The following is a 56,894-nucleotide window of genomic DNA, read 5'->3' as shown; positions in this document are numbered from 1 at the left end:
GCATCCGGCCCTGACGCCGGGGCACCGGCGTCAGCCAGGGGGGCGCGGCTAGGCGCGGGAGAAGATCCCGATGCCGTTGGCCACCGCGCGCTCGGTGCCGTCGCTCGGGTGGTTGCGCGCCGTCGCGGCGGGCGCGCCCGGGTCGCGGAGCGCCAGTGTGCTCGACCCGCCGCCGTCCAGGCTGAAGCCGTCACGTGCCCCCAACGCGCCGAGGGCACGGGCCACTTCGGCGATGGTCAGCCCGGTGCGGAACTCGCGGGCACCGTCGAGCACCAGCAGCACCAGGCGCTTGCCGCCGTCGGAGATCCCCGCGGCGGAGCGCACCGCGGACGTGCGGTCGTCGAGGCCCGGCAGGGCAGCGCCGTCGCGCAGCAGCGGATAGCCGCCCACCGCGAAGCGGTACGGGATCCGGGACCCGGCCGCCACCAGGCGGTGCCGCACGTGCACCCGCTCGCCGACCGACAGCTTGCGCAGCCACTGCGCGCCCGCCTCCCGGCCCACAAGCACCGTGGTGCCGTGCGCGATGGCACCGCTCCCCGGCACGTCGGACCGCGCCACGACCCGGCCGCGCCGCAGCGTCACCTCGTGGGTGTCGGCGCTGCACGGCGCGCCCCGGTCGGTGTCGGTGCCGCAGGTGGCCCGCACCCGCGAGGTCACGCCCCAGTCGCTGGTGAACGCCCCCACCGAACCCACCGGCAGCGCGTACTGGTTGAGCCCGCCGAGCGGCAGCCGCCCCGCGCGGGCGCGGATCCGGCCGTCGAGGGCCAGGCGGTCCAGGCGGGCCCGGCCGTCGGCGCCGACGCCGAGGACGTCCTCGGTGGTGGTGCCGGGCGGCAGCGCGGGGCCGAAGCGCTGGCCGTTCGGGACGGCCGCCTTGAGGGTGCGGCCGAGGGCGATCGCGGGGCCGACGGGGGCGCCAGTCGCCTCCACGCCCGGGTGCTGGGCCTCGGAGATGTTGAAGAAGTCGCCGTTGACCCCGGCGACCGCGCCCGCGCCGTCCGCCATCGCCGACACGGTCCGCCGGGCGCCGACCGCGCCCGGGTACAGCAGCCCGGTGCCGACCCGGTGGTCGGACAGGTCGACGTCCAGGACGTGCGCGTGCGCGGTGCCGCGGGCGGCGGGGATGTCGAACTCCCGGTAGGTGACGCCCGGGGCGACCTCGGTGCCGTGCGCCGGAGCGGCGCTGGCCGGTGCCGACCCGACGAGGGCGGCACCGGCCAGCGTACCGAGGGCCGTGAGGACGGCGAGCGCCCCACGGGCCGCTCTGAACCGTCCGCTGCGCTGCGCGCGTCTGTGCTGCGTTCCCTGGAGCGGCGGTCGGGTCACAGTCCCCCCTCGTGTCGGACCTGGCGTCGCGCGGGCCGTCCAACTGTGGCAGCGGTGAGGGGAGTTGACCAGAAGGCGGAGTGGCTACGTCCCGACCAGCCGGGAACGGATGAGGAAACGCACACCCTCGGGGGCCTCCAGCGAGAAACCGCTGCCGCGGCCCTCGACCACGTCGACGATGAGCCGGGTGTGGCTCCACACCTCGTACTGGCTCCTGGACATCCAGAACCGTACCGGCTCGGCCACGCCGTCCACGGCGAGCGACGCGAGCAGCACGTCGGAGTCACCCGTGCGGAACTCGCCGTCCGGATAGCACATGGGCGCGCTGCCGTCGCAGCAGCCGCCGGACTGGTGGAACATCAGCGGGCCGTGGGCCGCGCGCAGCCGCCGCACCAGGTCCGCGGCGGCGGGCGTCAGCTCCACGGGCGGACTCGCGGGCGGGGTGTCGGCGCGGGGGGCGGTGTCGGCCATGGGCGGTCGGCCTCCTGACGGGACGCGGGCGCTGGACCCTCGTTGGCGCAGCGGGGACAGTCAACACCCCCGCACGTTGCGAGGAGGTTGCAGGGGGTGCGTCCGCGCCGCTGGTCAGGTCCGGCCGGGGCCGCCGCTGCCGAACGCGCCGCTTGACCCCGGCGACCAGCGCTTCGGCTCCTGGTCGTCGCTGCGCTTGCTGCCGATCGTGCCCTGGCCCTTGAGCTGGTACGGGGTCAGCGGGGTCCCGTCCTGGGGGACCTCCTCCGGCTCGCGCGCCTCGCGGACCTCGCGGACCGGACCCCCGTCGGGCAGGCGCGGCTGCTCCTCGGGGCGCGGCCGGGGCGGCTCCCGCCTGCGCACCCGGATGCCGAGCCAGACGGCCCAGGTGAGCGCGGCGGCGATGACGAGGCCGATGAGGAAGGGCGCGAGCCCGCCGAGCGGAACCGAGTCGGCGAGCAGGCTGCCGTCGGACGTGGTGGGTACGTGTGCTGCGGTCATGCGCCGTCGGGTACCCGGTGGGCGGCGGCCCACGCCGTGCGTTCGGCGGCGGCCGACGGCGTCGGACGACGGCCGCCGCGGCGGGGGTCACCCGGCCTTGCCGCCCGCGAGCGGCGGCGTCGGCATGCCCGCGCCGTGCCGCATGCCGTGCAGCAGTTCCTCGACCGCCGTGAGGGCCGAGTGCTCGGGCCGCCAGCCGAGTTCGTCCCCGGCCCGTGCGCAGTCCATCAGCGGCAGCCTGAGCACCGCGTCGAACAGCTGCGGTGACGCCGGGACCAGGCGCAGCCCCCACGCGGCGGCCAGCGCGGCGCGGGCCGCGCCGCGCGGCAGCCGCACCCGGCGCGCCCCGAACCGCTCGGCGAGCACCGCGGCGTCCAGCGGCGGATCGGCGGCCAGGTTGAACGCGCCGCGGGCCGAGCCGAGCACGGCGAGCCGGTAGGCCCGCGCGGCGTCCTCGGTGTGCAGGGCCTGGACGCGCAGCCCCGGCACGTCCGGCAGTACCGGCAGCAGATCGGGCCTGGCCAGCGGCCCCGGGGCGCGGCGGCCCGCGAACAGGCGCCGCTGCTGGCTCGCGGACTCCTCGCGGAAGAGGAACGCGGGCCGCATCCGCACCACCCGCATCGCCGGGTGCTCCCGCTCGAAGGCGTCAAGGGCCCGCTCCAGATAGGCCTTCTCACGGCAGTACGCCGCCTCGGGCCAGCCGTGCGTGGGCCAGGACTCGTCCACGGCACGGTCCTTGGGGCCGGGGGAGTAGGCGCCGACCGACGAGGCGTGCACGAGCGCGGGCACCCCCGCGGCCGCGGCGGCCCGGAAGACCTCGACGCTGCCGAGCACATTGGTGCGCCACGTCGTCGCCGGGTCCCGCGCGGGCTGGAGCCGCCAGGCGAGGTGGACGACGGCGTCGGCGCCCGCGAAGTGCTTGACGAGGCGGTCCTGCGCCGCCACGTCGGCGACCACCCACTCGGTCTTCGGCGGGTGCCAGTCGGGCGTGCGGCGCGCGATGCCCACGACGGTGTCCACCGCGGGCTCCTCACCCAGCTGCCGTACGAGGCTGGTGCCGACGTTGCCGGTCGCGCCGGTCACCACGACGCGCAGGTGGTCGGGCCGTGCGGGTGGGGTGGTCATGTGAGCTGCTCCCTTCCGCCCATCGGCCGTCCGTCCCTGGTCCTGCCGTCCCTCGTCGCGGCGCGCAGGGCGAACGTGTGCCCCGCGGGGTCGCAGTACAGCCGGACGTCCTGGCTGTCGTCGCTCGGGTTGGTGTCGACGGGGCGGGCGCCCCGCTTGACGGCCTCGCGCTCCGCCGCGTCCATGTCCGGTGCGGCGACGAGGAGTTCGAGGTGGGTCTGGTGCGCGTCGTCCGGGCGGGGCCAGCTCGGCGGGGTGAAGCCGGTGTCGCGCCGGAACCCCATGCGCGTACCGGACTCGCCGGTGATCTCGAAGCGGTCGGTGCTCGGGTTGAACGCGATCTCGCCGCCGAGCAACGCGCCGTAGAACTCGGCCAGGTCCTCGGGGTCGCGGCAGTCGAGGACAAGGATTCCTGCGTCGACGATGGCCATGGTCTCCCTCGCTCTTGTCTTCGGCCCGCGCCTGCGGCGGATGCGGGCCGAAGGCGGGGCGGGGCGCGCGACGGGTACCCCGATCGGGGCGGACCACGTCACGCTCGTGGCGCCCGGCGCGTTTGCCGCGTCCCGCCCGGGGGACCCGGGGCCGCGGCTGGGAAGCCATGGGGAGTGAGGAACTCCGGGCGCGCGGCCGGGGAGCACCGGGCTCCGCGCCCGGAGCGCGGACTCGCTCCCGGCGCCTTCCGCGCGTCCCGCGCGCGCCGGGCCCGTACGCGCGGCGCGCGGTCCACGGGGGCGTTCCGAGCCGGGTTCGACGAAGGGGGCAGTGATGGAGATTTCCGGTCTCATCAGCGCGATCGTGATCGGCGCGGTCATCGGGGTGCTCGGGCGGCTCGCCCTCCCCGGACGCCAGCGCATCGGCGTGCTGTGGACCATCGTCATCGGCATCGTGGCGGCGCTCGTCGGCACGGCCGTCGCGTCCGGCCTGGGCGTGGCCGACACCGAGGGCGTCGACTGGGCCGAGTGGCTCATCCAGATCGGGCTCGCGGCCCTGGGCGTGGCCGCCCTGTCGCGGGTGAAGCTGCGCCGCTGAGGCCGCCGCGGCCGGATGTGCGCCCGGACGGTTGCCGATCCGGGGCCGCGGGAGTGTCATGGCCGGGTACCCGCGCGCGAGGGCGGGCACAGGAGCCCGCGTGTGAGGGCGCGCACAGGAACGGAGGCACGCCGTGACTCTGCCGAAGTACCGCACCGGCGGCCCGCTGGACCCTTGCCACGGGCCCGGACACGGCCTCGGGGACCCCTGCGCCGAACTGGAGCACCTGTGGCGCGACCTGGGCCGAGCCTTCCGGCACCCGCTGTCCTCCGCGTGGGCGGGCGGCGGATGGGTCCCGGCGGTGGAGGAGGACGAGACCGACGACGCGTACGAGATCCGGGCCGAACTCCCCGGCGTACCACGGGAGAACATCACCGTGGACATCGACGCCCATGAGCTGCGCGTCTCCGGTGAGCTGGACGAGGAGCGCCGGGAGCGCACCACCCTGGCGCGCCGCGGCGGGCGCTTCTTCTACCGCACCAGCCTGCCCGGTGACGTGGACGGCGACCGGGTCGAGGCGGAGCTGACCCACGGGGTGCTGCGCATCCGGCTGCCCAAGGCGGGCGGCTCGAAGCGGCGCCGCGTCCCCATCGGCGGCGAGGACTAGCGGAGCAACGGGGGAGATGACCAGCGGCCGTCCAACCGCCGTGGCGCCGGGCGCTCACCTCAGGGGCCCGGGCGGCAACTCCCGCACAGGCCCCACCAGATGATCTCGGCCTCGTCGATGCTGAAGCCCCGGTCGTCGTCGAGCTGGAGGCAGGGGGCGCGGCCGACGCCGCAGTCGATGTCCTCGATGCGGCCGCAGGAGCGGCACACCAGGTGGTGGTGGTTGTCGCCGACGCGGAGTTCGTAGCGCGCGGGGGAGCCCGCCGGTTCGATGCAGCGGATCAGCCCGGCCTGGGTGAGGTCGTCGAGCACGTTGTACAGGCCCTGCCGGGACAGGGCGACGGGGGGCTCGCGGCCCGCCGTGACGCCGATGCGGCTCTCCAGCTCGGCCGCGGTGGAGTGCGGGTGCCCGCGCAGGGCGGCCAGGACGGCGCGGCGCTGCGCCGTGCTGCGCAACCCCCTGGCCCTGAGCAGCTCCGCCGCTTCCCGGTCCATGGCGCGACCCCCCTTTCCGTCGTCGAAGTCTAACGGGATCACCTCGGACGGCCCGGAGTGAGCCGATCCTAGAATTGACTCTGTCCAATCTAGCCGGTTACCGTCGGATGCGACGACGGGCCGCCGACCGAGCGGCCGCCGGAGCCGGGCGGAGTCCGGCCCCCGTCGCCGTACCCGACCCCACTCCTCGCGTGGCGCGCCGACCGGACCCGCCGGTCCGCAGGGCCGCCGTGCCCGCACGCGGCGGCCGACGGCACGCCACGACGTCCGACGGAGTTCCACGAAAGGCCCCTCATGAACTGCTACGACTGCGCCCTCGACGGCGGCGGCGCCAGCGCGGGCATCGGCATCTGCAGCCGCTGCAACCTGGCCGTCTGCGCCGACCACGCCCGGGTCACGCCGGTCCTGGTGCACCGGTCCGCGGGCCTCGGCAGGGCGACCGCGGACCGGCCGGGCCGCCGCGTCGTCTGCGGGACCTGCCACGCGGCGGAGGCGGCCGCCTGACACGGCTGGCCTCCCCGGGGGTCCATCGCGCCCTCGCTGACGGGCGCGCTACCGGTCCTGCGACAGCGCCAGCATCTCCGCGAACGTGCCGCCCGCGTGCACCAGGTCCTCGTACCGGCCCTGCTCCGTGACCCGGCCCCGCTCCATGACCACCACGTGGTCGGCGACCTTGGTGTTCTCCAGGCGGTGGGTGACGACGATGGTGATGCGGTCGGCGGCGATCGCCTTGATCCGCTCGAAGATGCCGTGCTCGCCGCGCGGGTCCATCTGCGAGGTCGGCTCGTCCAGGATCAGCAGCTCCGGGCGCCGGTACAGGGCGCGAGAGCAGGCGAGCCGCTGCCACTGGCCCCCGGACAGCTCGGCGCCCCCGAAGTACTCCCGGGCGAGCAGCGTGTCGAGCCCGTCCCGCAGGTCCTCGACCGCCCCGCGCATGCCGACCGCGTCGACCGCGTCCCACACCGGCCCGTCGTCGAAGGTACGGGGCTGCCCGAGCGTCACGTTCTCCCTGACCCGCAGCGGCCACTGGGCGAAGATCTGCGGGACCAGGCCGGTGCAGCGCCACACCGAGTCCGGGTCGACCCGGGCGAGGTCCGTGCCGTTCCACGTCACCCGGCCCTTGTCGGCCAGGTAGATCCCGGTGATCAACCGGGTCAGGGTGCTCTTGCCGGAGCCGTTCACGCCGACCACGGCGAGGATCTGCCCGCGCCGCAGGGTCAGCGACACGCCGTCCACGGCGGGCCTCTCCTTGCCCGGGTAGCGGTAGCTGACCTCCTCCAGGCGGATCTCCTCCACGGGCGCCCGGAGCGCGAGCGCGCCCCGCCGCGGTGCCCGCCGCGCCGCGTCGTCGAAGAACGCCTGCATGTCGCTGAGGTACAGGCTCGTGTGGAAGACGGCGGCGCCGTTCACCACCACCTGGGACAGCGCGGCCAGCGTCGTCTGCACGGCCACGACCGCCGTGGCGGCGACGGCGAGCGCGACCCGCCCCGTCACCGCGAGCCAGGCCAGCACGGCCCAGGTGGCGACCAGGAACAGGCCCCCGACCACCGACGACACCAGGGCGATCCGCAGGGTGCGCGGCGCGGCGGTCAGGGTGCGCTCGTCGACCCGCGAGGACAGCGACCGGTACCAGAACAGCAGATAGCCGGTCATGCCGTTGGCGCGGACCTCGTCGGCGTACTTCGGCGTGGTCGCCCACCAGCGCATCATGCCGCGCACATTGCGGTCGGCGACGTTCGCGTAGTGGATCTCGTAGTCGACGCGGGCCGTGAGCACCGCGCCGACGCCCGCCGGGAGCACCGCGAGCAGCAGCAGCGGCAGCATCAGCGGGTTCAGCACCGACAGGACGCCGCTCGCCGTGACCAGCTTCACCAGGGCCGCCAGGAAGCGCTGCGCGTCCGCGACCATCACATGGGTGCGCAGAACGCCCATCTCCGCGGCCTCCTGCCGGTCCGCGAAGCCCTCCGCCGCGTACGCCGCCGCCTCGACCCGGCACACCGCCTCGACGAGCGCGGTGTCCATGGCGGACGTCAGCTTCGGCGTGACGCGGCGCTCGGCGTACGTGGCGAGCGCCGCCGACGTCCGGGCGAGCGCCGCCGCCCCGGCCGCCACCAGCAGCGCGGGCAGCGCCGCGTCCAGGCGGTCGCCCACCGCGCCGCCCCCGAGCAGCGGGCCCATGGCGCTGGCGGTCGCCGCCAGCAGCACCGCGGCGGCCACCCCGGTGACGAGCTGGCAGGCGAGCAGCAGCAGGACGGCCCGGCGGTCGATGTCCCAGGACAGCCGGACGATGCGGCGCAGCACGGACGGCAGCTGCGCGCAGAGCTTGCGGAACGACACGGCGCCGAGCGGGTTCACGGAGAACTCCCCGCTGTAGCGGATCTCGGCGGGCGGGGGCGGCGGCGGGGTGAGGGTGCGCGCTTCTTGGGGATCCACTGAGGTCAACTGCTCTCCTGCGTTCGTGGGCGGTGGGCCGGGAGGCATCGGATTCAACGACATCCGCGCCCGTTCGAACACACGTGTTTGAGACGGAGTGGATTCCGTACGGCAGCACGGCCGACGCCCCCTGCCGGATGCACCGACCCTTGAACCACCGGGCGGGCCCGGGGGAGGGCGGATGGCCAAAACGCCGACGACCCCGACCTGACGGAACGTCAAGAAGCGTACGGGGCGCGCGTCAGGGGCGCTCAGGGGCGCCCGGTGGCGTGGCCGTCCCTCCCGGCGGGGCCCGCGTTGAGGGTCTCGGCCACCGCCCGCACCTGGGGCTCGCGAACGAGGTCGTAGTGCGTGGTGGCGAGCGTCCGGCAGGACTCCAGGGACGGCAGCCACCGCTGCCACAGCCGCCGCTGCCGCTCCGGCGAGCCGTGGTCGGGAAGCCCCGCGACCGGCTGCGAGGCCAGCCACAGCCAGGCGGGCGTGGCCTCAAGCGCGGGCAGCTCGTGCCCCGCCATGCCCGCCACGTTGGCCCGGCAGCAGCGGGCCAGCCGCTCGGCGTACGCCGCCGCCTCGGCGCTCGCCTCACCGGCGCCGCCGCGCCTGCCCTGGCGCACCTCGTGGGCGAACACCGCCTGGAGGTGGGTGTCGTCGTACCCCTGGAACCGCTCGGCGGCGTCCGGCGGCGGCGGGTCGAGGAGGTACAGGGCCTCGGCCGGGCGCCCGGCGGCCTCCGCCTCGGCGGCCATGGCGTGCGCCACCCAGGCGCCGAACGACCAGCCGCCGAGCCGCCACCGCCACCGCTGGTGCGGGAAGCGCGCCCGCAGGGCGTCGTGGTACCGGCGGGCCCGCTCGGCGATCGACCAGGCGGGCAGGTCGGCGTGGCGCAGCGCCGGGTCGGCGATCAGGCAGACGGTGAGGCGCGCGTCGAGCGCCGAGACCAGGGCGCGGTACGCCTGGATGTCGCCGCCCACCGGGTGGACCAGGCACACGACGTCACGTCCGGTGCCCTGCTGCCACACCTCCACGGTGACCGGTTCCGTGGCTGGTTCCCTGACCGGTCGCGCGGCCGGGGCGTCGCCGGTCATCGGCGCCACCACATGGGACAGCACCTCGTTGAGGCTGACCCGGTGGCTCAGGGCGGACAGGTCGAGGGAGGTGCCGTAGCGCTCGTCCACCTTGGCGATCAGGTCGAGCAGGGTCAGCGAGTCGGCGCCGTGGTCGTAGAGCGAGGCGTCCGGGTCCAGCTCGTCCAGGCCGAGCAAGGCGCCGATCCAGGCGCCGAGTTGGGCGGCGGGCGCGGCGGTGTCCACGGCTGGCGTGCCCGCTGTGTCTGCCACGTCTGCCATGTCTGCCATGTCTGCCGTGCCCGCCGTTTCGGCGGGGCGGGGGGCCGTGTCCCTCGCGGTGTCCGGACCGGCGTAGAAGACGCGGGACCGCTCGATGTCCGTCGTGGAGACGAGCACCTGGGGCAGCGCAAGCCGCAGGGCCCGCGCGAACAGCTCCTGGCCCTCCTTCACGGTGAGGCCGACCGCGAGGTGGGCCTGGTGGCGGGCGTCCGCCCGCAGGGCGCCGAGCGCCATGCCGGTCTCGCTCCAGACGTCCCAGCCGACGCCGATCCGCAGCGTGGTCTCGCCGGGGCCCGACCGGTGCCGGGCGAAGCCGTCCAGGAGGCCGTTGCCCGCGGCGTAGTCGAACTGGCCGACGCCGCCGAACTGCGCGGACATCGACGAGCAGTACACGGCGAAGCCCGGCGCGTGGCGCTCGACCAGCCGCTCCACGAGCAGCGCGCCGCGCAGCTTGGCCGCCGTGGCCGCCCGCGCCGCCACGCCGTCGCGGCGCGCGACCAGGCCGCCGCCCGCCACCCCCACGGCGTGCACCACGCCGTCGACCCGGTCGGCCAGCCCGTCGAGCCGGGCCAGGAGCGCATCGGTGTCCGCGGTGGCCAGGTCCGCCTCGACGACGTCCACCCGGTCCGCCCACGGCGCGAGCGCCGACGGCGGCCGCCCCCGCCGGGACAGCAGCACCACCCGGCCCTCGGAGCGGTCCAGCAGCCAGGCGGCCAGGGCGGAGCCGATGCCGCCGGTGCCGCCGAGGACCACGTACGTGCCGGGCCCCGAGGACAGCGCGGGCGGGGCCGTCGGGGCGGGCGCGGGCACCGGAAGCAGCGCCTGCCGCCACCAGTAGCCCTGCCGCAGCGCCAGGCGCCGCTCCCGGCGCGCGGCGGCGTCGGCGTCCGCGAGCAGCCCCGCCACGGCCGGTGCCCAGGCGCGGGGGTCGGCGTCGGGCAGGTCGAGCCAGCGCCCGTCCACGCCGCACTCCTGCGGCGCCACCTCGGCGGCCCCCGCGAGCAGCCCCAACTCCGGTCGCCGCACGTCGCCTTCGACGGGCTGCGCCCCGTACGACAGCCACCACGTGCGCAGCCGCACGGCCCGCGGCAGCGCGGCCGCCGCCTGAAGCAGCGCCGCGGGCGCGTCCAGGCAGGCCCAGCGGGCCCGCTCCAGGGACGCCTCGCCGACCGGCCCGCCGACCGCGAGCGGCAGCGCGTGCAGCCAGTCGACGCCGTCCACCGCGGCGCCCGCGCCGGTCAGCGCCTCCAGCAGGGCCCGCAGCGCGTCCGGGTCGGCCGGATCGACCTCGTAGGCGCCGTCGGCCGCCCGCCCGAACGCGGCGGCGGCCCTGACCTGGACCACCCGTGCATAGGCCGCGGCGAACGGCGCGACCGCCTCGGGCGGCAGCGGCTCGGCCGTCACGATCACCAGGAGGCCCGGCGCGGGCGCCCCGGCGGCCGGGGTAGCGCGGCCCTGGCGCACCCAGTGCGGCTGGTGCAGCCAGTCGGCCTCCGGCAGCCGGGGCGGCCAGGCGTCGGCCAGCGGGGCGGGCGCGGGCCTGGCGACGGCCGGGGTGGGGGCGCCGGGCTCCGGGACGGGCGCGGCCCGTTCGACGGCGTACGTCGTGAGGGCGAAGGACGGGGGCGGGAAGTCCCAGGGGGCGTCGGCCGGGCCGTCAGGCCAGCGCACGGGGTGGCCGGACAGCCAGGCGTCGGCCAGCTCGGCGGCGCTCAGGCGCTCCGCCGACCGTGCCGCGCCGGGCCGCCGCTCGCCCGCGCCGCCGTCGTCGTCGAGGGGGGCCTCGCGCGGCGTCACCTCGGCGCCGGAGACCGTGCGCAGCCACGCCACCGCCGCCGTCGCGTCGGGGCACACCGCCGCGGCCCGCCAGCGGCGCGCGGGGCGACCGGCCTGGAGGTGGCGCAGCACCTGGCCGTAGGTCTCCGGGTGCTTGAGGAGGTAGTCGGCGACGCGGGCCGCGTCGGCGCGCAGGGCCTCCTGGCTGCTGGCGGACAGCACCAGGCAGGGGAGGGCGGGGCCCGCCGGGCGGGACGGCGCCTCGGTGGCCCCGCCGCCAGGTGGCGCGTCGGCCGCTTCGAGGATCACGTGGGCGTTGGTGCCGCCGATGCCGAAGCTGCTGACCGCCGCGACCCGCGGCCGCCCGGCGGGCCAGGGCACGGCCCGCGTGGGGATGTGGAACGGGGCGATGTCCGGGCCGAGATGGGGGTTCAGGCGGTGGAAGTCGACGTTGGGCGGGATCACGCCGTGGTGCACGGCGAGCGCGGCGCGCACGAGCCCGACGACGCCCGCGGCGGCCCCCAGGTGCCCGATCTGGCTCTTCACCGACGCGAGCGCGCACCGCTCGGCGCCCTCCAGGCCGAAGGCCTGCCGCAGCGCCCCGACCTCGACCGGGTCGCCCAGCTGGGTGCCGGTGCCGTGGGCCTCCACGTACCCGAGGTCGGCGCTGGCACGGCCGCTGCGGCGCAGCGCGGCGCGGATCACCTCGCGCTGGCCCGGCAGCGAGGGAGCGCCGTAACTCAGCTTGCCCGAGCCGTCGTTGTTCAGCGCCGAGCCGGTGAGGACGGCGTACACGGTGTCGCCGTCGCGGCGCGCGCGGCGCAGCGGCTTGAGGACGACGACGCCGACGCCGCTGGCGCCGACGGTGCCGCTGGCGTCGTCGCTGAACGGGCGGCAGTGCCCGTCCTTGGAGAAGATGTGCCCCGGGCGGTAGGCGTAGCCGTCGGTCAGGAGCGGGTCGATCAGGACGCCACCGGCGAGCATCACGTCGGCGTCGCCCTGCCGCAGCAGCCCCGCCGCGACGTGCACGGCCACCAGGGAGCTGGCGCAGGCCGCCTGCACGGTGAACGCCGGGCCCGTCAGGTCGAGGTGGTAGGCGGCCTTGGTGGTCAGGAAGTCCTTCTCGTGGTGCAGCGCCATCTGGAAGCCGTCCGGCAGCAGCGCCGGATCGGCCTCGCGCAGCAGCGACTGGAAGTAGGTGTTCTCGCCGCAGGCGGCGACGATCCCCACGCGCCGCCGGGCGGGGTCGGCGATCCCGGCGTGCGCCAGGGCCTGCACGGAGGCCATCAGCAGGTGCCGCTGCTGCGGGTCCATCAGCCGGGCCTCCTGGCGGCTGAGGCCGAAGTGCCCCGCGTCGAAATCGAGCGGCCCCGACAGCTGGCTGCGCGCGCCGACCAGGCCGTCCGCGGCGTCGAAGTGCTCGATGCCGCGGCGGCCGGTGCGTATCAGGTCCCAGAAGGCGGCCAGGTCGTCCGCGCCGGGCACGCGGACCGCCATGCCGACGACGGCGACCGGCTCGTCCGCGGCCGTCGCCTCCGGCGGCTCGGGCGGGCGCGTCGCCTCCGGCAGGGCACGCCCGGCCGCCGCCTCCCCGTCCAGGAAGGCGGCCAGTGCCCGCACCGTCACGTGCTCGAACAGGTCCGGCACGGTGAACCGCAGCTCCGGCTCCGCCGAGCAGCGCAACTGGAAGCGCATCAGGTCGAGGCTGGACGCCCCGGCGTCGAAGAAGCGCTCATCGGGCCCCACCGGGCGCCCCACGACCGCCTCGAACAGCGCGGTGAGCCGCGCCTCGCGCGCCGAGAGGACCGGCGCGTCGGCGGCTCGCCGCCCCAGGTCCGCGCCGGGAGCGGTGAGCGCCGCCCGGCGGTCCAGCTTCCCGCTCGGCGTGAGCGGCAGCCGGTCCAGGCGGCGGAAGCGGTCCACGCGCACGTGCGGCGGCAGCAGCGGCGCCAGATGGCGTGCCAGGTCGTCGGGGGTCGGCGCCGCGCCGATGCCGTCCCGGAGCTGGAGGCAGGCCACCAGGCGCCGCTCGTGCTCCTCGTCCGGCGCCACCACCGCGTTGACGACGTCGGGGTGGCGCAGCAGCGCCGCCTCGACCTGCCCCAGCTCCAGGCGGTGGCCGCTCAGCTTGATCTGCTGGTCGTCCCGGCCCAGGTAGTGCAGCAGGCCCGCGCTGTCGAACCGGGCCAGGTCGCCGCTGCGGTAGAAGGTGCCGAGGCCGGGCAGCTCGACGAACCGCTCCGCGTTCAGGGCGCCGTCGCCCAGATAGCAGGGCGCGGCCATGGGCCCGCCGATGAGGAGGCGGCCCGGGCGGCCCGGCGGCACGGGCGCGTCGGCCTCGTCGACCACCCGCAGCCAGGCCCCGGTCACCGGGCGGCCCACGGCGGGCCGCTCCGGCCAGCGCGCCGGGTCGCCGTCCAGGCACAGGGCGCTGACCACGTGCGTCTCGGTGGGCCCGTAGTGGTTGAACAGCCGGGCGCCGGGCAGCCCCGCGAACCAGCGGCGGATCGCGTCGGTGCACAGCAGCTGCTCGCCCGCGGTGACCACGTCCCGCAGCCGCGAGGGGTAGCGGCCGAGCCGCACGCCGTGCTCCGCGAGGAGTCGCAGCGCCACGTACGGCAGGAACAGCCGCTCGACCCCGGCGGTCTCCAACTGCTCCAGGAGCGCGGGCAGGTCCTGGCGCAGGCCGGGCCGGACGAGGTGCAGCAGCCCGCCGCCGCACAGCGTGCCGAAGACCTCCTGGAAGGAGACGTCGAAGGACAGCATGGAGAACTGCTGGGTGACCGCGGGCGCCGCGAGGCCGCCGGACGCACGCTGCCAGGTCAGCAGGTCGCACAGGGTCCGCTCCGGCACCCGCACCCCCTTGGGCACACCGGTGGAGCCGGAGGTGAACAGGGTGTACAGCGGCCGCCGTCCGTCGTGCGGCGGCACCTCGGGGGCGGCGTGTGGAGCCCGCTCGGCCAGCGCGACCGGGTGGCGCGGCAGGGCGTCGGGGGCGAACGCGCCGAGGCCGTCCGCGTCCTGAGGTGACGTCAGGACGCACAGCGGGTCGGCCTGGTCGACGATCTGCCGCAGCAGCGCGGGCGGATAGGCCGGATCGAGCGGTACGGCGGTCAGGTTCAGCTTGGCCAGGGCGAGCAGCGCCACCACGTGCTCGGGGGAGGGGTGCAGGTACAGCGCGACGTGCCGGGGGCGGTCGTCTCCCGCGGGCAGGGGGTGGAGCGTGCCCAGTTCGGCGGCCAACGCGCGGGCGTGGGCGTCGAGTTCGGCGTAGGTGAGGGTGCGGTTCCCGTCCGTCACGGCGGGCGCGTCGGGGGTGCGGCGGACCTGGCGGGCGAAGCCCTCGGCGACCGTCGCGAAGTCCGGGGGAGCGGCGGCGGAGCGGCCCGGGTCGGGCAGGGCGCTCCGGTAGGGGGACACCAGGTCGGCGAGCGTGACATCGTTGCCGTCGGCCAGCAGGTCGAGGCCGCGCCGGAACAGCCCGTCCAGGGCGGCGACGTCGTCCGCGGCGAAGTACCGGGCGTCGTACTCCCACAGGCAGTCGAGCCCCGTGCCGCGCTCGACCACCGACAGGGTCAGCGGGCACTTGGCGTCGGTCGGTGCGGGCCACCGCGGGACGGCCTCGCAGCCGGGCAGGGCGAACGCGCCGAAGTCGGTGTTCTCCAGGACGAAGAGGAAGTCGAACGGCGCCTCGCCCGCGCGGGTGCCCCGGTCCGCCAGGACGTCGGCGAGCGCCACGTCCTGCCGGTCCAGGACGGCACCCACGGCCGCGGCCTGCCGCTCCAGCTGGTCGCGCAGCCGCTCGCCCGGCGCCGACTCCACCGGCAGCAGCGCGGTGTTGGCGAACATGCCGACGCTGGACTCGAAGCCCTGCACCGGCCGCCCCGCCACCGGACCGGCGATCCGCGGCCGGGTGTGGCCCGTCACGCCGTACAGGCTCCAGGCGTACAGGCCGAGGAGCAGGTGGAAGCGGGTGCGGCCCAGCTCGGCGCAGAGCCGGTCGACGGCCGTCCGGCGGCCCGCGTCCAGGGAGGTGCGGAGCAGACGGCCGTGCGGGGCCCGCGGCGCGTGCACCGGCTCCAGGGGCGCGGCCCCCGACTCCTCGTACAGGGACCGCAGTTCGGCGCGCTGGGTCCGGTAGGCGTCGGTCGCCCGCCACGCGGCCTGCCAGGCGGCGTAGTCGAGCGGGGTGGCCGCCGGGGCGGCGGTGGCCTCCGTGGGCCGGTCGTCGCGTGCGGCCGCGTAGTCGGACGACAGCTCGTGGAACAGGACGTTCAGCGACCAGCCGTCGACCGCGATGTGGTGCAGGAGCAGCAGCAGGTCCCCGCCGCCGGGGCGGGGCAGCAGGCACGCCCGCAGCAGCCGGGCCTCGGCCAGGTCGAACGGCGCGGCGAAGAAGCGGTCGGCCGGGGTCCGCGCGTCGTCCCCGTCGGTGGGCGCGGGCGCCTCGGTCCACGGGTCGTACGGCTCCGCGACCTCCTGCCGCAGGCCGTCCGGCGCGGGGACGAAGGCCGTGCGCAGCGCCGGGTGGCGGGCCACCAGGCGGCGCAGGGCGTGCCGCAGCGCCGCGGTGTCGACCTCGCCGGTGAGCCGGAACACCATCGGCACGTGGTACGCGCCGGACGCGGGCGCCCGCTGGTGCAGCAGCCAGAGGCGCTGCTGCTCCGAGGTGGCGGGCGCGGACCGGGCGCCCGCCGGAGCGGGGGCCTCGGGGTACGGCGTCCCGCCGTCGGCGCGGCGGCCCGCCTCGGCCGCGGCGGCCAGCTCCGCGAAGTCGCCCCGCACGACGAGCCCTTGGGGAATCTCGCAGCCCCAGCGCCGCCGCGCCGCGAAGCGGAACCGCAGCGCCTTCAGCGAGTCGCCGCCGCAGGCGGTCCAGCGGTCGCTCAGACGCAGGTCGCTGACGCCGAGGACCCGGCCCGCGAGGCCGAGCACCTCGCGCTGCCACGGCGTGACGGCCGCCGTCTCCCCGCCGTCTCCCCGCCAGGGGGCGTCGGTGCGGCGCAGCAGCGCCGCCCGGTCGACCTTGCCGTTGGCGGTGCGGGGCAGCTCCGCGACGCGATAGGCGCGGTGCGGGCGCATGTACGCGGGCAGGCTCGCGGCCAGGTGCCGGTCGAAGGCGTCGTAGGTGAGGTCCGAGCCGAGCACCACGTAGGCCAGCAGCTCGTTGGTGCCGTGGGCGTCGCGCTCGGTGCACACGAACGCCTGGCGCACCGCCGGATGGGCCGCGATCCGCCGCTCCAGCTCGCCCGGCTCGACGCGGAAGCCGCGCACCTTGACCTGCCGGTCGACCCGCCCGACGTAGCTGACGCGGCCCTCGGCGTCCCACCGCACCAGGTCGCCGGTGCGGTAGTGGCGGCGCCCGCCGCGCCAGGGCAGCGTGACGAAGCGCCGGGCCGTCTCCTCGGGGAGGTTGAGGTACTCGGCGGCCAACGCCTCGCCTGCCAGGTACAGTTCGGCGGTCTCGCCGGGCTCGGCGGCCCGCGTGCCGTCGACCACCGGCAGTGCCTCGGTACCGGGCAGCGCGCGGCCGATGGGCACGACGTCGCCGTCGAAGTCGCGGGGGATGGGGTGGATCAGCGCGAACGTGGTGGCCTCGGTGGGGCCGTACACGTTGTAGAGCCGCGTGGCGCTGGTCGGGTTGGCCTCGTACCAGCGGCGGATCAGGCGGGCGTTGAGCTGCTCGCCGCCGGTCAGGACGCGGGCGGCGCGCGCGAAGCAGTGCGGGGCCTGGTCGACGACCGCGTTGAACAGCGCCACGGTGAGGAACACCGTGTCCACGCGCAGCTCTTCGAGCGCCGCCGCCAGCCGGTCCGGGGCCTGCGCCGTGGCGTCGTCCAGGATCACGCAGCGGCCCCCCGTCAGCAGGGGCACCCACACTTCGAAGCTCAGCGCGTCGAAGGCCGGGTTGGACAGGCAGGCGTAGCGGGCGCCCTCGGGCAGGTCGAGGTAGCCGGGGCGGGCCAGGCGCAGGATCCCGGTGTCGCGGACGGCGACGCCCTTGGGGCGGCCGGTGGTGCCGGAGGTGTAGAAGACGAAGGAGACCTCCGCCGGGCCGCCCGCCGGGTCCGCGGCTCCCGGCGGGCCCGCCGGGTCGAGCAGCGCGGCCACCGGCAGCGGTTGGACGCCCTCGGGCAGGTCCTCGGGCGGGGCCTCGCCGTGGACGACGATCCCGCACGCCGCGTCGCCGAGGATGTACGCACGCCGCTCGGCCGGGCTCTGGGCGTCCAGCGGCACCACGGCGGCGCCGAGGCGCAGGACGCCGAGCATGGCGCAGACCAGCTGCCAGGACCGCGGCAGGCAGACGGCGACGGTCTGGCCCGGCCGCACGCCGTGCGCGCGCAGGGCCTCGGCGACCGCGCGGCTCGCGGCGTCGAGACCGGCGTAGTCCAGGACCCGGTCGCCGTCGACGACCGCGACCGCCTCGGGGTGGCGGCGGGCCCGGTCGAGAACGGCCCGCGCCAGACCGACGGGTGACGCCCCGTCCGTTGGGGAGTGCAACGTCGCCCCCATTCGTGCGCAGGGCGTGGCATGGCGCCTGACCTGCGGTGAGTAGATGTACCTCCGCCCCGTCACGGCGATGATTGATCAGTGCGGATCACTATGTCAATGCTTGACGAACCGCCCGCGTCAGGGTCTGCGCCCCCGGTACAGCTCGGCCGCGACCGCCGCCATCAGCTCCGGGTCGAGCGCGGCGGCGTCGGCGAGACGGGTCCCGGCGGACAGGGAGTTGAGGAGCGTCTTGGTGACGCGCAGGGCCGCGGCCGGGCGGCGCAGCACCGGCTTGGCCCAGGCGGTGACCGCCTCGTCGAGGGCGCCCTCGGGCACGGCCTTCTGCAGGATGGACAGCGACTCGGCCTCGTACGCCGTGAAGGCCCGCCCGGTGAGGATGAGTTCGCGCACCCGGGCCGCCCCGGCCTCGCTGATGAGGCGGGGCAGCAGCCCGCCCCACGCCGTGGGCAGGCCGAGCGCCAGCTCGGGCAGGCGGAACGTCGCGGTGTCGGCGCCGACCCGCAGGTCGCAGGCGAGCGCCAGGGCGAGGCCCGCCCCGATGGCCTTGCCGTGGACCCGCGCGATGGTCACGGCGGGGTTGGCCACCAGGGCGTCGCACACCCGCCGTGCCTTGGCGGCCGAGGCCCTGATGCCGCCGCCGGTGGGGTCCTCGGCGAGGGAGCCGTCGTACTCGCCGCGGTCCCCGCCGAGGCAGAAGTCGGCACCGGCGGCGGTGAGCACCAGGACCTGGACCGCGGGGTCCTGGCCGTCGAGGACCGTGAGGAGGTCGTCCAGCATGGCGTCGGTGACGGCGTTGCCGCGCTCGGGGACGTGCAGTTCGACGGTGAGCACGGCGTCGCGCCGGTAGGTGCGCAGGGTCTTCAGGATCCGGTCGGCGGGCTGTGCCGTCAGCGGCAGGGCGGTCATGTCGTCACTTTCAGGGAGGTCGGGCGGCGGAAGACCATGCGGGGCGCGTACGTGGGGGGAGCGGCGGGCCGCAGCGTCGGGAAGCGGACGAGGAGCTGGCGCAGCAGCTCCCGGGCCTCCAGGCGGGCCAGGGAGGCCCCCAGGCAGTAGTGGGCGCCGCCGCCGAAGGTGAGGTGGCTGCCGCCCCGGCGGACGTCGAAGACGTGCGGGTTCGCGTTGCGCCGGGGGTCGTGGTTGGCGGCGCCGTACAGCACGTGGACGACGGTGTCCTTGGCGATGGGCACCCCGGCGAGGACGGTGTCGTGGGCGGCGACGCGGGAGTTGAGGTGCACCGGCGGGTCGTAGCGCAGCGCCTCCTCGATGGCGCCGTCGATGCGCTCGGCGTACTCGATGTGCGCGACGCCCTCTACGCCGCCCATGTCGTCGGCGTCCTGGGCGTCCTGGGCGTCCTGGGCGTGCCCGGCGTGCCTGGGGCATCCGGTGGGCTCGGGCCGGGGGCGGACGGCGTGCTGGGTGCGCTCGGCGTGCCGCCGCAGCCAGGCGGCCTGCTCCGGGTCCCGGGTCAGCAGCCACACCACGTTGGTGAGCAGGGTCGCGGTGGTTTCGAGCGAGGCGATGGTGACGAACATCGTCAGGTCGTACAGGGCCTGGTCCGCCTGCGCGCGGGAGTCGGGGAAGCGGGCGTCCCAGTGCCGGATCCAGTCGCTGAGCAGGTCGTCGCCGAGGTGGGCGCGCCGCTGTCGGAGGAGGCCGGTGAAGTAGGCGCGCATGTCGCGGGTGGCCTCGGCGGAGACCGCCAGCTCGCTCTTGGTGGGCAGCAGCTCCTGGGCGTGCACCTGACGGTGGGTGAAGTCCAGGATGCGGGCGTGGTGCTCGGCGGGGATGCCGAGCAGCCCGCCCACGGTGTGGACGGGCAGCTGGTCGCCGACCGCGGTGACGAAGTCGGCCGTGCCGTGGGCGCGCATCCGCTCGTCGAGGTCGTCCAGGAGACGGGTGACCACGGCGGCGATCTTGGGGCGGAGCGCTTCCAGGGTGCCGCGGTCGAAGGGGTTGCCGAGGGCGCGCCGCTGCGTGGTGTGCGCGGGGGCGTTCAGGCGCGGCAGGGTGCGGGTCATCTCCTGGGTGGCCGGGTCGTGCCAGCGGCCCGGGTCGCCCTGGCGCTCCTGCCAGGCGAAGTCCGGCACCAGCCAGGTCCTGCCGCGCAGGACCTGGCTGCACGCGTCGAATCCGGTGACGAAGAACCCGCCCCAGGGTGCGGGCACCACGTCGCCCAGGGCGCGTAGCCGCTCCCAGACCGGCAGGGGGTTGGCCTGGCCCTCGTCGGAGCGCAGTCGGCGGAGGAGGGAGATGACGGTGCGACGGTCGGCGGTGGTGCCACGTATGTCGCCAACGGCGGTCACGCGAAGCTCCTTCTGGCTGGGCGCTGCCGGTACCGCCGGAACCTACCCTTCCCCTCTACCGTGTCATGCGCATCTAAATGTTTCTCCCATCACATAGATGCAGAGTGCACCCAAGGCGGTGGACGTGATAGACGGGACCCGCCGTACCCGGCCCGCGGAGCCGCCGTACGGAACAGGTCCGCGGACCCGCCCCGCCTCACACTCGGAACAGGTCCAGGAAGGTGCTCCAGAACCCCTTCTTCGCCGACGGCTGCCGCGCGGGCTCCACCGGGGCCGCCGCCGCGGCGGGCGGTGCCTCCACGGGAGCCGTACGGCTGTGCAGCGCGGCCGCCATCCGCGTCGCCGGGGTCGGCGTGAACGCCACCGGCAGCGTCACCAGCGCCCGGTGGAAGGGCCCGGGCCGCCACTGGAGCTCGTGCTCGTGCACCGCGAGCGTGATGTCGGGCAGCGCGTTGAGCAGCCGCTCGATGGCGGTGGTGGCGATGACCCGCGCCGGGTCCTTGGCGGGGCAGGCGTGCGGCCCGGCCCCCCACGCCAGGTGGGCGCCCTTGCCGTGGCCGTGGTGCGCGTCGGCGAGCGCCGGGTCGCTGTTGGCCGCGGCGAAGCTGATCACGACCGGCGTGTTGGCCTCGGCGATCACCCCGCCCAGGTCGACGTCCTGGACGGGGTAGTGGGTGGCGTAGTTGGCGATGGGTGTCTGGTGCCACAGCACATGGTCGAGCGCCTCCTCGATCAGCATCCCGGCCTGACGGCCGCCCGCGCTCGGCGAGATCAGCCGGAGCAGGGCGTTGCCGATCAGATTGCGCTCGGGCTCCACACCGGCACCCATGAGCATCACCAACTGGTGGTTCAGCTCCTCGTCGGTGAGGCCCGCCGGGTGCTGGATCAGCCAGGTGGTGACGTCGTCGCCGGGCTGACGGCGCTTCAGCGCTATCAGCTCCATCAGACAGGCCGTCAGCTCCTCGTTGGCCCGCAGCGCGTCCTTGCCGTCGAAGATCGCCGACATGGAGCTGGTGAGGGTGTCACCGATGTCCGCGGGGCAGCCGAAGAGCTTGTTGAACAGCAGCAGCGGCAGCAGCTTGGCGTAGTCGTTGAGCAGGTCCGCCCGGCCCCGCTCGCTGAACCGGTCGATGAGGTAGTCGGCGATCGGCTCGACGTCCCGGCGGATCCGGGTGATGTTCAGCTGCGCCAGGCTGTCCGTGACGGCCTTGCGCAGCCGCAGGTGCACCGCGCCGTCGGTGAACAGGCAGTTGGGCCGGTACGCCATCATCGGCAGCACCGGGCTGTCCAGGCCGACGAGCCCTTCGTTCAGGGCCTTCCAGCGGCGGGCGTCACGGGCGAAGAGCGTGGAGTTCTGGAGCACCCGCAGCGCCATCTGGTGGCCGACGACCAGCGTGGCGTCGACCCCCGGGGCCAGCTCCACGGGACCGGCCGGGGCCTGGGCGCGCAGCCGGTCGTAGAGCTGCTTGGGGTCGGCGGCGAACGCGGCGTCGTGCATGGGGCACCGGGCGGTGGTGGGAACTGTCTGACCGTCCATGGGGATCCTTCTGCTGGTCGGGCCGTGCGGCCCAAGGGGTCGGGAGTCAGGCGGCGCGGGCGAGCAGGTGGTGGACGAGGGCGATCAGCGCCTGGCCGGAGGAGCGCCGGTCACGGGCGTCGCAGTACACCACGGGCGTGTCGGGCAGCAGGTCGAGCGCCTCGCGCACCTCGTCCTCGGCGTAGGCCGTGTCCCGCTCGAAGCAGTTGACGGCGATGGCGTACTCAAGGCCGTACCCCTCGACGAGGTCGATGACGGGGAAGGTCTCCTCCAGGCGGCCGGGGTCGACGAGCAGCAGCGCGCCGAGCGCGCCGCGCGCCATGTCCTCCCACAGCTGCATGAAGCGCTGCTGGCCCGGCGTGCCGAACAGGTAGAGGACCAGCTCCTCGCTGAGCGTGAGCCGCCCGAAGTCCAGGGCCACCGTGGTGGTGGACTTGTCGGTCACGCCCCGCAGGTCGTCCACGTGCAGCGACGCCTGCGTCATCTTCTCCTCGGTGCGCAGCGGAGTGATCTCCGAGAGCGAGCCGATGAAGGTCGTCTTGCCCACGGCGAAGTGCCCGACGACGAGGATCTTCGCGGCGTTGGTCACCGCGCTGGAGACGTAGATGGAGCCGCCTGGCGTCTCAGCCGATGAGGGATTGGAGTCCATGCAGAACCTTCTCCAGGATCGCTCTGTCAACGTTCTGTGCCCGGGGCGGCTCGCTGCGGCGCAGAAGGTGCCCCTGCTCGAATAAGTCGGTCAGGAGCAGCCGGGCCACCCCTACCGGCAGGCCCACGTGCCCGGCCACCTCGGCCACCGACAGATAGCCCCCGGAGCACAGGTTCCAGATCGCCCGGACCTCGGGGCTCGACCCCAGGGGCAGGGTGTGCTCGGGCGCCAGGGTGACCAGCGTGTGCAGCGCGAGGTCGTCCGCCGTCGGCAGGCTGCGGCCGCCCGTGATGACGTAGCTGCGGACGAAGTCGCTGGTGACCGAGGTCTCCTCGCCGGGCGCTGTCATGCGCCGACACCACCTGTGCCGCTGGCCCCGCCGTCCGTGCGCGGCGCCACGCTCATGGCCTTGCTCAGGGAGGCCACCGTCTTCTGCATCCGGAAGGACAGCGCCTCCATGTCGACGTCCAGGGCGGCGGAGACCGCGAGGTAGGCGCCCTGGCCCGCGGCGATGAGGAAGATCCAGCCGCCGTCGTACTCCAGGAGGGTCTGCTTCCAGATGCCGTGCCCCGCGCCGACGTACCCGGCGACGGCGCGGCTCAGGGACTGCATGGAGCTCATCGCGGCGGCGTTCGTCTCGGCGTCGTCCCGCCCGATGCCGTCGGAGCGCTGGAGCAGCAGGCCGTCACCCGAGACGAGGATCGCGTGCCGCGCTCCGCGCACCTCCAGCACGTCGTTCAGCACCCACGACAGGTCGGTCTTCACTGGTGGTCAGTTCCTTCCGTGGAGTCCGTGGAGTTGGAGGTGCGCCCGAGCTGCGTACCGCGTGCGAAGGCCCCGATGCGCGAGGCCGTGACCTCGCTGGTCGATTCGGCGGTCCGGTCGTCGACGGCGGGGGAGTCGGGCGCGGGCACCACCGCGATGGGGCCCTGGCGCCGCCGCCGCTTGGGCAGGCCGCCCGCGGTGGTGCCCACCACGTGCGCGGGCCCGACGGGCACCGGGGCCAGGCGCTGCGGGGCGGGCTCGGCCGCGGCGGCCGCGTCCCGCGGGGCCGCCGCGGGGGCGGCGGGCGCCTCGGCGGTCAGCAGGCTCTCCGGCACGCGGATGACCGCGCGCACGCCGCCGTACGGGGACACCGAGCCGACGGACACGGCGAAGCCGTAGCGGGCGGCGAGCATCCCGCAGACCGCGAACCCGAACCGGGGCGGGTCGCCGAGGCCGGTGATGTCGACCTGGCCCTCGCCCTCCAGGAGCAGGGCCGCCCGGTCCTTGGTCTCCTGGTCCATGCCGAGCCCGGCGTCGTCCACGATGAAGCAGGCGCCCGTGGGCACGGCCTGGATGTTGACCTCGACCGGCGTGCTGGGCGCGCTGTAGTTGGTGGCGTTGTCGAGCAGCTCCGCCAGCACCACCGCGACCGGTTCCACGGCCTTGCTGCTGATGGAGACGTTGACCTGGGAGTGGACGCTGACCCGGTCGAAGTCCTTGATGCGGCCCTGGGCGCTGCGGGCCACGTCGTAGACGGTGGCGGGGGCGTCGCGGCGGCCGAGCCAGCCGCCGCACAGCACGGAGATGCCCTTGGCGCGGCGGCCCAGCTGGCTGCCGGTGTGGTCGACCGCCATCAGGTCGGCGAGCACCTCCGTGTCGTCGCCGTACTTCTTCAGCAGGCCGTCCAGGAGCAGTTGCTGCTCCTCGGCGAGGGACTGCAGGGTGCCCATGGCGGACTTCACGACCGCCGTGGTCGAGGACTTGGCGTCCGCGCGCACCTCGGCCACGTCCTGCTCGTGCTGGCTGCTCTGCGCGGTCAACTGGCCGTGGACGTGGGCGAGTTGACCGCGTGCGCTGCCCAGCTCGGCCTCCAGGTCTTTTCGTGCCTTGCGCAGTGCCAGGTTGGTTCTTCGGGCCCGTGACACCGCGGTCACCGCGCCGAACAGCACCACCAACAAGATCCACAGCAGTGGATCCTGGATCAATGACGTCATGAGACTCTCTTCACGTGCATCGCGAGGGGAGTGTGGGGGAGTTCACCGGCCCGGCCGGAGGCGGACATGCCTCGACGCGCGCGGGCCTACTGGTGGACCAAGATGGCACTCCTTAGCGATGGAGCCTTGGAGACTGTCCCCCGTCCGCGCTCTTGACACGCCGTCAGCCTGCCGCAAAGTTGCGATGATCTTACCAGGCGCACCGGCGTGTCGGGCTTGCGCCGGTACGCATGTGCGGACCGTCACGAGACTCTCACACGGGCATGCCCGCGTCAGGGGTTCGACCACATGGTGGACCGCCCGTCACGTCCCGGACCCCTGCCCGTCACCTGCCGGACCGTCTGTCACCTGCCGGACTGCCGGTCGCTTGCCGGACCGCCGGTCAGGCGCCGGATCGCCGCGTCCAGGCGAGCAGCTCGTCCGCGCTCCACGTGGTGACGACCCGCTCGGGCGGTACGCCGCACTCCTCGGCGCGGGCGCAGCCGATGATCTGCCAGTCGAGCTGCCCCGGCGCGTGGGCGTCGGTGTCGATGGCGAACAGGGTCCCGGCGGCGACCGCGCGGCGCAGCAGCCGCCGCGGCGGGTCCTTGCGCTCGGGCCTGCTGTTGATCTCCACGGCGGTGCCGGACTCGGCGCAGGCGGCGAAGACCGCGTCCGCGTCGAAGGCGGACTCCGGGCGGCCGCGCCCGGTGACCAGGCGGCCGGTGCAGTGGCCGAGGATGTCGGCGTGCGGATCGCGCACGGCCCGCACCATGCGGCGGGTCATGGCGGCGGCGCCCATGCGCAGCTTGGAGTGCACGGAGACCACCACGACGTCGAGCCGGGCGAGCAGTTCGGGTTCCTGGTCGAGGGCGCCGTCCTCCAGGATGTCGCACTCGATGCCGGTGAGCAGCCGGAACGGCGCCCAGGTCGCGTTGAGTTCCGCGACCACGTCGAGCTGGCGGCGCAGCCGCTCCGGGGACAGGCCGCGGGCGATGGTCAGGCGCGGCGAGTGGTCGGTGAGGACGGCCCACTCGTGGCCCACGGCCGCCGCGGCCCGGCCCATCTCCTCGATGGGGCTGCCGCCGTCGGACCAGTCGGAGTGCAGGTGGCAGTCGCCGCGCAGCAGCGCCCGCAGTGCGGCGCCGCCGGACACCAGCGGCTTCGTGGCCCGCTGCTCCAAGCCGGCCAGATAGCCGGGTACTTCACCTTTCAGGGCCTCTTGGACGACTCGTCCCGTCTTGGGGCCGATGCCCTTGAGTGCCTCCAGGGTGTTGGTGCGCACGCGCTCGGCCAGCTCCTCGGGGCTCAGGGCGGCGACGGCTGCCGCGGCGGTGCGGAACGCCCGCACGCGGTAGGTGGGGGCCTGCGCGCGCTCTAGGAGGAAGGCGATGCGGTTCAGCGCCTCGACGGGCTCCATGGGCACCCCTGCTCCCCGGGTGCCCTACGCCCCGTGCCACACGGTGGTGACGTCGCAGAACTCCCTGATGCCGTGGCCGGACAGCTCGCGCCCGTACCCCGAGCGCTTGACGCCGCCGAAGGGGAACGCCGGGTGCGAGGCGGTCATGCCGTTGAAGTAGACGCCGCCCGCCTGGAGGTCGCGTACGCAGCGCTCCTGCTCGGCCTCGTCGGTGGTCCACACGTTGGAACTCAGGCCGAAGGGGGTGTCGTTGGCCACGGCGACCGCCTCGTCCAGGTCCGCGACCCGGTACACGGTGGCGACGGGGCCGAAGGTCTCCTCGCGGTGGACGCGCATCTCGGGGGTGACGCCGGTCAGGACCGTCGGCTCGTAGTAGAACCCGCGCTCAAGGCCCTTGGGCCGCTGTCCGCCGCAGACGGCGGTGGCGCCCCGGCGCAGGGCGTCGTCGACGAGTTCCTCCAGGTCGGCGCGGCCTTGCTCACTGGCCAGCGGTCCCACGTCGGTGCCCTCGGCCGTGGGGTCGCCCACGGTCAGCTCCCGCATCCCCGCGGCGAAGCGCTCCACGAAGGCGTCGTACACCTCGGTGTGCACGACGAACCGCTTGGCGGCGATGCAGGACTGGCCCGCGTTCTGGGTGCGGGCCGTGACGGCGGTGCGGGCGGCCGCGGCCAAGTCGGCCGACGGCAGCACCACGAACGGGTCGCTGCCGCCCAGCTCCAGGACCGTCTTCTTGATCTCGTCGCCCGCGACCGCGGCGACCGCGCGGCCCGCGCCCTCGCTGCCGGTGAGGGTGGCCGCCGCCACCCGTGGATCGCGCAGCACGTCCTCGATGGCGTCGGAGCCGACGAGCAGCGTCTGGAAGCAGCCCTCGGCGAACCCCGCCCGGCGGAACAGGTCCTCCAGGTACAGGGCCGTCTGCGGCACGTTCGAGGCGTGCTTGAGCAGCCCCACGTTGCCCGCCATCAGGGCGGGCGCGGCGAACCGCACCACCTGCCACAGCGGGAAGTTCCACGGCATCACCGCGAGGACCACGCCGAGCGGCCGGTAGCGCACATACGCCCGGGACGCGCCGGAGTCGCGCACGTCGCCGTCGTCGGGGTGCTCGTCGGCGAGCAGCGCCTCGGCGTGGCGGGCGTACCAGCGCATGGTCTTGGCGCACTTCGCGGCCTCCGCGCGGGCCGCCGCCAGCGGCTTGCCCATCTCCGTGGTGATGGTCCGCGCCACGTCGGGCGTGTCCTCGTCGAGCAGGTCCGCCGCGCGGTTCAGGAGGGCGGCGCGCTCGGCGAAGCCGGTGGCGCGGTAGCGGTCGAAGTCCGCCGCCGCCCGGCTGAGCCGCTCCTCGATCTCGTCGGCGCCGTGCGGTGCGAAGACCCGCTCGGTCTCGCCGGTCGCCGGATTCACCGTCGCGATAGGCATGCCTGAGCCTCCTTGTGCCCCTGGTCCGACCCTGACCCGCCCCGCGCCACCGCGCAAGGCGGAACCCGTCGCGTACCCGGCGGCGCCCGGGCCATGCCGCCGCGCACGCCTTCGGACGTGAGGGGGCCGAACGGGTGAGGCGGGGCGGGTGGGGCGGGTGGGGTGCGGGGGGAACGCCGACCCGGCCCGGGCCGTTGTACCCCTGCCGAGGAGGCCCGGAAGACCCGGGAGACCCGGAAGACCCGGACGGACCGGCCAGGCTCTGACAGGCAGAGGCCCGAAGCCCGAGGTCGAAGGTCCGAGGCCCGAGGCGCGAGGAAGAAGGAGGGGCCGTGGTGTTGGTGATCGCATGGCGTCGCCTGGAGGAGAGCGACTTCCCGTTGCTGCGCTCCTGGCTGGAGCAGCCGCACGTGGCCAGGTGGTGGCACCACGAGACCACGGCCGAGGCGCTGGCCCGGGACTTCGGCCCCGCCGCCCGCGGCGAGGAGCCCGCCGAGGACTTCCTCGTCCTGCTCGACGACCGCCCCGTCGGCCTGGTCCAGCGCTGCGTCCTGGACGACTACCCCGACTACCGGACGGAGCTGACGGGCCTCACCGCCGTGCCGCACGGCACGGCGACCCTGGACTATCTGATCGGCGACCCGAAGGACACGGGCCGCGGCATCGGCCCCGCCGTCATCCGCTGGGCGGTCGAGCGGACCTGGTCCGGCTGCCCGGCGGTGCCCTGCGTGCTCGTCCCGGTGGCCGCGGGCAACCGCCCGTCCTGGCGGGCCCTGGAGAAGGCGGGCTTCTGCCGCGTCGCCGAGGGCGACCTGGAGCCGGACAACCCGATCGACGGCCCGCTGCACTACGTGTACCGCGTGGACCGCCCGGAGCGGCCCTGAACGGCCCTGAACGGTGAACGGCCCTGAACGGCACGACACCCTCCCGGCGCCCCGGCGTCCGAGGCGGTCGGGAGGGCGTCGGCCCACCGGCTACGGCAGCTGGAGCACGGGGCGATGGACGTCCAGCCACGTAGCGAGGTCGAGGGTGCGCTCCAGGCCGAGGCGCGTCAGGCGGTCCACCCCGGCCGCTTCCCTGCCGGTCGCCTCCCGCAGCCACTGACGGTCCATCAGCGCGAATACGTCGTGCCGCGGGTCGGCCAGCAACTCCTTGGCCTGGCGCTGGAGTTCTTCCGCGTAGTACGGGTCCTGGGTGGACGGATAGGCGCTCTTGGGCCGCCAGGCGACCGACTCGGGCAGCAGGTCCCGGACGGCTCCGCGCAGCAGGCTCTTCTCCCGGCCGTCGTACGTCTTCAGCGCCCACGGCGCGTTGTAGACGTACTCGACGAGCCGGTGGTCGCAGAACGGCACCCGGACCTCCAGGCCGAGCGCCATGCTCAGCCGGTCCTTGCGGTCCAGGAGGTAGCGCATGAACCGCGTCAGGTGCAGATGGACCATGACGCGCATGCGGTACTCGAAGTCGTCCTCGGCGGCGAAGCCGTCGGGGCCGCCGAAGCCGTCGAAGCCGTCGAAGCCGTCGAAGCCGCCGGGGCCGTCGCCCGGGGCGAGCCGTTCCACGCCGCGCACCGCGTCCGCGTACTCCTGCGCGCGGAACTCCTCCAGGGCGAGCTTCGACCACAGCTCGGGGCGCACGCCGGTGCCGTCCTTGTCGAACGCGCCGATGTTGAGCGCGATCCACGGGAACGCCCGGGCCTGCTGGATCTGCGGGACGTGCATGTGCTTGTAGCCGCCGAACACCTCGTCCGCCGACTCGCCGGACAGCGCGACCGTCGACCGCTCCCGGATCTCCTTGAACAGCAGGTACAGGGAGAAGTCGATGTCACCCATCGTCATCGGGACGTCGCGGGCGCCGATCACGGCCCTGCGGACCTCGGGGTCGGCGAGGGTCTTCGGGCCGATCACGATGTCGGCGTGCGCCGAACCGACGTGCTCCGCCATGTCCTTCACATAGGGGGCGTCGAGGGTGTCGCGCAGGTCGTCGGACGTGAAGTTCTCCGCGTGGTCCATGAAGTCGACCGCGAACGTCCGCACCGGCTCCGCGCCCAGGTGGGCGGCGGACAGCGCGGTCAGCGTGCCGGAGTCGAGGCCGCCGGAGAGCAGCACGCAGCGCGGCACGTCCGCCACGAGCTGGCGCCGCACCGTGTCGTCGAGCAGTTCGCGCACCCGCGCGACGGTGGTGCCCACGTCGTCGGTGTGCGGGCGGGTCTCCAGGCGCCAGTAGGTGTGCTCGCGCAGGCCGCGGGCGTCCACGGTGACGACGGTGCCGGGCTCGACCTGCCGCATGCCCGACCAGATGGCGTGCCCCGGCGTGAAGCAGTACGACAGCGACTCGCGCAGCCCGTCCGCGTCGACGACGCGCTCGGCGAGCGGATGGGCGAGGATCGCCTTGGGCTCGGAGCCGAACAGCAGGCCGTCGCGAGTGCGCTGGTAGAACAGCGGCTTGATGCCGAGCCGGTCGCGGACCAGGACCAGCTTCTGGTCGCGCTCGTCCCAGACCGCGAACGCGTACATGCCGTTGAGCCGGTCGGCGAGCGCCGCGCCCCAGCGCAGATAGGCGCGCAGCACCACCTCGGTGTCGCTGGCGGTGGTGAAGCGCTCGCCGCGCCGGGTCAACTCCTCGCGCAGCTCCACGTAGTTGTACGTCTCGCCGCTGTACACGAGCGTGACCGGGCCGTTCGGCGTCTCCACCGTCATCGGCTGCCTGCCGCCGGGCAGGTCGATCACGGCCAGCCTGCGGTGCCCGAGCGCGGCGTGCCGCTCGACCCGGGTGCCGCGGGCGTCGGGCCCCCGGCACGCCATGGTCGCGGTCATCGCGTCCAGGGTCTCCTGCTCGCGGGTGAGGTCACGGTCGTACGAGACCCAACCGGTTATGCCACACATCTGCCGTCCCCCTGTGGTCCTCAGAAAGTCCCGCACGGTCACACCGTCGAAGAGTCGAAGACCCGAACGCGGTCACGCCGTCGCGGCGGCCACCGCCCCGCGCGGGGCGGCGGCCGCGGGCGCGCGTCAGCGGCGCGGCGGTGTCGCGCTCTCCCCGACGTGGGTGTCGATCCACTCCTTCAGCGGCCAGATCGCCCGCCACAGCGAGCGCACCGCGTCGATGGCCTCCGGCTCGTGCATCCAGTCGGCCCGCTCGTGGTCCTTGATGACCACCGCGCCCTTCCAGCGCAGCAGTTCGGCCCGCGGGTGCTCGGCGGGATAGCCGCTCGGCACGCGCTTGAGCACGGGCGGCATCCCGGGGCCGATGGTCAGCTCCTGCTCGGCCAGGGCCCGCCGGATGTCCTCGAACTCCGCCGCCGCCCCGGCGTCGTCGACGGCCGCGCGGAACCGCTTGATCTGGTCCGGCGCCAGCGCCATGGCGCCGCCCGCCAGGCGCATGCCGTCCGCGTCGAGCCGCAGGAAGGCGCCGATGCCGCCCACGGCCCGGTCGCTGGTGGTGACGCCGACCCAGGTCTTGTACGGGGACTTGTCCTTGGAGAACCGGACGTCCCGGTTCGGCCGGAAGGTGCGCAGCGGCCCGAACTCGTCGTCCAGATCGGCCATGAGCCGGGTGACCGGCTCCTTCACGGACGCCTCCCACACCGGTTTGTGGGCCTCCCAGTAGGTCTTGGAGTTGTCCTTCTCCAGCCCCGCGAGGAAGGTGAACAGCTCGGGCGGGAACCCGGCGAAGGGCGGGGTGACCTGGGTTTCCTCAGTCGTCACTGCCGCTCACCTTCTTGTTGTAGTCCAGGGCCTCGGCCATCCAGGAGTCGAAGGCCTCCTCGGTCTCGATGCCGTAGTCGGCGACGACGATCCAGCCCTTGCTCATGAGCTTCCCGCGCATCTCGGGCCACTCGGCCCCGTCCCGCTCCAGCAGGGCGTCGGTCCGCTCGGGGTCGCAGCGCAGCATCAGCCGCCCGTCGGGGTTGGCCGTGGCCGCCATCTTGCCGTTGACCATGAAGGCGAGGCTGCCGAACATCTTCACCTCGCGCACCTGGTGTTCGCCCGAGAGAGCGTCCCGGACCCGGTCGGCGAGCTCCTTGTCGTATGCCATCGTCGACGGCCCTCCTAAGTCGTGGTCGCGAGGGGCAGCGTGGGATCGCCGCTCCATTCCACGAGGCCGTCATCGTAGAGAGTGACGCCGCTCACGCCCAGCAAGGTGAGCGCGAAGGCGTCGATGGTCGCGTCGACCCCCGCCGCGCAGTACGCGATGACCTGGTCGGCTCCCGTCACGCCCGCCGCGTCGAACTCCTGGGCGAGCTGCTTGGCGGGCAGGAAGCAGCCGGTGTCCGGGTCGACGAGGGCCGCCGCGGGGACGTTGACGCTGGACGGGATGTGCCCGGCGCGGCCGTGCGCGACCGGGACGCGCCCGGCGTGCTGGTCGGGCGACAGCGCGTTGACCAGGCGGACGGCCGGGGCGTCGATGGCGGCCCGCACCTGCTCCCGGGTGACGAACAGCTCCGGGCGCGGCCGGGGCACGAAGGTGCCGCGCCGCTCGGGCGGGGTGTCCGTGGACACCGGGCGGCCCTCGGCCGTCCACTTGCGCCAGCCGCCGTTGAGGACGGCCGCGTTCTCATGGCCGAGCGAGCGGAGCATCCACCACAGCCGGGTGGCGAACGCCGTGTGCGCCCGGTCGTAGAGGACCACCGTGTCGCCGTCGCTGATGCCGAGCCGCTCCAGGCCCGTGGCGAGCACCTCGGGGGAGGGGAGGACGAAGGGCCCCGGCGCGCCGAGGTCGGCGAGGTCCACGAGGAGGTCGGCGAAGACGGCGCCGGGGACGTGGCCCTGGTGGTAGCCGTCGCGGCCGCTGCCGAGGTCGACGCCGCCCTCCGGCAGCGGGCGCAGCGTCACCGTGCAGTCGACGACGACGAGCCCGGGCCGTCCGAGGCGTTCGGCGAGCCACTCGGTCTCGACCAGCGCAGAGGGCAGCCGGGTGCCGTCGAGCGGTGCCACCCCCTTGACGCTGTTGGTGCGCGGGGCGCCCTGGGCCTGCCCCGATCCGCCGTCCGCGGTCGTCGCCGCTGTGTTCATGCTGTCTCCCCCTTGGTCGCTTGCCGGGTCACCCGGCGTGCCCGGGACGGCGTCCGGCAGCCGCCCCCGCGTCAGCAGCACGGTGGCGAGCACCGCGATGACGAAGGTGCACCCCGCGCAGACCAGGAACACCGTGTGGATGGCGTCGACGAAGGACTCCCGTACCGTCGTCGTGAAGTCGGCTCGACTGACCGGCAGTTGGCCGACCCGCTCCGCGCCCTGGCCGACGCTGGCACCGGAGCCGCCGACCCGCTCGGCGATCTCGTGTCCGGTGGCGCTCGGCACGCCCAGGCCGCCGAGCGCGGTGACGACCTTGTCCTTGAACACCGACACCAGGACCGTGCCGAGCACCGCGGCACCGGCGGTGAAGCCCGCGATGCGGGTGGTGTTGATCATCGAGGAGCCCAGACCCGCCCGCTCCGGCGGCGTGGACGACATCACCGCCAGCGTCAGCGGCGCGAACATGCAGCCGATGCCGCCGCCGACAAGCCCGAGCCGCCACCACACCGCGCCGAAGCCGGAGCCCGGCTCGATCCCGGTGAGCAGCAGGAACCCCGCGGTCACCAGCACCGCGCCCACGATGATCGGCAGGCGCGGCCCCAGCTTGCCCGCGATGGCGCTGGCCGGGGGCGAGAAGAAGAACAGGCTCAGCGTGAGCGGCAGCAGCCGCAGCCCGGTCTCCAGCGCCGAATGGCCCTGTACGGTCTGGAAGTACTGGGCCATGAAGAACATCGCGCCCACGATGACGAACCCGAGCAGTGAGGCGATGACGCTGGACACCGCGAACGTGCGGTTGCGGAACAGGTCGAGCGGCAGCATCGGCTCCCGGCTGTGCGTCTCCACGGCCAGGAACGCGCCGAGCAGCACCGCGGAGCCGACGAGCAGGCCGACGATCAGCGGCGCGTCCCAGCCCTCGCGCTCCCCTTGGATGAGCCCCATGATCAGGCAGAACAGACCGGCGGTCACGAAGACCTGACCGGGCAGGTCGAGATGGCTCGCGCGCGGATTGCGCGACTCGATCAGCCAGCGGACGCTGAGCGCCACCGCGAGCACCCCGAACGGCAGGTTGATCAGGAAGATCGCGTGCCAGTCGAAGGACTCGATGAGGACGCCGCCGAACAGGGGGCCCAGGGCCAGGGCCACACCGGAGACCGCGGTCCAGATGCCGATCGCCTTGGCGCGGCCCGGCGGGTCGCTGAACGTCGACACCAGCAGCGACAGACTGCCCGTCTCGATGGCGGCGGCCCCCACGCCCTGGAGGACCCGGCCGAGGATCAGCATGCTGAAGCTGTCCGCGAACCCGCACAGCGCGGAGCCGATGACGAACAGGACGAGGCCGGTGAGGAACACCCGCTTGCGGCCGAGCCGGTCGCCCAGGGTGCCGGTCATCAGCATCAGCGCGGCGAACGGCAGCGTATAGGCGTCGACGGTCCACTGGAGCTGCGATATCTCCGCGCCGAGATCCTTCTGGATCTCGCCCAGGGCGACGAAGATGATGGACCCGTCCAGCAGGACCATGAACGACCCCAGGCTGGTGACCAGGAGTGTCATGGCCCTGCTGCGTGAAGTTGTCTCCATGGTGCGTGAGCTCCCTGAGAAATGGCGGGGGAAGCGGCCTCAGCCAGAGACCGGCTGCTCCTGGAACTTCGGGAAGAGGCCGAGGAACTGCGGGGGCACGAGGAAGGGGTGCACCTCGACCCGGTCCCACACCTTGTTGACGATGTACGGCTCGTTCTTGAGCCATGCGTCGATCTCGTCGCGGGACTCGAAGTCGACGATCAGAACGCCGCCGCACATCTTTCCGGAGCCGTCCAGCATCCCCCCGCCGAAGAGGAAGGAGCCGTCGGCCATCATCTTGTCGCCGTTGGCCATATGGGCCGGGCGGACGCTCATGCGCCGCTCGAAGGTGCCCGGTTCGGTGCCGTCATAGGCGATGACTGCGTACAGCAATGCCGCTGTCCTTTCCATGCGCTGCCTGATGTCCCTGTGCCGCCCGGGCCGTGCGCCGCCGGTGGCCGCCGGGCGCTGTCCGCCCGGGGCCGCGCCGCCCGGGCGGACCTCAGTCCTCGCCCCGCCGCCCCCACACCGACACCGTGATCGGGGTGTAGAGGACCGTGTCCGAGGGCTGCTGGAGCTGGTCGAAGGCGGCCTCGATCTCCTTCTGGCCCATCAGGCCGACCTTGGTGATCATCGGGGCGAGCTTGGCGAGGCTCAGCACGATGGTCTGCATCTCGGGGGTGCCCGCCTGGACCGCGGTCAGCTGGCAGTCGGTGCCCAGCAGCTTCAGGCCGGTGCGGCGGAACGCCGGGAGCAGCTTCATGCCGTAGCCGGGGTCGGCGCCGCCGAAGTAGAAGAAGGTCTCCAGGGCGCTGGCCGCCCGCGTCAGCAGCGGCGACGGCGGGTCGACGCGCTGGATGCTGCGGATGTCGGCCTCCTCCACGAGCAGGTGCCCGCCCGGCTTGAGCGCCTTGGCGAACTCGCCGAGGATCCGCTCCCGGTCGGCCAGGTGCATCAGAAGGATCTTGGAGTGGACCAGGTCGTAGGCGCCCTCGTCCAGGGGCGTGGTCGTGATGTCCTGTTGCCGCACCTCCAGGTTCGGCGCGGACAGGCCGTCCATGTACGAGGTCTCGATGTCGATGGCGTGGACCGTGCCGAAGTGGCCGACCCGGTTGGACAGCCACCGCGCGATCGAGCCCGCGCCCGCCCCGACCTCCGCGCAGGTCCAGCCCTCGCCGACCCCGATCTGTTCGAGATAGCGAATCGTGGCGGGGTCGGTGAGGGCCGCGACGGTCTCCAGACGGACCTTCTCCGGGTCCGTGTCGTGCTCAGCCGGTTTCTGCACGTCGGGAACTCCTCGGGGTTGTCTCAGACGCCGGTTTCGAAGAGCTTCGGGACCTTCATCGCGAGCATCATGTCGCCCTTGACCTTGAGCTTTCCGGTCATGAAGGCGCGCATCGCGTCCTGGCGGCCCTCCGCGATCGCCATCCAGGTCTCGCTGCTGGTGACGAAGGTGGTGTCGGGCTCGTCGACCCCGCCCGGGATCAGACGGCCCTGTCCGTCCTTGATCTCGAAGGCCCACACCCCCGGGTCCGCGTCGGTGATGTTCCACTGGAGCGTCCGGTTCAGACCCGCGGCGGCCTCGTTGTTGAACCGCGTCGCGAGCTTCGCGAACAGCTCTCCGACAGTCATGGACATGGGTCCACTCCTTGGGGTCAGTCCAGTCCGAGCTGCTGCTGCATCTCCTTGACCTGCGGATACACATCAAAGAGCTGGAGGTAGTTGCCCTCCGGGTCCTTGACGCCGAAGGTCCGGCCCGAGCCCATGTCCACCACGGGGGTGCGGATCTCGTAGCCGCCGTCCTGGGCCACCTTGTGGGCCACCTCGGCGTCGTCCACGGCGAAGCCGAGCATCAGCCCGCCGCTGGCCACCGGGATGTCGGCCTGGGTCGGCTTGTCGGAGCGCCTGGCCTCGTCCTGGATGAGGATGCTGGCGCTGCGCTTCTCCGAGCGCATCCAGACGAACTGCCCGTCGGGCATGGTGAACTGCGGGACTTCGCGGAAGCCAAGGAGGTCGGCGTAGAAGGACTTGGTCCGTTCCAGGTCAGTGGCGATGATGGTCACCGCATCCAGATGCGTACGCATGGTGCGGGTCTCCCTCTCGGATAGCGGACGATGGGTACCAGCCCGGTGCGGGCTGTGCGGTGAAGCTAGGGCCGCTCACTTACCGGTTGCTTACGGGACGCGAAAGTGACGCTCCCTCACCCACCGGCTCCCCTGCCGCTCTGACGTGGTACATACGTCACGAGGACGATGACACCGCGTAGTTTGAACGGTGCCGCCAGGGGAACCATGGGCCGAACACGTGAGGTGTTCATCGGGGTGCGGGGGGCACGATGGATCGATCACTGGAGCCCGGGTCGACGCCGTCCGGCCGGTCAGCGCCGTCGGCGCCGACGTCAACGGAGCCCGGAGGGGACCGTGGGGCGCCGTCGCACGATCCCCGTCGGCCGCCCGGCGCCCGGCAGGAGTACGAGGCCTGGCTCTTCGGCCCGTTCCGGGTGCACCGCGGCGGCGCCCCGCTGGGCGATCCCCGCGGCGGCCGGGCCACCGCCCGCACCCTGCTGAAGTGGTTCCTGCTCAACCCCCGCCAGGAGTTCAGGGACAGCGAACTCGCCGAGGTCCTCTGGCCGGGCTGCACGGCGAACCGGGCGAACCGGCTGCACGTCACCCAGCACTCGCTGCGCCGCGTCCTGGAGCCCGAGCTGGCCAGCCGCCAGCCGTCGCGGTTCATCCGCTCGGATCCGACGGGCCGTTACTGGTTCGACCCGTCGGACTGCTGGTGGACCGACGTCGACGACGCCGCGGCGCTGTCGAAGACCGCGTGCGCCGCGCGGCGCGCGGGCGACACGGCCGCGGCCGTCACCGCGTACGAGCGGCTGCTCGCCTACTACGACCAGGGCTTCCTGCCCGAAGAGGTGTACCGGGACGCCTTCGCGCCCTTCCGGGCGGCCCATGAGCGCGGCCACGAGGAGACGCTGCTCCAACTGCTGCGGCTGCACCGCCGGGCCGGTCATCTCTACGAGGCGCTGACCTGCGCGCTGCGCATCCTGGACCGCGACCCGTACGCGGAGGAGGCGGCCACAGCCGCCGTGGAGATCCACCTGGAGCAGGGCAGCCTGACCGGCGCGGTCTCACAGCTGGAGCAGTTCATCCGCACCCTGCGGGACGACCTCGGGGTCGCGCCGAGCGGCGAACTCCTCGCGCTCCGGGAGCGGGTGCGACACGCACGATGAGACCCCGGCCGCGCCCGGCCCCACGGCCCCTGACACACCGTCACGCCCCGCCGACCGCACGCCGACCGGCGCCCTCACCTCTGCCGGGCCGGGACCGACCGGCGCCCTCACCCCCGTCGTGCCAGCACCTCCTGGCTGACCTCGGTCAGCCGGTCCCAGTCGTCCGCCATCCCCGCCCGCTGCCCGATCTCCCGCATCACGGCGGTGAACAGCGCCCCGGACCGCACCAGTTGGGGCCGGATGTGCCCGAACACCTCCAGGGTGACGATGCCGTACAGCTGCGCCCAGGCCAGCTCGAACAGCCAGATGAGCCCGAGCGCGTCCTCGCCCAGGAGCCGTACGAGGTCGGGCCTGCCGTCCTGGCCCGAGTGCAGCGCGACGAAGTCCTCGTCGAGGTCCTCGACGGCGGGCACCGGGAACGGGCGCCGCTGCGACAGGCCGATGAAGATCCGCCCGAAGAAGTCGGCGAACAGCCGCACCCCACCGGCGGCCCCCACGCCGCCGGTGGGCGCCAGCGGATGGACCCGCTGGCCCGACTCCGACCGCGCGATGTGCTCGCCCGACAACGAATGGGTCTGGAAGACGAGTTGGAACTCGGCGATGTGGTCGAGGGCCCAGCAGCGGAAGGCCGTGGCGGCCGCCACCATCTGCGCCGCCGGGTCATCCTCGCCGTACGGCTCGGCGGCCGCGGCCATCTCGCGGACGATCTCCGCGAAGATGTCGTTCGACAGCGACTCGTTGAGCGCCGCCACGCTGCCCACGTACCGGTAGAGCGCGGGCGCGGTGAAGCCCATCTCCGTCGCCACCGCGCGCAGGGTCACCTCGCGGCCCTCGCGCAGCAGCGACCGGCCGACCGCGACGATCTCCTCGAGAGTGGACTGCCGCAGGCGCTCCCGGCGGTTCAACGCCGGACGCGACTGCGTGACACGTCCGGGTCCGACCTGGCTCATCCGGCTCCTCCAAGCTGACCGTCACGGCACACGAACGGGCAGGCCAGCCATGCCTGCCGGATCCACCGTAACGCTTGACAACCCTCGTGAACACCCTTCACCGTTAATGGGGGTAACGGCCCCTATACCCATTCACGATCGCTGCGAACAAGGGGGAGAGCGAACGTGCTCGGTATGACATCAGGGACGGCCCTGCTCCCAGGGCCAGAGTGGGTCCACCCGAGGGAGCGGGAACGCGGCGCGGACTACCGGGCCTACCTGTTCGGCCCCTTCCGCGTCTTCCGGGGCGACGAGGCCCTGGGCCAGCGCCGACAGCGCCGCGAGAAGGCCCTGTTGCTGCTCAAGTGGTTCCTGCTGAACCCGGGGAAGCCGGTCTCCATGGACCAGCTCATCGAACTCGGGTGGCAGGACACCGCCCCCGAGAAGGCGGCCAGCGGCTTCCACGTCGGCATGCACTGCCTGCGCCGCATGCTGGAGCCCGACCTGCGCCCGGGGCAGGAGTCGTCCTTCATCCACCGCAGCGGCACCAACTTCTACCGCTTCGAGGCCGACGACGGCTGGTGGAGCGACGCGGGCGAGGTCGAGCGGCTCTTCGAAGAGGCCCGGATCAGCGACGGCCACGGCGACGCCCGGCGCGCCTGCTTCTACTACAGCCGCGTGGCGGCGTACACCGTCCGCCGGTTCCTGGAGGACGAGGAGTCCCAGCAGCCCTGGCTCGCGCCCTACCGGCGGCAGTACGAGGGCCTGTGCTCGCAGGCCCTGATCCGCCTCATCCAGATCCACAGCGCGCGCGGCGAACTGGACGAGGCCCTGGAGTACGCGTACGAGAAGCTGCGCCTCGACCCGTGCAGCGAACTGGCGGCCACCACCATCATCGAGGTCCACCTCCAGCTCGGCCGCCCCGCCGACGCGCTGCGGCAGCTGTCGGTGTTCCTGCGGTCGCTGGAGTGCGACCTCGGCGCCGCGGCGGGCAGCGGACTGCTCGCCCTGCGGGAGCGGATCATGGACACCCCGCAGCGGGTCTGACCCGCGCCGCGCACACCGTCCGAGGCCACCGGGCCGCGGTGCCCCGGGCCCCGTGCGGCACGGGACGCCGCGGTCACTCGCCGTCGGCCGCCCGCTCGGCGGCGATGAACGGCGCCTGGTTGAAGATGATCCGCAGATGCGTGATGACGCCGTCCACCACGGTCAGGCACTCGGCGCCGGGCGCGCTCGCCACCGGCAGGGTCTTCGTGTCGTACATGACCAGCGCGGTGGACTCGTCGCCGAACGCGGCGATCAGGTGAGAGTCGGTGAGGATGTGCGTGAACGGCTCCATGAAGCCCCGGAAGGCCGCCGCGCCCTCCAGGCGCCCGGACGGCGCCTCGCACACGATGTCGTCGGCGATGTACGTCATGGCGCGGTCGAAGTCATGGCCGGTCCAGGCCCGGTGGTAGGCGAGGGCGGTCGACAGGGCTGGGCTTGAGGCCTCGGACATGGCAGCTCCCTTTGCGTGACGGGTCGTACGTCGGCGGCCCGGTCGAGGGGCGGGCCGCCGACGGGTTCCCCAACCCGGCGCCGCGCGGCCGGGACACGCCACCGGCCGTCACTTCACCCTGCCGGGCCGCCGCACGGGCCCGCGTTCGGCCGTGTTCGACCGCCGGGCTTTTCGGGTGCCATGGGCCCTGTGGGCTCCGGGGCTCGTGTGCTCGGCGCAGTGTGCCCCGTGCCGTTGCGATCGAAACGGTCGCGTGCGGTGTGCCCGGCCGCTGGCGCGAGGTCAAGCCAGCTGGGTTCGTCGCACCCGGAACACCCGGCTCCCGGCGCTCCGCGTGTACCGCCCACCGTGGTGCGCACCGGCCCAACCGCCCTGGCCAAACAGGGTGAGGCACGGCCAGCTTGCACGTGAAGTAAGTCGTCCGTAATCCCGCCCTCCGAGAGTCATCCGGGATGAAGGGGGACACATGACCCAACCAGCACGGCATCGGATATCCGATCTGTCCGCCGAGCAGCGGGCACTGCTGACCCAGAAGCTCCGGACCCGCGTCGCCGACGAGGCCGCCTCGCCCGACCAGTACGACGTCGTGATCCTCGGAGGCGGGGCCGCGGGCCTCACTCTGGCACTTCATCTGCGCCGGGCGCGGCCGGGCGTGCGGGTGCTCGTCGCCGAGCGGCAGGAGCACCCCGTACCCGAGGCCGCGCACAAGGTCGGCGAGTCCACCGTGGAGATCGCCGCCCACTACCTGCGGGACGTCCTCGGGCTCGGCGCGCACCTGGAGACGCGGCAGATCCGCAAGTTCGGCCTGCGCATGTTCTTCAGCAGCGGCGACAACACCGACATCGCCCGGCGCGTCGAACTCGGCAGCTCCGTCTTTCCTCCGCTGGCCACCTACCAGCTCGACCGGGGGCGCCTGGAGAACGAACTCGGCGCCGTCTGCGCCCGCGAGGGCGTGGAGTTCCTGCCCGGCAGCAAGGTGCTCCAGGTCGCGTTCGTCTCCGAGGGGCCCCACCGCGTGCGGCTGGCCGCGGACGGGCGGGAGCGCGACGTGCGGGCCCGCTGGGTGGTCGACGCCACCGGGCGCAGCCACTTCCTCCAGCGCCGCTTCCAGCTCCGCAAGGACGTGGGGCACCGCGCCAACGCCGCCTGGTTCCGCGTCGGCCACCCCATCGACCTCGGCACCTGGAGCGACGACCCGGCCTGGCACGCGCGCATCCGGGAGGGCCGCCGCGAGCTGTCCACCAACCACCTGATGGGCGCGGGCTACTGGGTGTGGCTCATCCGGCTCGCGTCCGGTGCCATCAGCATCGGCATCGTCGCGGAGGCCGCGACCCACCCGTTCGAGGAGTTCAACACCCTGGAGCGGGCGCTTGAGTGGCTGCGCCGCCGTGAGCCGCAGTGCGCCCGCGCCGTCGAGGAACACCTCGGCGAGGTCCAGGACTTCCGCGTCATGAAGGACTACGCCTACAGCTGCGAGCAGGTCTACGACGGCGGGGCGCGCTGGTGTCTGACCGGCGAGTCCGGGATCTTCCTCGACCCGCTGTACTCGCCCGGCCTCGACCTGATCGCCATCAGCAACGGCCTGGTCACCGACCTGGTGACCCGCTTTCTCGACGGCGAGGACGTCACGGTCCGCGCCTCCGTCCACGACGGCCTCTTCCGCCGCGTCACCGACATGTGGCTCGCCATCTACGAGAACCAGTACCCGCTGATGGGCAACGCCCGGGTGATGTCGTCCAAGGTGATCTGGGACACCGCCTTCTACTGGGGCGTCTTCGGGCTGCTGTTCTTCCGGGACCGGTTCCGCACGGTCGCCGACAGCCCCGCCGTCGCCGCCGACCTGGAGCGCCTGACGGCCATCAGCAACCGGGTGCAGGCCTTCTTCCGCGAGTGGGCGGCCATCGACGACGGCGGCCTCGACGCCCGCTTCGTCGACCTCTACGCGCCGCTGAACTTCATGGTGAGGCTGCACACCGGCATGGCCGACGACCTGCCCGACGAGCGGTTCCCCGAGCGCTTCTCCGCCAACACCCGGCTCTTCGCCCAGCTCGCCGGGCAGCTGGTCACCGCCGTCATCGACACCTACGGCGAGCGGTACGGCGACGACCGCGTGATGGCCCAGATCCAGCGCTGGCAGCGGGACCCGCTGATCGCCGACCTGATCGCCACCCACCGCAGGGAGCGGCACCAGCACCCCACCAGCGACGGCTGGATCGCCCTGGGGGCGCCCCGCGCCGCAGACGACAGCGTCAGCCCGGCCAGCACCGCCAGTCCCGCCAGCCCCGGCAGCAGCCGGGGTCAGGAACCGAACGGAGCCGACAGCATGGAACAGCACACCAGCGAGGTCAGCTATGCGTGACACCTCCGAGCGCTTCGACGTGGCGATCCTCGGCGGCGGCATCACCGGTCTGACGCTGGCCCTCCAGCTCAAGCGCGCCGAGCCCGGCCTGAGCGTCGCGGTCCTCGAACGCCAGGCGCACCCCGTGCCGGAGGCCGCCCACAAGGTCGGCGAGTCCAGCGTGGAGGTCCAGGCCCACTACCTGCGGGACGTCCTCGGGCTCCAGGAGCACCTGGAGGCCGAGCAGCTGCACAAGTTCGGCCTGCGCATGTTCTTCACCCACGCCGACAACACCGACATCGCCCGGCGCGTCGAGTACGGCCAGGTCTCCGAGGCCCCGCTGTCGTCGTACCAGCTGGACCGCGGCCGCCTGGAGAACGCCCTCGGCGCCCTCGCCGCCGACCTGGGCGTGGCGTTCCGGCAGCGGTGCAAGGTCCAGGACGTGGACCTCGGCGCCGCCGGTGACGACCACGTCGTCCACGTCGTCGACGGCACGCCCGGCGGCGCCGGGGAGCGGACGCTGCGGGCCCGCTGGGTCGTCGACGGCACCGGGCGCGCGGGGCTGCTCAAGCGCAAGCTGGGCCTCGCCCGGCCGCTCGGTCACCGGGCGAACGCCGCCTGGTTCCGCATCGAGTACGAGATCGACGTACAGCAGTGGTCCGAGGACGAGGAGTGGCGGGCCCGCGTCGACCGCGGTCTGCGCCGCCTGTCGACCAACCACCTGATGGGGCCCGGCTACTGGGTGTGGCTCATCCCGCTCGCCTCGGGGTCCACCAGCGTCGGCATCGTCGCCGAGGACGCGGCGCACTCCTTCGAGGGCTTCAACACCCTGGAGCGGGCCCTCGCCTGGCTCGACGAGCACGAACCGCAGTGCGCGGCCGACGTGCGGCGGCACCGGGAGAGGATCCAGGACTTCCGGGTGATGAAGGACTACGCGTACGGCTGCCAGCAGGTGTACTCCGAGGACCGCTGGTGCCTGACCGGGGAGGCGGGCGTCTCCATCGACCCGCTGTACTCCTCCGGCGGCGACCTGATGGCCATCGGCAACGGCCTCATCACCGACCTCGTGCTGCGCGACCGGCGCGGCGAGGACATCGTCGACCGTGCGGCGGCGCACAACCAGGTCTACCTGGTGCTCAGCGAGATCTGGCTGGTCGCCTACGAGAACCAGTACCCGCTCATGGGCAACCCGCAGGTGATGGTGGCCAAGGTCGTCTGGGACACGATCATCTACTGGGCGGTGCCAGGCCTGCTGTTCTTCCACGACACGTTCCGCCGCCTCGGCGACAGCCCGCTGGCCTTCGCCAACCTCCAGCGCGCCTGGCAACTGCACACCCGCGTCCAGCAGTTCCTCAGGGAGTGGCACCGGGTCGACGACGAGCCCGCGGCGGACGTCTTCGCCGACCCCTACAGCCTGCTCGACTTCCTCGTCGACCTGCACAACGGCATGGCCGCCGGGCTCGACGACGACAAGCTGGAGGAGCAGTTCGGCCGCAACGTCCTCCTCCTCGAACAGCTGGCGGGCCAATTGGCCACCACGGTCGCCGAGCGCCTTCAAGCGCGCGGCGCCGACGACACCACCCGGGCCCAGATCGAGCGGTGGCGCGCCGACGAACTGCTCCGGGAGGCCGTCGAGCGGTTCCGGGAACGCGACGCGGCCGACCCCATCGACAGCGCGTGGATCACCCTCGGCACCCAGAACACGGCGGTGGGACCGTGAACGACACGAACGCGACCAGCAACCAAGCGCACGGCGACGCCGACGTCGTCGACCGCGTCGACGTGGCCGTCGTCGGGGGCGGAGCCGCCGGGCTCACCCTCGCCCTGCACCTGCGCGAGCAGCGCCCCGGCACCCGGATCGTGGTCCTGGAGCGCCAGGGGCACCCCGTGCCGGAGGCGGCGCACAAGGTCGGCGAGTCCACCGTGGAGATCGCCGCCTACTACCTGCGGGAGGTCCTCGGCCTCGAACAGCACCTGAGGTCCGAGCAGTTGGACAAGTACGGGCTGCGGATGTTCTTCTCCGGGAACGGCAACGACGACATCACCCGGCGCGTGGAGCTGGGCCACTCCGTCCGCCCGCCCGGCGCCGTCGGCACCTACCAGCTCGACCGCGGCCGCCTGGAGAACGCCCTCGGCCGCGAACTGGCCTCCCGCGGCACCCGGTTCCTGTCCGGCGCCAAGGTCGAGGACGTCGAGCTGCGGCCCGACGGCGAGCACCACCGGCTGCGGGTGCGCGCCGACGACGGCGCCACCAGGGAGATCAGGGCGCGCTGGGTCGTCGACGCCACCGGCCGGTCCTCGCTGCTCAAGCGGCGCCTGGGCCTCGCCAAGAAGGTCGGCCACCGCGCCAACGCCGTCTGGTTCCGCGTCGGCCACCCCATCGACGTCGACCAGTGGTCCGACGACCCGCGGTGGCACGCCCGCATCGAGGAGGGCCGCCGCGAGCTGTCCACCAACCACCTGATGGGCCCCGGCTACTGGGTGTGGCTGATCCGGCTGGCCTCCGGCTCCACCAGCGTGGGCATCGTCACCGACCCCGACCTGCACGCTTTCGACACCCTCAACCGGTTCGAGCGGGCCCTGGCCTGGCTGGACGAGCACGAGCCGCAGTGCGCCCGCGTGGTGCGCGAACACCGCGACCAGCTCCAGGACTTCCGCGTCATGAAGGACTACGCCTACAGCTGCGAGCAGGTCTTCTCCGCGGACCGCTGGTGCCTCGCCGGGGAGGCCGGGGTCTTCCTCGACCCGCTGTACTCACCCGGACTGGACCTCATCGCCATCAGCAACGGCCTGATCGTCGACCTGATCACGCACGCCCTGGACGGCGACGACGTCACCGAGCTGGCCGCCGTCCACAACACGGTGTTCCTGCTGATCGCCGAGGGCTGGCTGAGCGTCTACGAGAACCAGTACGCGCTCATGGGCAACGCCCGCGTCATGCTCGCCAAGGTCATCTGGGACACGGCCGTGTACTGGGCGGTCCCCGGGCTGCTCTACTTCCACGACGTGCTGCGGCACCTCGGGGACCGGCCCGGCCTGGTGACCGGACTCGCCCGGTTCAGCGCGGCGAGCCGGGACGTGCAGCGCTTCTTCCGGGAGTGGGCCGCCGCCGACGCCGAGCCCCGCGACCCGGCGCCCTTCGTCCGGTTCTACGACTTCGACTTCATGCGCCGCCTGCACATCGGCATGACGGCGGGCCTCGCGGAAGCGGACCTCGAAGAGCAGTTCGCCGCGAACATCCGCTTCATCGAGCATCTGTCGGGCCAGCTCGTGGCCACCGTCACCGCGGAGTTCGAGGCCGAGACCTGGAACGAGGCCAAGCAGGAGCAGGCCCGGCGCTGGCGGGCCGACGAGGCCCTGATGGCCCTCGTCGAGGTCCACCGGCAGGAGCGGGAGACCACCCCGCTGCCCGACCAGTGGATCCACCACAGGGCCGCCGACGAGACCGTCGGCACGGGGGAGGCCCGATGACCGGCGTCCTGAGCGAGGGCGCGCTCCCGCACGAGCGCGTCGCGCGGCTCCCCGACGACAAGCGGGCCCGGCTGGTGCAGCGCCTGCGCGGCCGCCCGGAGGGCACCCGCTCGACCGGCACCTCCTGGTTCGTGCGCCACGCCTCCGGCTCGGCCCGCCCCGAGGGCGGCACCCCGGTGCTCCGCCTGTTCTGCTTCCCCTACGCGGGCGGCGGCAGCGCCGCCTACCGGGAGTGGAGCGACCACCTGCCCGCGGGCGTCGACGTCCTCGCCGCCCAGCTGCCCGGCCGCGAGTCCCGCCTCGGCGAACCGGCCGCGCGGCGCCTGGACCATCTGATCGACGGCTTGTACGAGGCGATCCTGCCGCGCCTGGACGTGCCGTACGCGTTCTTCGGGCACAGCATGGGCGCGCTCATCGCCTTCGAACTCACCCGGCGGCTGCGCCGCGCCGGGGCCCGTCGGCCCGAGCGGCTGCTCCTGGCCGCGTTCCGGGCGCCGCAGCTGCCCAGCCCGCACATCAGGATCCACCACCTGCCCGACGAGGTGCTGAAGACGGTGCTCCGCAAGGAGGGCACGCCCGCGCCGGTGCTCGACAACGACGAGCTGATGCGCGCGCTGCTGCCCATGCTCCGCGCCGACCTGGAGGTCTGCGAGACCTACCGGTACCGCGACGAGCGCCCCCTGGCGCTGCCCCTGACCGTCTTCGGCGGCCACCAGGACGTCCGCGTCAGCCGCACCGACCTCGGCCTGTGGCGCGCCCAGGCAGGCGGCCCGTTCCGGGTGGCCATGCTGCCGGGCACGCACTTCTTCCTGCACAGCGCCCAGGACCTGCTGCTCGCCGAGGTGTCCCGGGAACTGGGACCGGACCTGGAAGCCGCCCGCGCCGCCCCCACCGCCCGCACCAGCGGCGAGGCCCCCGGGTCCCGCACCGCTCGCAGCACGGGAAGCGCCCGGACCACGCGTAGCACTCACAGCACTCACAGCACTCATAGCGCTCATAGCACTCGTACAGCGGAAGGGGGATGGCGCCATGACTGACCGGACGCCGGACGACGCGCCGCCCGAACCCATCGCCATCGTCGGCATCGGCTGCCGCTTTCCCGGCGGCGCCAGCACGCCCGCCGCGTTCTGGGAGCTGCTGAACACCGGTGTCGACGCCACCCGCGAGCTGCCCGACGACCGCTGGGAAGCCGCCAAGTTCTACGACCCCGACGCCGCCAAACTCGGCAAGACCGGCACCGTGCGCGGCGGGTTCCTGGACCGCGTCGACCAGTTCGACGCCCCGTTCTTCGGCATCTCGCCGCGCGAAGCCATCTGGCTCGACCCGCAGCAGCGGCTGCTGCTCCACACGGCCTGGGAGGCCATGGAGGACGGCGGCCAGCGCGCCGACGCCCTCGCGGGCAGCGACACGGGCGTCTTCATGGGCGGCTTCACCCTCGACTACCAGCTGCTCCAGAACTACGGCGTGCACAGCCGCTACGAACTCCAGTCCCACTCCGCCACCGGCATGATGATGACGATGCTGGCCAACCGGCTGTCGTACGCGTTCGACTTCCGGGGGCCGAGCCTCGCCGTGGACACCGCCTGCTCCGGCTCGCTGGTCGCCGTGCACCTGGCGGTGCGCAGCCTGCGCGACGGCGAGTGCTCGCTGGCCCTGGCGGGCGGCGTCAACGTGATGATCGCGCCCAACATGACCATCGCCGAGTCCAAGGGCGGCTTCCTCGCCCCCGACGGCCGCTGCAAGGCCTTCGACGCGTCCGCCGACGGCTACGCCCGCGGCGAGGGCGCCGGAGTCGTCGTCCTCAAGCCGCTGTCGCGGGCCCTGGCCGACCGGGACCGCATCCACGCCCTGATCCGGGGCACCGCCGTCTCCCAGGACGGCCGCAGCAACGGCATCACCGTCCCCAACGGCGACGCCCAGGAAGCCGCCATGCGGGCGGCCTGCCGCCAGGCGGGCATCGCGCCGCACGAGGTCCAGTACGTCGAGGCGCACGGCACCGGCACGCCCGTCGGCGACCCCGTCGAGGCGGCCGCCATCGGGCGGGTCTTCGCCGCGGGCCGCCCCGACGGCGAGCGCCTGGCCATCGGCTCGGTCAAGACCAACATCGGCCACCTGGAGGCGGCCGCCGGGGTCGCGGGCCTCATCAAGGCGGCCCTCGCCCTCGAACACGGCCGCATCCCCGGCCAGTTGCACGGCCGCACGCCCAACCCGGCCATCGACTTCGACGCGCTGCGCCTGCGCGTCCAGACGGAACCCGGCGACTGGCCCAGCACGTCCGGAACGCGGCTCGCGGGCGTCAACTCCTTCGGCTTCGGCGGCACCAACGCCCACGTGGTGCTCCAGGAGCCGCCCGGCGCACGGCCCCTGCCGCCGCGCGCCGAAGCCCGCGGCCGCTATCTGCTGCCGCTGTCCGCCCGCGCCCCCGAGGCGCTCACCGACACGGCGGGCGCCCTGCGCGACGCCCTCGCGGACTCCTCGTACGACCTGAGGGACGTCGGATACACCCGGGCCCTGCGCCGCGACCACCACGAGCACCGGCTCGCCGTCGTCGCAGCCAGCGCCGCCGAGGCCGCCGAGAAGCTGGGCGCCTTCCACGCCGGGCACGAGACCAAGGGCGTCGCCACCGGGCGCGCCCCGGCGGGGGAGCGGCCCAAGCTGGCCTTCGTCTGCTCCGGCATGGGCCCCCAGTGGTGGGCCATGGCCCGCCGACTCCTCGACACCGAACCGGTGTTCCGCGCCGCGGTGGAGCGCTGCGACCTCGAACTGAGCCGGTACACCGGCTGGTCGCTGCTCGACGAACTCCTCGCGCCCGAGGACGAGTCCCGCATGGCCGAGACCGAGGTCGCCCAACCCGCCAACTTCGCCGTCCAGGTGGGCCTGGCCGAGCTGTGGCGGTCCTGGGCGTGGTCCCGGACGCGGTCGTCGGGCACAGCACCGGCGAGACCGCCGCCCAGTACCTCGCGGGCGTCCTCAGCTTCGAGGACGCCGTCAAGGTGAACTACTACCGCAGCAGCCTCCAGCAGCGCGCCACCGGCACCGGCCGGATGCTCGCCGTCGGCATGACACCGGAGACCCTCGACCAGGCCGTGGCCGACGCGGGCCCGCTGGTGTCGGTCGCCGCCGTGAACAGCCCCACGGCCGTCACGCTCTCCGGCGACGAGAAGATCCTGCGGTCCATGGCCGCCCAGCTGGAGACCTTCGGGGTCTTCCACCGCTTCCTGCACGTCAAGGTCCCGTACCACAGCCACTGCATGGACCCGCTGCGCGAGGACCTGGAGAAGGGCCTCGCCGACCTGCGCCCCTCCTCCGCCACCCTGCCGCTGTACTCCACGGTGACCGGAACCCGCATCGACGGCCGGGGCGCCGACGCCCACTACTGGTGGCAGAACGTCCGCGCGACCGTCCTGTTCGCGGCCGCCTTCCGCCAGCTGCTCGCCGACGGCTACACCCACTTCGTGGAGCTGGGCCCGCACCCCGTGCTCGCCGGTTCCATGCGCGAACTCCTCGCCGAGCAGGGGCAGGACGGCCTGATCGTGCCGTCGCTGCGCCGCGACGAGCCCGACGACGCGGTGCTGCTCGGCTCCCTCGGCGCCCTGTACAGCCACGGCCACGCGGTGAACTGGGAGTGCTTCTACGGCAAGGACGCCCGCCCGCTCGACCTGCCGACCTACCCCTGGCAGCTCAAGCGCTACTGGAACGAGTCGGCGGAAGCCCACGAGGACCGCCACTACACCGAGGTCCACCCGCTGCTCGGCCAGCACATGAACGCCACCCACCCCACCTGGGAGCGGGAGCTGAACACCCGACTGGTGCCGTTCCTCGCCGACCACCAGGTGCAGGGGAACACGGTGCTGCCCGGCGCCGCGTTCATCGAGCTGGGCCTCGCCGCGGCGCGCGAGGTCTACGGCGAGGGCGACTACACCCTGGAGGACCTCCGGCTGCGCCAGGCCCTGGTGCTGCCCGGCACGGCCGACCCCCGGCTGCGCACCACCCTGTACCAGGAGTCCGGCCGGATCGAGTTCGCCGCGTTCGCCGCCTCGCCCGGCGGCGGCCGCACCTGGACGCTGCACGCGACCGCTCGCCTCGCCCGCCGCCCGCTGGAGAGGACCCGGCGCGACCTCGACGGGGCGCGCGCCACCTGCGAACAGCGCGTGTCCCGCGACGAGTTCTACGCCACCGTCCACCACATGGGCTTCCAGTACGGGCCCGCGTTCCAGACCGTCGAGGAGGTCGCCACCGGGCCGCGGCACACCGTCGGCCGACTGGCCGTGCCCGCGTGCGTGGCGGGCGACCTCGGCGCCTACCGGTTCCACCCCAGCCTGATCGACGGGGCCTTCCAAGTCCTGCTGACCTCCGCCGCGCCCGTGCCCGACGGGTCCAAGGCGTCCGGCCCGTACCTGCCCGTGGGCGTCGACAGCGTCACCGTGCTCGGCCGTGTCACCGCCGAGACGCACGTGGTGGCCGAGGTCATCGAGGCCGACGCGCGCGTCATCGTCAGCGACCTCGCGCTGTGCGACGCCGAGGGCCGGGTCCTGGTCGACATCCGCGGGTTCCGCGCCCAGTCCCTGGACACGGCGGCGGGCCTGGCCCCCGAGCGGATCGACCAGGGCCTGTACGAGGTGGAGTGGCGACCCGCGCCGACGGCGGACGACACCGCGGAACCCGAGGACGCCCCGGGCGGCACCTGGGTGCTGTTCACCGGCGCACCCGGCGGCGTCGGCGCCGAGGTGGCCCGCCAGCTCGGCCGGGCCGGGCACCCCGTCGTCACCGTGGCGCCCGGCACCGTGCCCGAACCCGTCCGCACCGACGGCGGCGGCCACGTCCTGGACCCCACCCGCCCCGAGCACTACCAGCGGGTCCTGGAGGAGATCGCGCGGGACACCAGGATCGACAAGGTCGTCCACCTGTGGAGCCTCGACGTGCCGAGCGCCGAGGACACCACCGCCGACGCGCTCCAGGACGGCCAGGACCTGGGCTCCCTGTCGGTCCTGCACCTGATGCGGGCGCTCGCCGCCGGGGTCGTCCAGCGGCTGCCGCGGGTGTGGCTGGTCACCCGCACCGCGCAGGACGTCCAGGCGGCGCCGCGGCCCCTGTCCCTGGCGCAGGCCCCGATGTGGGGCGTCGGCCGGGTGGTCGGGCACCAGGAGTTCACCGGCATGTGGGGCGGCCTCGTCGACCTCGACGCCGGGCCGGACACCGACCAGGCGCGCCGCCTGGTCGAGGAGATCACCGCCGGGCACGGCGAGGACCAGGTCGCCTTCCGCGACGGGCAGCGGTACGTCGCCCGCCTCGCACGGTCGGCCAACCTCAGCCCCGCGTTCCCGCTCACCCTGCGCGGCGACGCGACGTACCTGGTCACCGGCGGGGCGGGCGCGCTCGGCCGGGTCGTCGCCCAGTTCCTCGTCGACCGCGGCGCACGCCACCTCGTCCTGATGGGCCGCACGCCCGTGCCGCCGCGCGACACCTGGGCGGGGCTGCCCGCCGACCACCCGCGGCGCGCGCTGGTCGATCAGCTGCTGCGGTGGGAAGGCTGTGGAGTGCGGGTCCACTGCGCCGCCGTGGACACCGCGGACGAGGGGAGCCTGCGTGCCTGGTACGAAGGCCACCAGCGGCAGGGCAGGCCCCCGGTCGCCGGGGTCGTGCACGCCGCAGGCGTCGTCGAGGACGAGCTGATGCTGCGGATGAGCCCGGAGACGTTCCGGCGCGTGCTGCGGCCCAAGCTGACCGGCGGCTGGCTGCTGCACCGCCTGTTCGCACACGCGCCGCTGGAGTTCTTCGTCCTGTTCGGCTCGGTCGGCTCCGTCATCGCCTCCGCGGGCCAGGCCAACTACGCCGCCGCGAACGCGTTCCTCGACGCGCTCGCCCAGCACCGCCGCTCCCGCAGGCTGCCCGCCCTGAGCATCGGCTGGGGGCCGTGGTCCGTCGGCATGGTGGAGCAGCTCAACCTGGAGCAGACGTACGCCCGGCGCGGCATCGACCTCATCACGCCGGAGGCCGGGACGCGCGTCCTGGGCCGCCTCATCGGCCAGCGCCCGGCCCATGTGGTGGCGATCACCGCCGACTGGACGACCGCCCGGTCGACGGCCCCGGCGGGACAGCTCCCGCCGATGTTCGCCGAGCTCGGCGTGGCGGAGACCGAGGGGCCCGGGGCCGCCGACGCGGCCGACGCCGACGCCGTCCTCGCGGCGCTGCGCGCGGCGCCCGAGGCCGACCGCCTCGGCCTGCTCGCCGCCCAGCTGCACGCCGTCGCCGCGCTCGTCCTCAAGCTGGACCCCGCCGAGTTCGACGACGAGGAGAACCTCAGCGACCTGGGCATCGACTCGCTCATGGCCGTCGAGGTCAAGCACCGGATCGAGGCGACGCTGCGCGCGGAGGTGTCGGTCCTCGACCTGCTCCAGGGCGTGACCGTCCTCGACCTGGCCACGCGCGTCCTGCCGCTGCTCGCGCTGGATGAGCCGGGCGACCCGGACGAGCAGACCGAGGCGGACGCGGACACCCCCGGCGCCCCGGACACCCCGGACGCGGGCCCGCGGCCACCCGCGGCCCAGGACGACGAACTCGCCGCCCTCCTCGCCGAGGTCCCGCCCGACGAACTGGCCCGGCTGCTCGACGAGTTGGAGCACGAGCCCGCCGAGCGGGAGCAGGCCCCCACCGACGACCCGACGGGAGCGCGGAACCATGACCCTGTCGCTTAGCGGACTGCGGCGCGCCGTGATGGGCGTGTCGGACGCGGAGGCCACCGCCTTCAGCCGGGGCGACACCCCGACGTGGCGGCACCTGAAGACCGCGGTGCGCACCGCCGTGGGCGGCTACCACGCCGTCCTGGACGGCAGCCGCCTCGACGACCTGGTGCCCCGCCTGGACCGGGTGCCGCTCGCCCTGCGCGGCTACGCCTACGAAGGCGCCGCCATGGGCCTGACCGGCCTGGACTGCTTCCTGCCCGGCACCTCCCGGCTCCAGGCGTACATGGCGGGCCCCGGCAGCCCCCACCTGTACATGGTCCACATCGGCGCGGGGGAGGCCCTGGCCCGGCTGCGCCGCAGGCCCGAGCCGTTCCTGCGGCGGCTGCCCGACCCCGCGCTGCGCTGGCTCGTGATGGACGGCTACGGCTTCCACGAGGGCTTCTTCAAGCCGCGGCGGTTCGTGGAGCGCCAGCAGGTGCCCGTGCACCTGTCGGCGTTCGGACGGCGCGTCTTCGACCAGGGGGTGGGCCGCAGCGTCTGGTTCACCTCCGGCGCCGACCCCGCCCACATCGCCCGCGCCATCGCCGCGTTCCCCGCGCACCGGCACGCCGACCTGTGGCTGGGCATCGGCGTGGCCTGCGGCTACGTCGGCGGTGTCGACCGCGCCACCGTCGAGGCCGTGCGGACGGCCGCCGGGCGGCACGCGCCCCGCGCGGCCGTCGGCACCGCGTTCGTCGCCAAGGGGCGGCTGCGCGCGGGCAACCCGACGCCCGACACCGACCTGGCCTGCGAGGTGCTCTGCGGCCTGCCCGCCGACCGGGCCGCGGCCCTCGTCGACCGCGCCTTCGAAGACCTGCCCGACACCCCGTCCGCACCGGCGTACGACACCCTCCAGCGACGCCTGGAGGCCGGTCTCGCCGCCACCGTGACCACGAGGGGAGACACCCCGTGACCGTGCTCGGAGCCGCGCTGCGGCCACTGTTCCAGGTCGCCCCGAAGGACCTTCCGGCCGCCGCCCTGGACGCCGGTGCCGCCTCGGAGCGGCTGAGCAAGGTGGTCTACACCGTGACGGAGTGCTGCCAGGCGACCCTCCTCACCCGGCGCGAGGCCACCCTCGTCCAGAAGCTGGACGCCTACCCCGAGGAACTGCGCGGCTTCGCCTACGAGGGCGCGGGCGTCGGCCTCGCCGCCCTGGACCACCTGCTGCCCTGGCAGCGCCGCACCCGCCGCTTCGTGGACGGCGCCGCGAGCCCCTACGTCTTCGCCGTCTACCTCGGCGCGGGCATGGGCCTGGCCCGGCTGCGCCGCGACCCCGAAACGTTCCGCCGCCGCCTGGGCGACGAGGTGTTCAACTGGGTGGTCCTGGACGGCTACGGCTTCCACGAGGGGTTCTTCGCCCACCGGCGGCACGTCCAGGAGCGCGCCACGCCCCGGCACCTCAGCGGCTACGCGCTCACGCCCTTCGACCACGGCCTCGGGCGCGCCGTCTGGTTCGCCACCGGCGCCGACGTCAAGCGGGTGGCGGCCACCATCGAGGCGTTCCCCGAGGCGCGCCGCGGCGACCTGTGGGCGGGCGTCGGCCTGGCCTGCGGCTACACCGGCGGCGTCGACGAGCCGACCGTGGCGGCGCTGCGCGCCCGCGCCGACGCCTACCGGGGGCGGCTCGCCGAGGGCGTCGTCGTGGCGGCCCGGGCCCGCCGCCAGGTGGGCAACACCGCCGAGCACAACGAGATCGCCTGCCAGGTGATCTGCGGCGTCGACAGCCGGGAGGCGGCGGACATCGCCGCCGCCGCGCTCGCCGACCTGCCCACCGACGAGGTCGAACCGGCCTACGAGATCTGGCGGCGGCGCATCCGCCGCCAGTTCGCCTGACCACTCACCGACACCTGCCTGTGCGGAGATGGGGGCACCATGTCCAACGCGGATATCGCCATTCGCTTCTTCCTGCAACTGACCGCGATCCTCGCGGTGTGCCGTCTCGTCGGCCTGCTCGTGCGCCGGATGGGGCAGCCGCTCGTCGTGGGGGAGATGATCGCCGGGGTGCTGCTCGGCCCCTCCCTGCTCGGCCTGATGTTCCCCGGCGTACAGGAGAAGCTGTTCCCCACCGGCCCGTCCATGACCATGATCTATGTGGTCGCCCAGGTCGGGCTCGTGCTGTACATGTTCCTGGTCGGCCTGGAGTTCGACACCGGGCTGATCCGGCACCGGCTGCCCAGCGCCGTGTCGATCTCGCTCGCCGGGGTGATCACCCCGATGGTCCTCGGCGCCCTCACGGCGGCGCTGCTCGTGCGGCAGGGCGACACGTTCTTCACCGACGGCGTCAAGAGCTGGCAGGCCATGCTGTTCATGGGCTCGGCCATCGCCATCACCGCCTTCCCGATGCTCGCCCGCATCATCTTCGAGCGGCGCCTGACGGGCACCTCGCTCGGCACCCTCGCGCTCGCCGCGGGGGCCACCGACGACGCGATCTCCTGGTGCCTGCTGGCCGTCGTGCTCGCCGTGTTCAAGAACGACATGCAGATCGCGTTCCTGGCCATCGGCGGCGGCATCGCGTACGCCGTCGTCGTCCTGACCGTCGGCAAGCGGCTGCTCGGCGCGCTCGGCGCCAAGGCCGAGCGGGACCGCGAGGTCAGCTCGCCCATGATCACGCTGACCCTGATGGTCCTGATGCTGGCCGCCTGGTTCACCGACTGGGTCGGGATCTACGCGGTGTTCGGGGCGTTCATCCTGGGCGCGGCCATGCCGCGCGGCCTGTTCGCCGAGCGCGTCCGCCAGTACTTCGAGCCGCTGACCGTGCACCTGCTGCTGCCGCTGTTCTTCGTGTACTCCGGGCTCAACACGGAGATCGGCCTGGTGAACAGCGTGGCCCTGTGGGGCGTCGCCCTGCTCATCCTGGTGGTCTCGGTCATGGGCAAGGGTGTCGCCTGCTGGTTCGCCGCCCGGCTCAACAAGGAGCCGCAGCGCGAGGCGCTGGCCCTCGGCAGCCTGATGAACGCGCGCGGCCTGATGGAGCTGATCCTGCTCAACATCGGCCTCCAGGAAGGGCTGATCACCCCGACCCTGTTCACCATCCTCGTCTTCATGGCCATCGCGACCACACTCATGGCCACCCCCCTGTTCGAGTACGTCTACGGCCGGTTCCGCCCCGACGGCGTCTCCGAACTGCCCCTCACCACGGAGGTCCCCGCGGGCCTCGCCGAGGCACCCGGAGGCCGCTCATGAGCCTGCCGCTCGGCACCCTGCTGAAGCCGGTGTTCCCGCTGTCCGCGGACGCCTTCCCCACGATGGCGGCGGAACGGTTCGGCGCCCAGGAGGACATGGACAGGACCTGGCACACCTTCGAACCGGTGGCCCGCACCCTCGTCGACAGCTTCTACATGACCCTGGACCACCCCCGCCACGACGACCTGGTGCCCCGCCTCGAAGCCGTGCCCCCGAACTGCGCGGCATCGCCTACGAAGGCGCGGGCATGGGCCTGATGCTGCTCGACAGCCTCTTCCCGCCCGCCAGGCGGCTGCCCGCGTTCGTCCACGGCCCCGGCGCGCCCTACCGCTGCCTGGTCTACATCGGCGCCGGGCTCGTGCTGCCCCGCGTACCCCTCAACCCGGGGCGCTTCCTCGCCCGCCAGGACCCGTTCCTGCGCTGGCTGGTACTGGACGGCTACGGCTTCTACGAGGGCTTCTTCTCCTGGCGCGACACCGTGGAGCGGCACGCCCTGCCGCGCCGCATCGGCGGCTACGCCGCCCGCGCCTTCGACCAGGGCGTCGGCCGCAGCCTGTGGTTCTCCACCGGCGCCAACGTCGAGCGGATCATCGACACCATCCGCGCCTTCCCCGACCGGCGCCAGGGCGACCTGTGGAGCGGCATCGGCCTGGCCTGCGCCTACGCCGCGGGCGTCATGGACCGCGCCGCCGTCGCCACGCTCCTCGACGCGGCGGGGAGCCACCGCGCCGACGTCGCCACGGGCACCGCGGTCGCCTCCGTCTTCCGCGAGCAGTCCGGGCAGCCCGCCCCGCACACCGACCTGGCCTGCCGGGTCGTGTGGGGCAGGGGCGAGGCGGCCGTCGCCGCCGTCGCCCACGAGGCCGGGCGCGCCACCAGCCGCGCGGGCCTCGCCGACCGCCCGGGCACCCCGCCCGCCTACGAACGCTGGCGCCGGGAGATCCGCGCCGCCTGGAGCAGCGCGCCGGTGGCCGCCGCGACCGCCGAGGAGGTGCGCGCATGACCGCCGCCGGAGCCATCCGCAGGCGCCTGTTCGGCATCCCCTCGGCCCGGGCCGTGTTCTCCCGGCCGGGCTTCGCCCCCGAGGCGTGGGAGCGGTTCGCCCCCGTGGCCTGCTCCCTGATGGAGGGCTACCACGCCGCCCTCGAGGACCCCCGCCTCACCGTCCTCACCCCCCGCCTCGACGCGGTCGAACCCGCCCTGCGGGGCTTCGCCTACGAAGGCGCGGGCATGGGCCTCGCGGCCCTGGACGCCGTCGCGCCCCGCAAGCGGCGCCTCGACGCCTTCGTCGCCGGACCGGGCGCCGCCCACATCTACCCGGTGTACGTCGGCGTCGGCCTCGCCTACGCGCGGCTGCGCCGGACGCCGGAGAGCCGACTCGCGGGCCTGGACCCGCTGCTCGGCTGGGTGACCGCCGACGGCTACGGCTTCCACGAGGCCTTCTTCAAGCGGCGCCGCTACGTCGAGCGCCACGCCGTGCCCGCCCGGCTCACGGCGCACGGCCGCCGCTGCTTCGACCAGGGCGTGGGCCGGGCGCTGTGGTTCTCCAGCGGCGGCGTCGTCGACCGCGTCACCCGTCTCGTCGATGCCTTCCCCGCCCACCGGCACGCGGACCTGTGGAGCGGGGTGGGCCTGGCGTCGGCCTACGGCGGCGGCGCCGACGAGGCCGCGCTGCGCTCGGTGCTGCGGCACGCCGCCGCCTTCCGGCCGCAGCTGGCCCGGGGCGCGGCGACCGCCGCGTGGGGCCGCCGCGCGGCGGGCAACCGCACCGAGCACACCGACCTCGCGTGCCGGGTCTTCTGCGGCCGCGGCGACGAGGAGGCCGCCGCGGCCGTCGAGCGGGCGGCCCGCGACCTGCCGGTGATCAGCGTCGAGCCCCGGTACGAGATCTGGCGCAGGCGCACGGAGGAGGCACTGGCGGCCTGAGCGCCACCGCTCCCCTGGCCGCAGGGACCCGCGACACCCGGAGCACCAGGCACACCCGGAGCACCAGAAACACCCAGAGCACCAGAAACACCCAGAACCCACAGAACCTCCAGAAC

At 74.0% G+C, this 56,894-nt stretch carries 45 protein-coding genes and 1 pseudogene (1 of these 46 running past the window's edge); 19 read left to right on the top strand and 27 right to left on the bottom strand.

Going from position 1 to position 56,894, the window contains the following annotated elements:
- Positions 1–14, top strand: the 3' end of a protein-coding gene (locus tag ACOBQU_RS04765) for a hypothetical protein (protein WP_423624646.1). It extends 181 nt beyond the left edge of the window; the window shows 14 of its 195 coding nt (coding positions 182–195); the start codon falls outside the window, past its left edge; the stop codon is at positions 12–14.
- Positions 15–48: 34 nt separating this feature from the next.
- Here the strand turns inward: ACOBQU_RS04765 and ACOBQU_RS04760 are convergent, their stop codons facing one another.
- The 5 genes from ACOBQU_RS04760 to ACOBQU_RS04740 all read right to left on the bottom strand — a co-directional run bounded on the left by ACOBQU_RS04760 (position 49) and on the right by ACOBQU_RS04740 (position 3,854).
- Positions 49–1,326, bottom strand: coding sequence for a phosphodiester glycosidase family protein (locus ACOBQU_RS04760; RefSeq protein ID WP_423624645.1), 1,278 nt, complete (start codon positions 1,324–1,326; stop codon positions 49–51).
- An 84-nt stretch (positions 1,327–1,410) separates the two neighbouring features.
- A complete protein-coding gene (locus tag ACOBQU_RS04755; RefSeq protein WP_423624644.1) occupies positions 1,411–1,797 on the bottom strand; it encodes a DUF779 domain-containing protein in 387 nt (128 codons plus the stop codon).
- A 114-nt stretch (positions 1,798–1,911) separates the two neighbouring features.
- Positions 1,912–2,298 carry a DUF6479 family protein gene (locus ACOBQU_RS04750; RefSeq protein ID WP_423624643.1) on the bottom strand — a complete coding sequence of 129 codons (387 nt, stop codon included), beginning with the start codon at positions 2,296–2,298 and terminating at the stop codon, positions 1,912–1,914.
- Between the two features lie 87 nt (positions 2,299–2,385).
- Positions 2,386–3,423, bottom strand: a complete 1,038-nt coding sequence (locus tag ACOBQU_RS04745; protein WP_423624642.1) for an NAD-dependent epimerase/dehydratase family protein — start codon at positions 3,421–3,423, stop codon at positions 2,386–2,388.
- Entirely contained in the window at positions 3,420–3,854 is a 435-nt protein-coding gene (locus tag ACOBQU_RS04740; RefSeq protein WP_423624641.1) for a VOC family protein, read from the bottom strand. The genes ACOBQU_RS04745 and ACOBQU_RS04740 overlap by 4 nt, the downstream gene beginning before the upstream one ends.
- A gap of 334 nt (positions 3,855–4,188) precedes the next feature.
- On the opposite strand from ACOBQU_RS04740, the gene ACOBQU_RS04735 reads away from it, so the two are divergent.
- Positions 4,189–4,452 carry a GlsB/YeaQ/YmgE family stress response membrane protein gene (locus tag ACOBQU_RS04735; RefSeq protein ID WP_423624640.1) on the top strand — a complete coding sequence of 88 codons (264 nt, stop codon included), beginning with the start codon at positions 4,189–4,191 and terminating at the stop codon, positions 4,450–4,452.
- A 133-nt stretch (positions 4,453–4,585) separates the two neighbouring features.
- Entirely contained in the window at positions 4,586–5,059 is a 474-nt protein-coding gene (locus ACOBQU_RS04730; RefSeq protein ID WP_423624639.1) for an Hsp20/alpha crystallin family protein, read from the top strand.
- A 59-nt stretch (positions 5,060–5,118) separates the two neighbouring features.
- Here ACOBQU_RS04730 and ACOBQU_RS04725 read toward each other — a convergent pair whose 3' ends face one another.
- A complete protein-coding gene (locus ACOBQU_RS04725) occupies positions 5,119–5,553 on the bottom strand; it encodes a Fur family transcriptional regulator (RefSeq protein ID WP_423624638.1) in 435 nt (144 codons plus the stop codon).
- Positions 5,554–5,847: 294 nt separating this feature from the next.
- On the opposite strand from ACOBQU_RS04725, the gene ACOBQU_RS04720 reads away from it, so the two are divergent.
- Positions 5,848–6,057 (top strand): DUF2180 family protein, encoded by a 210-nt coding sequence (locus tag ACOBQU_RS04720; RefSeq protein ID WP_423624637.1) that lies wholly within the window; start codon positions 5,848–5,850, stop codon positions 6,055–6,057.
- 48 nt (positions 6,058–6,105) lie between these two features.
- Here ACOBQU_RS04720 and ACOBQU_RS04715 read toward each other — a convergent pair whose 3' ends face one another.
- The 11 genes from ACOBQU_RS04715 to ACOBQU_RS04665 form a co-directional block, all read right to left on the bottom strand.
- Entirely contained in the window at positions 6,106–7,995 is a 1,890-nt protein-coding gene (locus ACOBQU_RS04715) for an ATP-binding cassette domain-containing protein (RefSeq protein ID WP_423624636.1), read from the bottom strand.
- 242 nt (positions 7,996–8,237) lie between these two features.
- Positions 8,238–17,621: an amino acid adenylation domain-containing protein gene (locus ACOBQU_RS04710; RefSeq protein WP_423624635.1), complete on the bottom strand. Its 9,384-nt coding sequence runs from the start codon at positions 17,619–17,621 to the stop codon at positions 8,238–8,240.
- Between the two features lie 117 nt (positions 17,622–17,738).
- Complete coding sequence (locus ACOBQU_RS04705) at positions 17,739–18,527, bottom strand: enoyl-CoA hydratase/isomerase family protein (protein ID WP_423624634.1); 789 nt, start codon at positions 18,525–18,527, stop codon at positions 17,739–17,741.
- Positions 18,524–19,927, bottom strand: a complete 1,404-nt coding sequence (locus ACOBQU_RS04700) for a cytochrome P450 (RefSeq protein ID WP_423624633.1) — start codon at positions 19,925–19,927, stop codon at positions 18,524–18,526. The genes ACOBQU_RS04705 and ACOBQU_RS04700 overlap by 4 nt, the downstream gene beginning before the upstream one ends.
- A 196-nt stretch (positions 19,928–20,123) precedes the next feature.
- On the bottom strand, positions 20,124–21,425 hold the full coding sequence (locus ACOBQU_RS04695; protein ID WP_423634252.1) for a cytochrome P450: 1,302 nt from the start codon (positions 21,423–21,425) through the stop codon (positions 20,124–20,126).
- 85 nt (positions 21,426–21,510) lie between these two features.
- Positions 21,511–22,113, bottom strand: coding sequence for a GTP-binding protein (locus tag ACOBQU_RS04690; RefSeq protein WP_423624632.1), 603 nt, complete (start codon positions 22,111–22,113; stop codon positions 21,511–21,513).
- Positions 22,088–22,462: a DUF742 domain-containing protein gene (locus ACOBQU_RS04685; RefSeq protein WP_423624631.1), complete on the bottom strand. Its 375-nt coding sequence runs from the start codon at positions 22,460–22,462 to the stop codon at positions 22,088–22,090. The genes ACOBQU_RS04690 and ACOBQU_RS04685 overlap by 26 nt, the downstream gene beginning before the upstream one ends.
- Positions 22,459–22,878, bottom strand: coding sequence for a roadblock/LC7 domain-containing protein (locus tag ACOBQU_RS04680; protein ID WP_423624630.1), 420 nt, complete (start codon positions 22,876–22,878; stop codon positions 22,459–22,461). Before ACOBQU_RS04680 ends, ACOBQU_RS04685 begins: the two co-directional genes overlap by 4 nt.
- Entirely contained in the window at positions 22,875–24,092 is a 1,218-nt protein-coding gene (locus ACOBQU_RS04675) for an ATP-binding protein (RefSeq protein ID WP_423624629.1), read from the bottom strand. Before ACOBQU_RS04675 ends, ACOBQU_RS04680 begins: the two co-directional genes overlap by 4 nt.
- Positions 24,093–24,474: 382 nt before the next feature.
- The gene (locus ACOBQU_RS04670) at positions 24,475–25,491 is read right to left on the bottom strand and encodes a PHP domain-containing protein (protein WP_423624628.1); all 1,017 of its coding nucleotides are present in this window, start codon (positions 25,489–25,491) and stop codon (positions 24,475–24,477) included.
- 24 nt (positions 25,492–25,515) lie between these two features.
- Complete coding sequence (locus ACOBQU_RS04665; protein WP_423624627.1) at positions 25,516–26,907, bottom strand: NADP-dependent succinic semialdehyde dehydrogenase; 1,392 nt, start codon at positions 26,905–26,907, stop codon at positions 25,516–25,518.
- Between the two features lie 341 nt (positions 26,908–27,248).
- On the opposite strand from ACOBQU_RS04665, the gene ACOBQU_RS04660 reads away from it, so the two are divergent.
- A complete protein-coding gene (locus tag ACOBQU_RS04660; RefSeq protein WP_423624626.1) occupies positions 27,249–27,791 on the top strand; it encodes a GNAT family N-acetyltransferase in 543 nt (180 codons plus the stop codon).
- A gap of 90 nt (positions 27,792–27,881) precedes the next feature.
- On the opposite strand, the gene asnB is transcribed toward ACOBQU_RS04660, so the two are convergent.
- From asnB to ACOBQU_RS04620, 8 genes are all read right to left on the bottom strand, one after another.
- Positions 27,882–29,789 (bottom strand): asparagine synthase (glutamine-hydrolyzing), encoded by a 1,908-nt coding sequence (gene asnB / locus ACOBQU_RS04655; RefSeq protein WP_423624625.1) that lies wholly within the window; start codon positions 29,787–29,789, stop codon positions 27,882–27,884.
- A 126-nt stretch (positions 29,790–29,915) separates the two neighbouring features.
- On the bottom strand, positions 29,916–30,611 hold the full coding sequence (locus ACOBQU_RS04650; protein ID WP_423624624.1) for a DUF2461 domain-containing protein: 696 nt from the start codon (positions 30,609–30,611) through the stop codon (positions 29,916–29,918).
- Positions 30,601–30,942, bottom strand: coding sequence for a TfoX/Sxy family protein (locus tag ACOBQU_RS04645; protein WP_423624623.1), 342 nt, complete (start codon positions 30,940–30,942; stop codon positions 30,601–30,603). The genes ACOBQU_RS04650 and ACOBQU_RS04645 overlap by 11 nt, the downstream gene beginning before the upstream one ends.
- 14 nt (positions 30,943–30,956) lie before the next feature.
- Complete coding sequence (locus ACOBQU_RS04640) at positions 30,957–33,497, bottom strand: DHA2 family efflux MFS transporter permease subunit (RefSeq protein WP_423624622.1); 2,541 nt, start codon at positions 33,495–33,497, stop codon at positions 30,957–30,959.
- Between the two features lie 39 nt (positions 33,498–33,536).
- Positions 33,537–33,869: a YciI family protein gene (locus ACOBQU_RS04635; protein WP_423624621.1), complete on the bottom strand. Its 333-nt coding sequence runs from the start codon at positions 33,867–33,869 to the stop codon at positions 33,537–33,539.
- 109 nt (positions 33,870–33,978) lie between these two features.
- The gene (locus ACOBQU_RS04630; protein WP_423624620.1) at positions 33,979–34,761 is read right to left on the bottom strand and encodes a class I SAM-dependent methyltransferase; all 783 of its coding nucleotides are present in this window, start codon (positions 34,759–34,761) and stop codon (positions 33,979–33,981) included.
- 23 nt (positions 34,762–34,784) lie between these two features.
- Complete coding sequence (locus ACOBQU_RS04625) at positions 34,785–35,114, bottom strand: SCP2 sterol-binding domain-containing protein (RefSeq protein ID WP_423624619.1); 330 nt, start codon at positions 35,112–35,114, stop codon at positions 34,785–34,787.
- Between the two features lie 17 nt (positions 35,115–35,131).
- Complete coding sequence (locus ACOBQU_RS04620; protein WP_423624618.1) at positions 35,132–35,560, bottom strand: VOC family protein; 429 nt, start codon at positions 35,558–35,560, stop codon at positions 35,132–35,134.
- Between the two features lie 251 nt (positions 35,561–35,811).
- Here ACOBQU_RS04620 and ACOBQU_RS04615 point away from each other — a divergent pair, with 251 nt between their 5' ends.
- Positions 35,812–36,711 carry an AfsR/SARP family transcriptional regulator gene (locus ACOBQU_RS04615; RefSeq protein WP_423624617.1) on the top strand — a complete coding sequence of 300 codons (900 nt, stop codon included), beginning with the start codon at positions 35,812–35,814 and terminating at the stop codon, positions 36,709–36,711.
- A 107-nt stretch (positions 36,712–36,818) separates the two neighbouring features.
- On the opposite strand, the gene ACOBQU_RS04610 is transcribed toward ACOBQU_RS04615, so the two are convergent.
- Positions 36,819–37,661: a TetR/AcrR family transcriptional regulator gene (locus ACOBQU_RS04610; RefSeq protein ID WP_423624616.1), complete on the bottom strand. Its 843-nt coding sequence runs from the start codon at positions 37,659–37,661 to the stop codon at positions 36,819–36,821.
- A gap of 174 nt (positions 37,662–37,835) precedes the next feature.
- Here ACOBQU_RS04610 and ACOBQU_RS04605 point away from each other — a divergent pair, with 174 nt between their 5' ends.
- Positions 37,836–38,687: an AfsR/SARP family transcriptional regulator gene (locus ACOBQU_RS04605; protein WP_423624615.1), complete on the top strand. Its 852-nt coding sequence runs from the start codon at positions 37,836–37,838 to the stop codon at positions 38,685–38,687.
- A gap of 73 nt (positions 38,688–38,760) precedes the next feature.
- Here ACOBQU_RS04605 and ACOBQU_RS04600 read toward each other — a convergent pair whose 3' ends face one another.
- Entirely contained in the window at positions 38,761–39,138 is a 378-nt protein-coding gene (locus ACOBQU_RS04600; protein ID WP_423624614.1) for a nuclear transport factor 2 family protein, read from the bottom strand.
- A gap of 466 nt (positions 39,139–39,604) precedes the next feature.
- On the opposite strand from ACOBQU_RS04600, the gene ACOBQU_RS04595 reads away from it, so the two are divergent.
- The 12 genes and pseudogenes from ACOBQU_RS04595 to ACOBQU_RS04540 all read left to right on the top strand — a co-directional run bounded on the left by ACOBQU_RS04595 (position 39,605) and on the right by ACOBQU_RS04540 (position 56,778).
- Entirely contained in the window at positions 39,605–41,497 is a 1,893-nt protein-coding gene (locus ACOBQU_RS04595) for an NAD(P)/FAD-dependent oxidoreductase (RefSeq protein ID WP_423624613.1), read from the top strand.
- Positions 41,490–43,196 (top strand): NAD(P)/FAD-dependent oxidoreductase, encoded by a 1,707-nt coding sequence (locus ACOBQU_RS04590; RefSeq protein WP_423624612.1) that lies wholly within the window; start codon positions 41,490–41,492, stop codon positions 43,194–43,196. The genes ACOBQU_RS04595 and ACOBQU_RS04590 overlap by 8 nt, the downstream gene beginning before the upstream one ends.
- On the top strand, positions 43,193–44,947 hold the full coding sequence (locus ACOBQU_RS04585; RefSeq protein WP_423624611.1) for an NAD(P)/FAD-dependent oxidoreductase: 1,755 nt from the start codon (positions 43,193–43,195) through the stop codon (positions 44,945–44,947). Before ACOBQU_RS04590 ends, ACOBQU_RS04585 begins: the two co-directional genes overlap by 4 nt.
- Complete coding sequence (locus ACOBQU_RS04580) at positions 44,944–45,984, top strand: thioesterase II family protein (protein WP_423634250.1); 1,041 nt, start codon at positions 44,944–44,946, stop codon at positions 45,982–45,984. The genes ACOBQU_RS04585 and ACOBQU_RS04580 overlap by 4 nt, the downstream gene beginning before the upstream one ends.
- A pseudogene (locus tag ACOBQU_RS04575) lies at positions 45,977–49,942 on the top strand (acyltransferase domain-containing protein); the annotation flags it as partial. The gene ACOBQU_RS04580 and the pseudogene ACOBQU_RS04575, both read left to right, overlap by 8 nt.
- Positions 49,943–50,058: 116 nt before the next feature.
- Positions 50,059–51,642, top strand: coding sequence for a beta-ketoacyl reductase (locus tag ACOBQU_RS04570; protein WP_423634248.1), 1,584 nt, complete (start codon positions 50,059–50,061; stop codon positions 51,640–51,642).
- Positions 51,626–52,582, top strand: coding sequence for a DUF1702 family protein (locus ACOBQU_RS04565; RefSeq protein WP_423624610.1), 957 nt, complete (start codon positions 51,626–51,628; stop codon positions 52,580–52,582). The genes ACOBQU_RS04570 and ACOBQU_RS04565 overlap by 17 nt, the downstream gene beginning before the upstream one ends.
- Complete coding sequence (locus tag ACOBQU_RS04560; RefSeq protein WP_423624609.1) at positions 52,579–53,502, top strand: DUF1702 family protein; 924 nt, start codon at positions 52,579–52,581, stop codon at positions 53,500–53,502. Before ACOBQU_RS04565 ends, ACOBQU_RS04560 begins: the two co-directional genes overlap by 4 nt.
- Positions 53,503–53,541: 39 nt before the next feature.
- Positions 53,542–54,852 (top strand): cation:proton antiporter, encoded by a 1,311-nt coding sequence (locus tag ACOBQU_RS04555; RefSeq protein ID WP_423624608.1) that lies wholly within the window; start codon positions 53,542–53,544, stop codon positions 54,850–54,852.
- On the top strand, positions 54,849–55,109 hold the full coding sequence (locus ACOBQU_RS04550) for a hypothetical protein (protein WP_423624607.1): 261 nt from the start codon (positions 54,849–54,851) through the stop codon (positions 55,107–55,109). The genes ACOBQU_RS04555 and ACOBQU_RS04550 overlap by 4 nt, the downstream gene beginning before the upstream one ends.
- Positions 55,100–55,855 (top strand): DUF1702 family protein, encoded by a 756-nt coding sequence (locus ACOBQU_RS04545; RefSeq protein ID WP_423624606.1) that lies wholly within the window; start codon positions 55,100–55,102, stop codon positions 55,853–55,855. Before ACOBQU_RS04550 ends, ACOBQU_RS04545 begins: the two co-directional genes overlap by 10 nt.
- Positions 55,852–56,778, top strand: coding sequence for a DUF1702 family protein (locus ACOBQU_RS04540; RefSeq protein WP_423624605.1), 927 nt, complete (start codon positions 55,852–55,854; stop codon positions 56,776–56,778). The genes ACOBQU_RS04545 and ACOBQU_RS04540 overlap by 4 nt, the downstream gene beginning before the upstream one ends.
- The last annotated feature ends 116 nt before the right edge of the window (positions 56,779–56,894 follow it).

The organism is Streptomyces sp. G45 (assembly GCF_049542095.1).
Lineage (GTDB): Bacteria > Actinomycetota > Actinomycetes > Streptomycetales > Streptomycetaceae > Streptomyces.
This window is presented reverse-complemented; position numbering and strand designations above follow the sequence as displayed.

What these genes read in the sequence shown, in the direction of transcription:
- ACOBQU_RS04725 (WP_423624638.1), bottom strand. Translation starts at nt 5,553, where the DNA reads ATGGACCGGGAAGCGGCGGAGCTGCTCAGGGCCAGGGGGTTGCGCAGC.
- ACOBQU_RS04600 (WP_423624614.1), bottom strand. Translation starts at nt 39,138, where the DNA reads ATGTCCGAGGCCTCAAGCCCAGCCCTGTCGACCGCCCTCGCCTACCAC.
- ACOBQU_RS04735 (WP_423624640.1), top strand. Translation starts at nt 4,189, where the DNA reads ATGGAGATTTCCGGTCTCATCAGCGCGATCGTGATCGGCGCGGTCATC.
- ACOBQU_RS04555 (WP_423624608.1), top strand. Translation starts at nt 53,542, where the DNA reads ATGTCCAACGCGGATATCGCCATTCGCTTCTTCCTGCAACTGACCGCG.
- ACOBQU_RS04720 (WP_423624637.1), top strand. Translation starts at nt 5,848, where the DNA reads ATGAACTGCTACGACTGCGCCCTCGACGGCGGCGGCGCCAGCGCGGGC.
- ACOBQU_RS04550 (WP_423624607.1), top strand. Translation starts at nt 54,849, where the DNA reads ATGAGCCTGCCGCTCGGCACCCTGCTGAAGCCGGTGTTCCCGCTGTCC.
- ACOBQU_RS04625 (WP_423624619.1), bottom strand. Translation starts at nt 35,114, where the DNA reads ATGTCCATGACTGTCGGAGAGCTGTTCGCGAAGCTCGCGACGCGGTTC.
- ACOBQU_RS04710 (WP_423624635.1), bottom strand. Translation starts at nt 17,621, where the DNA reads ATGGGGGCGACGTTGCACTCCCCAACGGACGGGGCGTCACCCGTCGGT.
- ACOBQU_RS04580 (WP_423634250.1), top strand. Translation starts at nt 44,944, where the DNA reads ATGACCGGCGTCCTGAGCGAGGGCGCGCTCCCGCACGAGCGCGTCGCG.
- ACOBQU_RS04750 (WP_423624643.1), bottom strand. Translation starts at nt 2,298, where the DNA reads ATGACCGCAGCACACGTACCCACCACGTCCGACGGCAGCCTGCTCGCC.
- ACOBQU_RS04565 (WP_423624610.1), top strand. Translation starts at nt 51,626, where the DNA reads ATGACCCTGTCGCTTAGCGGACTGCGGCGCGCCGTGATGGGCGTGTCG.
- ACOBQU_RS04745 (WP_423624642.1), bottom strand. Translation starts at nt 3,423, where the DNA reads ATGACCACCCCACCCGCACGGCCCGACCACCTGCGCGTCGTGGTGACC.
- ACOBQU_RS04610 (WP_423624616.1), bottom strand. Translation starts at nt 37,661, where the DNA reads ATGAGCCAGGTCGGACCCGGACGTGTCACGCAGTCGCGTCCGGCGTTG.
- ACOBQU_RS04540 (WP_423624605.1), top strand. Translation starts at nt 55,852, where the DNA reads ATGACCGCCGCCGGAGCCATCCGCAGGCGCCTGTTCGGCATCCCCTCG.
- ACOBQU_RS04615 (WP_423624617.1), top strand. Translation starts at nt 35,812, where the DNA reads ATGGATCGATCACTGGAGCCCGGGTCGACGCCGTCCGGCCGGTCAGCG.
- ACOBQU_RS04755 (WP_423624644.1), bottom strand. Translation starts at nt 1,797, where the DNA reads ATGGCCGACACCGCCCCCCGCGCCGACACCCCGCCCGCGAGTCCGCCC.
- ACOBQU_RS04620 (WP_423624618.1), bottom strand. Translation starts at nt 35,560, where the DNA reads ATGCGTACGCATCTGGATGCGGTGACCATCATCGCCACTGACCTGGAA.
- ACOBQU_RS04705 (WP_423624634.1), bottom strand. Translation starts at nt 18,527, where the DNA reads ATGACCGCCCTGCCGCTGACGGCACAGCCCGCCGACCGGATCCTGAAG.
- ACOBQU_RS04695 (WP_423634252.1), bottom strand. Translation starts at nt 21,425, where the DNA reads ATGCACGACGCCGCGTTCGCCGCCGACCCCAAGCAGCTCTACGACCGG.
- ACOBQU_RS04570 (WP_423634248.1), top strand. Translation starts at nt 50,059, where the DNA reads ATGTGGGGCGTCGGCCGGGTGGTCGGGCACCAGGAGTTCACCGGCATG.
- ACOBQU_RS04740 (WP_423624641.1), bottom strand. Translation starts at nt 3,854, where the DNA reads ATGGCCATCGTCGACGCAGGAATCCTTGTCCTCGACTGCCGCGACCCC.
- asnB (WP_423624625.1), bottom strand. Translation starts at nt 29,789, where the DNA reads ATGTGTGGCATAACCGGTTGGGTCTCGTACGACCGTGACCTCACCCGC.
- ACOBQU_RS04590 (WP_423624612.1), top strand. Translation starts at nt 41,490, where the DNA reads ATGCGTGACACCTCCGAGCGCTTCGACGTGGCGATCCTCGGCGGCGGC.
- ACOBQU_RS04640 (WP_423624622.1), bottom strand. Translation starts at nt 33,497, where the DNA reads ATGGAGACAACTTCACGCAGCAGGGCCATGACACTCCTGGTCACCAGC.
- ACOBQU_RS04665 (WP_423624627.1), bottom strand. Translation starts at nt 26,907, where the DNA reads ATGCCTATCGCGACGGTGAATCCGGCGACCGGCGAGACCGAGCGGGTC.
- ACOBQU_RS04605 (WP_423624615.1), top strand. Translation starts at nt 37,836, where the DNA reads ATGACATCAGGGACGGCCCTGCTCCCAGGGCCAGAGTGGGTCCACCCG.
- ACOBQU_RS04675 (WP_423624629.1), bottom strand. Translation starts at nt 24,092, where the DNA reads ATGACGTCATTGATCCAGGATCCACTGCTGTGGATCTTGTTGGTGGTG.
- ACOBQU_RS04545 (WP_423624606.1), top strand. Translation starts at nt 55,100, where the DNA reads ATGGGCCTGATGCTGCTCGACAGCCTCTTCCCGCCCGCCAGGCGGCTG.
- ACOBQU_RS04690 (WP_423624632.1), bottom strand. Translation starts at nt 22,113, where the DNA reads ATGGACTCCAATCCCTCATCGGCTGAGACGCCAGGCGGCTCCATCTAC.
- ACOBQU_RS04685 (WP_423624631.1), bottom strand. Translation starts at nt 22,462, where the DNA reads ATGACAGCGCCCGGCGAGGAGACCTCGGTCACCAGCGACTTCGTCCGC.
- ACOBQU_RS04595 (WP_423624613.1), top strand. Translation starts at nt 39,605, where the DNA reads ATGACCCAACCAGCACGGCATCGGATATCCGATCTGTCCGCCGAGCAG.
- ACOBQU_RS04670 (WP_423624628.1), bottom strand. Translation starts at nt 25,491, where the DNA reads ATGGAGCCCGTCGAGGCGCTGAACCGCATCGCCTTCCTCCTAGAGCGC.
- ACOBQU_RS04645 (WP_423624623.1), bottom strand. Translation starts at nt 30,942, where the DNA reads ATGGCATACGACAAGGAGCTCGCCGACCGGGTCCGGGACGCTCTCTCG.